Below are 56,335 nucleotides of genomic sequence, written 5' to 3' on the forward strand. Positions count from 1 at the left end.
GATCGACGTTTCCCACGCGGCCGATGGCCTGGGTCCGGACACGATGATGACCCCGGAGCACATGGAGCTGCGCCTGAAGCCCATCAGCGACCCGGAACCCACCAAGGTCGTCATCCCGACCCTGCACATCCGGGAAATTCCGGGGGCGATGCGCCGCATGGGCTGGCCTGTCTCAGCGGCGCTGATGGAGCGCTGGTTCGAGGCGCCGGCCTGGACGATGCCGGGGGCGTGGAAGACCCCCAAGGGGCCACCTGAACCCTTGGCTATCCCGGCCGCGCACGTGGATACCTCGATAGCCCGCATGGATTGGGCGATATCATTCTCCCGCTGCCGCAACGCCATAGACTTGTTGCGCGAGAAGATGGCTAATCCCGCGGCGCTTAACTTGCTTCGAGAGAGGCTTGAGAAGCTGGACTGGGGCGGTCGGAGCTCGGTGGAGTTCGGGCGTCTCGATATGAGAGCCATCCAGCTAGATCAAGAGTGCCAGGCGAACAGCGAGAGTCTGGGCGAGACTTATGACACCCTCGACGACATGTACGGTGCGTTGGGAAAGGCCACGTTGAAAGTAGCGCTGATCGGTGAGGCCATGCGCAACGCATGGACCGGCCGGCTGGCCCTGCATGTGACCCACGTCGGCTTCTACCTTCGTGACAACTACGATTTCAACGGCTTCCAGTTCCTCGGTACCTGGACGCACAGTGGCGTGCTGACCAAGGCGCAGATGGTCATGAACGCGATGTTCGACAGCATGGTGTTCCAGTGGCACGGGGAGGCCATCGGCAATGTCTTCAACCATGATTTCGACCGTTACCGTCAGGCGAGCGGCCGTGGCGGCGACTTCGTGATCTATTCCGACGTGCGCTGGGAAGCGGCGGATCTCTGGCTCGACCTGGGTTGAAGCCATGCGGACCACCATCGTCGCCTTCCTCGCTCTCGCCGCCGTCCTGCTCTATGTTGCCTCCAACTGGTGGGAGAAGGCGTGGGGCACCTATTGGCACTCCGACACGAGCCCGGACGGCTGCATTCGCGTGGACGTCTTCCGGCCTTACTGGCTACTCCCGTCACCGTTTCATCCTTTGCCCCATCCCGACCCGGAGACATCCAAGCGTTGGGGGGTCATATGGGAGGCCCCCGTGTTCCTCCGTGCCTATGAAGCCGCTACCGGAACGCTCTTGGGCGAGACCATTGTCTATGATCCCCCCTCAGCCTTCGATGGCTACGACTGGGGAAACGCGCGTTCCATTGGTCACCGTGTCATCAAGGCTAACGGCTTCCCGCTTGCCACGACAGACCGGTGTGCGGACGAAACCACTCTGAAGCGGCTGGCAGCGCATTATCAAAAGGAGCGGGAGAAATATTGGCGCTGGCGGAAGAAGACCTACGCCGAGCTGCACAGGCGCGAGCGCGAAGCCGCGCAAAATCAGCAGCATGATGCGCAAACGGACCGGCAGGCCCATCGGCAACGCCTTGAACCATGACTTCGACCGTTACCATCAGGCGAGCGGCCGTGGCGAAGACTTCGTGATCTAGTCCGACGTTCCGCCATGTCCAGACTTAATGCGATGGCGAAGCCAAGCCCGGAGATATCCACGGTCATGTGAGAAGAACCTGCTTTTCCTTCTATGCCGGACTTGCTCGAAAACCCTTCTTTTGTGCGCTCGCACCATCGTGAACCGGGTCACGAACGATGAATTTTATGTACATTTTCGGTATATACGCGCTTCATGCGTGCTATAAAGTTTGCCACCCCTGTGAGTCCGTGGCTACTTACGGACTATCCAGGGCAAAGATAAGCATAGGATTAATCTGAATTTTCGGCCTGAGAGGCCAGATAAAGGAACAGATCCCGCAACGTGGGGTCAGAGAGTGACGCGGCGGCGCCTCGCAGGTGGCGGGCGGCCGAAGCGGAAAGCGGTTTGTGCCGGTCGGGGATGATTTCCTCGGGTGGCAGGGGGGCCACTTTCACAGCAACCGAGTGGGCTTTCGCGCCGATGGCGCGGGCGGCTTCGAGGATCTGCGCCTGATACAGGCGCACCCGCGAAGCCCAGGCCGACGAGGGCGCAAGGAAGACGAGCCTGCCGTCGCGCAGGTCCGCGAAACGGACCTGATCGCGCAATGGTGAGGGCAGCGTCGCGCGCAGCTGGCGGTCCAGGCGGTCGAGTTCGCGGGCCCGCTGGGCCAGCGATGCGACGGGCCCGACGTCTCCGACGGACTTGAGTCCGTTGGTGGAGCGGCGGGACGGACTGGGCGGCGGTGGCATGGGCCGGCTTTGACTATTCGATGTGGAACGTATGCAGATCATACTCGTGTCTCGTGGCCAGAAAGGGCCGAAAACGCTCGACCTTAACTGCCGGCGCTTGCGCTGCAGGTTTGTGGCAGTCGCCCTGGTCGGAATTCTCGGGGTTGCAGGCATCGGGGCTGGTGTCGCCTTGGCGGTCGCGGGTCCGAAAGCCAGCGCCCTTGGCGATATCGGTCACCTGAAGCAGCAGGTGGGCGACCAGGACGCCCGCGTCGCCGAGATCAGGCGTGACGCACAGCGCGACCTCGACGCCCTGGCCGTGAAGCTCGGCCAACTCCAGGCCCAGTCCATCCGTCTCAATGCCCTGGGAGAACGCCTGACCCAGGTCGGCAAGCTCGACGATGGCGAGTTCGATTTCGACGAGGAGCCCGGTCAGGGCGGCCCCGAACTCACCACCGGCGCCGACGTGCCCGCCTACACGATGCCGGCCTCGCTCAGCGAAAGCATCGACCGGCTCTCCGGTCAGTTCGACACCCAGCAGGCCCAGCTTGAAGCGCTGCGCGACATGCTGATGGACCGCAGCATCGAATCCAGCCTGCGCCCCACGGGCATGCCCGTGAACGGCTATATCTCATCCTATTTCGGTGGCCGCCCCGACCCCTTCAGCGGCCACGCTGCCCGCCATACGGGCATCGATATTGCCGCGCCGAAGGGTACGGCCGTGACCGCCGTGGCCGAAGGCATGGTCACTTTCGCGGGTCAGCGTTCCGGCTACGGCAATGTCGTCGAAATCGACCATGGCAACGGCTATATGACCCGCTACGCCCATAACAGCGTCATCGTCGCGCGACCGGGCCAGCGTGTCCGCGTCGGCGACGTCATCGCCAAGGCGGGGTCCACCGGCCGTTCCACGGGCTCTCACGTCCATTTCGAAGTCTGGTACCACGACCGGGTCGTGAATCCGCTGGCGTACGTCCGCAGCCATCGCTGAACGGGCTTGAATCTGGACAGGCCCGCCGCCACCCCGAGGAAAGCCGGGGGCGCCCGTAGTATGATCGTCCCTTCATGCCGGCTGGCTACCTGTCGCCTGGCAACTTTTTTCGTTTCAGATCCGGATGATCGATGTTCAATCGTGCCCTGACGAGTATTTTCGGCAGCCGTAACGAGCGTGTGCTGCGCGACCTGTCCAAGACGGTGAAGCGCATCAATGCTTTCGAGCCGGAGTTCGAGAAACTTTCCGACGACGCCCTGCGTGGCAAGACCGATGAGTTCCGTCAGCGTCTTGCCGCTGGCGAAACGCTCGACAAGCTGTTGCCTGAGGCCTTCGCGGTCACCCGCGAGGCCGCCAAGCGCGTCCTCGGCATGCGTCACTACGACGTGCAGATGATCGGCGGCATGGTGCTGCATTCCGGCCGCATCGCCGAAATGCGCACGGGCGAGGGCAAGACCCTGGTCGGCACGCTTCCGGTCTACCTCAACGCCCTTGAAAGCAAGGGCGTGCACGTCGTCACGGTGAATGACTACCTGGCGCGGCGCGACTCGGCGCAGATGGGCAGGTTGTACAACTTCCTCGGCCTGACGGTTGGCGTCGTGTACCCCGGCATGGACCACGCCGACAAGCGCAGCGCCTATCAGTCGGACATCACCTACGGTACGAACAACGAATTCGGGTTCGACTACCTGCGCGACAACATGGCGCTCAGCAAGGAACAGCGCAATCAGCGCGGCCTGCACTACGCCATCGTCGACGAAGTCGACTCCATCCTCATCGACGAGGCGCGTACGCCGCTGATCATCTCCGGCCCCGCCGAGGATTCGCCGCAGCTGTACATCGCGGTGAACAAGGTGGTGCCGGGCCTCTCCCGCCAGGAGAAGGAAGACGGCCCGGGCGACTACTTCGTCGACGAGAAGCAGAAGCAGGTGCACATGTCCGAAGAGGGCATGGAGCACGCCGAGCAGCTGTTACGCGACTCGGGCGTGATCGATCCGGATAGCGGCCTGTACGATTCCAAGAATCTCGCCGTCGTCCACCACATGAACGCGGCCCTGCGCGCGAACGCCATCTACCAGCGCGACGTCGACTACATCGTGCGCGACGGCGAAGTCATCATCGTCGACGAATTCACTGGCCGTACCCTGGCCGGTCGCCGCTGGTCCGACGGCCTGCACCAGGCGGTCGAGGCGAAGGAAGGCGTGCCGATCCAGCGCGAGAACCAGACCCTCGCCACGATCACCTTCCAGAACCTGTTCCGTATGTACAAGAAGCTGGCCGGCATGACCGGTACGGCCGATACGGAAGCCTACGAATTCCAGACCGTGTATGGCCTGGAAGTCGTCGTCATCCCCACCCACAAGCCGATGATCCGTGAAGACAATCCGGATTCCGTGTTCCTCGGTCCGGAGGCCAAGTACAAGGCGGTCATCGCTGACATCAAGGCCTGCTACGAGCGCGGCCAGCCGGTACTGGTGGGCACCGCGTCCATCGACGTGTCCGAACTCGTGTCCGGCCTGCTCCGCAAGGAGCGCATCGCGCATGAGGTGCTAAACGCCAAGCAGCACGAGCGCGAAGCGCACATCGTTGCCCAGGCCGGTGCGCCGGGTTCGGTGACCATCGCCACGAACATGGCCGGTCGCGGTACCGACATCGTGCTCGGCGGCAGCCTTGAGGCCGCGCTCGCCACGCTGCCGGAAGACGCCTCCGACGCCGATCGCGCGAAGGCGCGCGACGAGTGGAAGAAGCGTCACGAGCAGGTGCTCGCCGCGGGCGGACTGCACATCATCGGCACCGAGCGCCACGAGTCCCGTCGTATCGACAACCAGTTGCGCGGCCGTTCCGGTCGCCAGGGCGATCCGGGTTCCTCGCGCTTCTACCTGTCTCTGCAGGACAACCTCATGCGCATCTTCGGCGGCGAGCGCATCGGCCGCTGGATGCAGATGTTCGGCATGAAGGAAGACGAGGCGCTGGAAGACCGTCTCATCACGCGCCAGATCGAGAAGGTGCAGCGCAAGGTCGAGCAGCACAACTTCGATATCCGCAAGAACCTGCTCGAATTCGACGACGTCGCCAACGACCAGCGCAAGGTGATCTACGCGCAGCGCGACGAGTTGCTCGAGATCGACGACATCTCTGACATGATCGGTGACATCCGCCAGGACGTCGTCGCGGCGCTGGTTCGCAAGTACGTTCCCGCCGACAGCATCGACGACCAGTGGGACATCGCCGGCCTCGATCGCGAACTGGCGAGCGAGCTGAACCTTCGCCTCGACGTGGCGCACTGGCTCGAAGGACAACAGGACGCAGACGCCGAACGTATCCTCGAGCACGTGCGTGAGGCTGTCGACGCGCTGTTCGCCGAAAAGGAAGCGCAGATCGGTGCCGAGACGATGCGCTCGCTCGAGAAGCACGTGATGCTTTCGGTGGTCGACAACGCCTGGAAGGAACACCTCGCCAGCATGGACTACCTGCGCCAGGGCATCTATCTGCGCGGTTACGCGCAGAAGCAGCCGAAGCAGGAGTTCAAGCGCGAATCGTTCGAACTGTTCGCCGAGATGCTCGACCGGATCAAGGGCGAAGTGGTGCAGATGCTCGCCCGGATCCGCATTCGCAGCGAAGACGAAGTCGTCGCGATGGAAGCCGAGCAGCAGCGCATGGCCGAAGCCCAGCGCCTGCAGTTCCAGCACGCTGACGCCCAGGCGATTGGCCAGGGCGGCGGTGTCGACGCCGAGCAGCCGATGGCGCCGGTACTCAATGAAGGGCCGAAGGTCGGGCGCAACGACCCCTGTCCCTGCGGCTCCGGCAAGAAGTACAAACACTGCCACGGCCAATTGAGCTGACAAAAAAAACCGCTGAAACAGCCTGTGTCAAAACAGGCTAATGAGGCCAAGGAGGCGTCCCTCGCGAGAGGGGCGCCTTTTTCGTTCTGGAAAGGCGGTTTTTTCCTACTGTGTAGGAGCGCGCCTTGCGCGCGACATGTTTTCGCGCCTGTTCCCAAGCTGGCGCGCCAGCTCTCGGTCACGGCCTCAAAACATGTCGTACCCGACGCGGGCATAAACGCGCAGGGCGCGCTCCTACATCAGTCGCCGCCGCCTTTCGGCTTCTCCCGATAAGACTCAGCCTCGACTGTGACGTAGACCGGCTCAGGCGAATCCAGGCGCATGGCCGTGAGCTGGCCGCCCCAGACGCAACCTGTATCGATGGCGTATATGCCGAGGCCGGCGAAGCGCCCCAGGGCAGACCAGTGGCCGCAGACGATCTTCGTCTCGCGGCGGCGTATGCCGGGCACTTCGAACCACGGGTACAGGCCGGGCTTCTGCGTTCCCGGTGCGCCCTTGCCCTCGAAATCGATACGGCCGTTGACGTCGCAGTAGCGCATGCGCGTCAGCGTGTTGATCGTGGCGCGGTGGCGTTCCACACCCTGCAGGCGGTTGTTCCAACCCGGCGGGCGGTTGCCGAACAGGTTCTTCAGCAGGCGCTGGTGTCGTGGGCCGCCGAGTTCGCGCTCCACTTCGAGCGCCGCACGCTGCGCCTGACGCAGGGTCCAGATGGGTGCAAGGCCCGCATGGACCATCGTCCAGCCCAGCGTCTCGTCGTGGTGCAGCAGTTTCTGCATACGCAACCACTCGAGCAGCACGGGCGCGTCGTCGGCGAACAGCACTTCGCGGAGTTCGGGGTTTACCCTGGCCTGTGCGTCTTCGCGGCGCTGGCCGATCGCGAGAAGCGAGAGATCGTGGTTGCCGAGAGTGATGATCGCCTGGTCGCGCAACGAATGGATGAGCCGCAGCGTGGCCAGGGACTCACCGCCGCGGTTCACCAGGTCGCCACAGAACCAGAGTCTGTCGGCGGACGGATCGAAACGGAGCTTGTCCAGCAGTCGCTGGAGTTCGGGGTAGCAACCTTGAACGTCGCCGATCGCATAGACGGCCATCAGTCCTGTTGCTCCAGTGTGCCCTTATGGCCGTTCCCGGCGTGCGCGCAGTCCATGGTTCCGATCCTAGTGGAGCGTGCGTGGTATCGAAAGCACGAAAGTGGGAATCGGCGTATCGAAATGCGTGCCGTCGTCGGCCACCATGCGGTAGCTGCCTTCCATCGTGCCAACCGCCGTCTCGAGCACGGCGCCGGACGTGTACTCGAACGAGTCGCCCGGGCGCATCCACGGCTGCTCGCCAACGACGCCGTCGCCGCGCACTTCCTCCACCTTGCCGTTTGCATCCGTGATGAACCAGTGTCGCGTAAGCAACTGGGCGCCGGTCTGCCCGGCATTGCGCAGCGTGATCGTGTAGGCGAACACGTAGCGGTTATCGGCCGGTTGCGATTGGTCGGGAACGAAGCGGGTTTCGACCTCCACATCGATCGTGTAGGGGGATTTCGAGTTCATGCGGTGATTGTCGGGGACGGGGAGGGGGTGGGCAAGTGTGCCCCGAAAAACACGCTCACATCACGTTTGCGAGTTTCACGAAATCCCCGGGGGGCAGCGTTTCGGCGCGTGCGCGAGGATCGATGCCCAGGGCGCGTATGGCAGCCTCGTCGATCATCCCCTTCAGCGTGTTCGCGAGGGTCTTGCGGCGCATTGCGAAGGCGGCCTTCACGACCGTGTGAATTTTCGCCGGATCGCCCTGGGGCAGCTGTTCCGGCGACAGGGGAACCAGTCGCACGACAGCCGAATCCACTTTCGGCGGCGGACGGAATGCGCCGGGAGGCACGGTGAACAGCGGCGTCACCCGGCAGGCCAGCTGGAGCATAACGCTGAGGCGGCCGTACACCTTGCTGCCCGGCTCAGCGGCCATGCGATCCACGACTTCCTTCTGCAACATGAAGTGCATGTCCTGGATGGCTGCTGCGTGCTCGACACAATGGAATAGGATGGGGCTGGAAATGTAATAGGGCAGGTTGCCGGCTATGCGTAGCCGCTCCGCCCCCAGTTCCCGCGCCAATGCGCTGAAGTCGACCTTGAGCACGTCCGAATGAACGACGCGCAGGTCGCCGACAGCGGCGGCGCGCTCCTGTAGACCGGGGATGAGATCGGTATCCAGTTCAATCGCCGTCATGGTCTTCGCCACGGCGAGCAGCGGTATCGTCATGGCGCCTTCGCCCGGGCCGATCTCGACGACGGTATCGCCGTCCTTCGGCGCGATCGACGAAACGATACGGTCGATATAGCGCTTCTCGTGCAGGAAGTGCTGGCCAAAGCTTTTCTTGGGACGTGCGTTCATGACAGGCGGTGCCTCACGAGATCCATGGCGAGACGCGTGGCCGCGAACAGACTGGCGGGATTCGCCGCGCCCGTACCCGCGAGGTCGAGCGCCGTGCCATGGTCCACCGACGTGCGGATGAAGGGGAGGCCGAGGGTGACGTTTACCGTGCTGTCGAAAGCTTCGCTCTTCAGTACCGGCAGGGCCTGGTCGTGGTACATCGCGAGCACGGCATCGTAGCGCCTGCGCATGGCCGGCAAGAACGCGGTATCGGCCGGGATCGGCCCGAGCAGGTCCATGCCTTCGCCGCGCAACCGCTCCAGAAGCGGTGCGATCGTATCGATCTCCTCGCGGCCCATATGCCCACCCTCGCCGGCGTGCGGATTGAGGCCGAGCACGGCGATGCGGGGACGGGCGATACCGAACAGCGAGGCCAGGGCGGCTTGGACGATGCGCAGCGTGCGCTCGAGCAGCACCGGCGTTATCGCGGCCGGCACCGCGGACAGCGGGAGATGGGTGGTGGCCAGGGTGACGCGCAGGTCGGGACTGGCGAGCATCATCACCACCTCGGCGGAGGCGCGCTCTGCGAAGAAACCGGTGTGTCCACTGAACGGAATGCCGGCTTCGTTGATGCTGGATTTCTGCACCGGGCCGGTGATAACGGCATCGAATGCCCCGGCGAGGCAGCCATCGGCCGCCACGGCGAGCACGTCGAGCACGTGCCGCGCATTGCGCGGGTCGGGTTTGCCAGGCGCCTCGATGGCGCCAAGCGGCACATGGCGCACTCGAATCCTTCCGGCCGGACGCGATGCCACGCGTGTGCCATCGTCGTCCAGGATGTCGAGATCGAGGCCGCAAGCATGAGCGGCGCGAAGCAACAGGTCGCGATCGGTTACCGCGACGAGGTCGGCGGCGAGATCGCCGGCTGCGAGACGGGCGAGAAGCTCGGGTCCCACCCCGGCAGGCTCACCGGCGGTAACGGCGAGCCTTGGCAGGATGGTCGCGTTCATCGTGACTTACGGCGTTGCCGACGCCTGCTTGTCGTCCGGATCCTTCAGTTCCGGCACGCGGACGTCCACGAACGAGGTCGAGCGCAGTTCGCGCAAGTAGTTCTCGTAGGCTTCGTCCGCCTTGCGGGTGCCAATGGCCTGACGGGCCTGGTCGCGTTGCAACTGGTCGGTAAGGTCGCTCTGGCGCGAGCCGAGGCGCTGCAGGACGATCCAGCCGGCGTCGGTCTGGATGGGGTGCGACACCTCGTTGTCTTTCAGCTGGTCGATCTGGGCGCCGATGGCCTGGCCCCAGGCATCCTTTGCGAACCAACCCATATCGCCGCCGTTGTTCGCCGTGGTCGTGTCCTTGGACTCATCCTTGGCGAGCTTGGTGAAATCTTCCTTCTTGTCGACGATGCGCGTGTAGAGATCCTGCGCCTTCTTCTCGGCCTGCTCCGGCGTGACGATCTCGGAGGGCTTGATGAGGATCTGGCGGGCGTGGAACTCCGTGACGATCTGCCGGCCCGGCTGGCGGGTTTCCATCAGTTTCAGGATGTGGAAGCCGGTGGGGCCGCGCAGGGCGGCGGTGTTCTCGCCCGCCTTGAGCGTGGACACCGCGTCGGCGAACGCAGGCGGCACTTCATCGAGACGGCGCCAGCCCAGGTCACCGCCGTCGAGCGCGTCGGGTGCGTCGGAAAAACGGATGGCCGCGGCATTGAAGTCCATGCCGCCCTGGATCGCCTTGATGGCTTCCTCGGCCTTGGCCTGTGCCTGGGCGATGTCGTTGGCGCCACCGCCGGACGGGGTGCTGATCTGGATGTGCGCGAGGTGGACTTCGCCCGCCTTGTAGGTGGGGCTGGCAAGCAGGTTGTTCACTTCCGCATCGGTGACGGTCACCTGGTCGCGGACGACGCTCTCGTGCAGCTTCTGGGCGACGATCTGGTCGGACAGCTGCTGGCGGAAGGCCGCGTAGCTGAAGCCGTCCTGCTCCACCGCCGCACGCAGCTGGTCGAGGCTCATCTTGTTCTGCTGGGCGACGTTACCCGCGGCCTGGTCAACGTCCTGATCCGACACCCGGATGCCCTGGTCGTTGGCGCGCTGTACCTGCAGGCGCATGAGGACGAGACGGTCGAGCACCTGGCGGGCCAGGACGTCCTTCGGCGGCAGCTGGCCGGGGTTGGATGCGTACTGGCGGACGATGGTGTTGATGGCCTCGTCCAGCTCGCTCTGCAGGATGACGTCCTCTTCCACGACTGCCACGATGCGGTCGAGCGAGCCGTTACCCACGCTCATGCCCTGCGAGGGCTGGGCCGAGGGCATCAGCTGGGCGTGGGCGGAGGGTGCGGCGACCAGGACGGAGGCGGCCAGCAGGGAGTAGGCGAGGATCTGCTTCATCGAATAGGGAGCCCGGGGCACATGCCCCATTTATTGATAGCCAAGGATAGCACGGCGCAGGTAGGCGCCCGATTGCGGGTTGAGCGAGCCCAAGCCCTTGAATTCAACCTCGAACATGATCGCGTTGTCGGTCTGGCGCAGGTAGTCGTGCACGTAGTGCCGGCCGAGCACACGGAAGGCGACGCAGCAGCTGTCGTACTCAACGCCCACGGCAGCTTCCAGGGTCCGGTGGGAGAACGTGAACGCGTTGAACGTCCGGCCGTCATAGGTGACCGGCAGGACGTCGCGCCTGGCGAAGACCCACCGGGCCAGCGCGCGCCAGCGTTCGGAGACGGGAAAGACCACGGAGGTGTCGAATTGTTCCATCACGTTCCGGCGATACCGGTACGAGAAGTTGAAAATGCCGTCGCCCTTGATCCGTCGCTGGACCTGCACCGTGGCGAGGTCGGTGTCGCGGCCCCGCTGGAATACCTCGTCCTGGTCGTTGGGGTAAGGATTCTGGGTCTTGTTCGGATTCCACTGGTAGGAACTGTTCAGCCGCCACTGGTCGTCGAGCTGGATGCCGAGCTGCGCGACATAGTCGGAACGGCCGAAATCGGTGGGCGCCACGCCCGGCAACTGCACCTTCTGGTCGCTCAGGTACTTGATCTGGCCGATGCTCGCAGACAGCCGTTCGACGCCATTGTCGTCCAGCAGGCGCGTGGTCAGCGCCGCCGTCACGTTGTTGGCGTCCATCTGCCGGTCGGCACCCGAAAACCGGTTGGTCGTGAACAGCTGCCAGAAATCGAACGACATCGTGTTGGTGTCGAAGATGGGCAGGTTGTCCTGGTTCCGGTACGGCACGTAGAGGTAATACACGCGCGGCTCAAGTGTCTGGGTGTAGCTGTTGCCGAACAAGCTGGTCTGGCGGTCGAAGATCAGGCCGGCGTCCAGGCTGCCGATCGGTATCGATCGGGACGGGCTCTGCTGCGTGTAGTTGAAGTGCCGGAAGTCCGAGTCGAGTCGATAGTCCGTGTAGCGGTATTCCACGCGAGGGCGGACGAACCACGAGGCACCGGAAAAATCCGCCGCCAGGTAAGGGGCTAGATCCAGGCGGTTACCATCGACCTGGCCCGGGCGCGTTCCGGACACCGGCGCGCGGTCGACCTTGCGGAACGCCACGGCTTCGGTATCCACGCCGATGTCGAGCCAGTCGTTGACCGGCGCTTCCGCGTTAAAAAGGGCGCGAGGCCAGCGGCGATAAGGCACGACGTAGTTCGGCAGGCCGGCATCCACGTTCTGGTAATCGTCGGCACCGATGGCCGCGCTCCAGTACTCGCCCGACTTCCGGACATAGGCACTCGAATACAGGATGCCGACGGACGACTGGTAGAGGTCGTTGCTGAAGTCGCGGAAGTACTGGTTGTCCGACGCCCGGTTGATGTTGGCCCCGAAGCTGAAACCCGCGCCCAGGTCCGTCGAGTTGGTGATGTGGGCGAAATAGCGTTGCTTCGACCCGTCACGATCGCTGGTGCGGCTTTCGTTGTAATCCGTCCCCTTGTCGTTGTTCATGTACTGAACTTCGAACGTGCCGGTCGAACGCGGCAGCAGGTAGCGGAACTCCGCTCCGAGCATGAATCCACGATCGCTGTAGTAACCCGGCGTGATCGTCGCATCGTAGTTCGGCGCGAGATTCAGGTAGTACGGCAGATTGAGGTACATGCCCGAGCGCGTGCTCGAGCCGAAGGTCGGGTACAGGAAGCCGCTCTTGCGCCGGTCGTCCAGCGGAAACGTGAAGTAGGGCAGATACATGAACGGCACGCCCTTGAAGCGCATGGTCGCGCTGCGTGCTTCGCCGACGCCCGTGTCCTTGTTGAGGTTCATCGTCTTCGCGCGGAACTCCCACATGCGGCTGCCGACGTCGCACGTCGAGTAGCTGGCGGCGGTGAAGCGGCCATGCTGCGGATCCGTCACCTTCGCATGGTCGGCTACGCCATTGCCGCGCGACTGCAGGAGCTGGTAGCGCACGTTATACGCATCGCCCTGATTGGGGGTCGTGGTGCCCGTCATGCGGTCGGCTGACACCAGCATGCCAGCCTCCTGGTACTTCACGTCGCCACGGGCGTCGTAAGCCGTGGAATCGGAGTTGTATGTGACATCCTGGGCGCGCATCACCTGGTCGGCACGCTCCATCCGGACGCCGCCGGTCATGTGATAGACGTCCGGCTCCGGGCTCTCGACCTTGACGCCGCTCGCGTTGCCATCGTCGATGCCCGAATGGATGTCGGTCACCGCCGTGTCGCGAAGCGAGCTGTCCCTGGTGATCGAGGGCTCGTAGAAATCGAGCATCGCGTTCGGACGGCACAGCGCGTAGCTGACCGGACGCGGCGGGCAGATGAACGAACCCAGCGGGCAGGTTTCCGCCGCGACCGTCATCGCGGCCGGAGCGACGGCGCGGGTTTCACCCTGGGCCGGCGCACTTTGCGCCTGGGCGTCGAGGGCGGAGGCCGAAACGATGAGGGCGACGGCGGTCGCCAGCAGGCGGCGTTTAGGCAGGATGCTGATGCATGACGTCACGGGTTCGGTCTTATCCGGTCGAAAGGCCGCCAACTTAGCAGAATCGCCAACCCCACCGCACGATGGCATGTCGCCCATGAGCATGATTCCTTGGAAGCCCCGGGGGAGCTTACACCGGAGGGAGCGGGGCAGCTTAGCCGCGCGGGCGGCGTTCGTGTTGCCAGAGCACCTCGCCGTGGCCGCTGCGGCGGGCAAGCACGCGGGCCATGACGAAGAGTAAGTCTGAAAGGCGGTTCAGGTATCGCTGTGCCTCGGGCCGGATGTCTTCCGTCCGGCCGAGGGCCACCACGTCGCGCTCGGCGCGGCGGCAGATCGTGCGGGCAAGGTGGCAGGTCGCGGCCGCCATGCCCCCGCCGGGCAGGATGAAGTCCTTCAACGGCGGAAGATCGGCGTTGAAGCCGTCCAGCACGTTCTCCAGGCGATCGATGTCCTTCGCCTGGATCATCGCCATGCCGGGGATGCACAGTTCGCCGCCCAGGTCGAACAACTCATGCTGTATCTGGACCAGTGCTTCACGGATGTCCTCGTCCAGGCCCTCGGCGGCGATGACCATGCCGATGGCGCTGTTGAGTTCGTCCACGGTCCCGTAGGCCGCCACCCGCAGGGAATCCTTGCCGGTGCGGCTGCCGTCGCCCAGCCCCGTGCTGCCGTCGTCGCCCGTGCGCGTATAGATCTTGGAAAGTCGGTTACCCATCCGGAGGATTCTAACGGGACGGGGGTATCATTCGCGCATGAATCAGCCGAACCCAATGATCATTGTCGGCGGGGGTCTGGTGGGCGCCAGCCTTGCCATCGCACTCGATGCTGCCGGCCTGCCGGCGGTGCTGATCGAAGCCGCGGTGCCGCGTGTCGACCAGCAGCCCAGCTACGACGAGCGCAATCTGGCCCTGGCCCGTGCGACCGTTAACGGCCTGGATGCCATCGGCGTATGGGATTTCGCCAGGCAGCGGGCCACGCCGATCCTGCACATCCATACCAGCCGCGCCGGCGACTTCGGAAGCGTACGGATGGATGCGGCGGCGGAAGGCGTCGACGCCCTCGGCTGGACCCTGCCCGCACGTGAACTCGGCGCCGCCCTGTTGCGGCGACTGGAAGCCTGCCGGCACCTCGTCCGCCTGGCGCCGGCGCGCGTGGAAGGCATCGAGCCCGTGAACGGCGGGTGGTCGGTGACGGTGGCGACCGGTGGGGAGCAACGTCGCCTGACGACGCCACTGCTGGTCGGCGCCGATGGCACGACCTCTGGCGTGCGTGCCCAGCTGGGGATCGGTACCCGCGAACACGATTACGAACAGGCCTTGTTCGTCACGACGATGTTGCCGGAGCGCGATCCGCGAGGGCGTGCCTTCGAGCGTTTCACCGACGAGGGCCCTGTTGCCGTACTTCCGCTCGCCGAACGCCATGTCGGCGCGATCCTGACGGTGTCCGCCCAGCGGGCGGACGAAGTGGCGGCCATGGACGATGCCGCGTACACCGCTCTCGTCCAGCAACGTTTTGGCTGGCGCCTTGGCCGCCTCGGCCGGCCGGGCAAGCGCGTGCCTTATCCGATCCGCCGTGTCGCGGCCGAGTCGTTGACGGCCTCCCGCGCGGTGCTGGTCGGCAACGCGGCGCAAACGGTGCATCCGATCGGGGCGCAGGGTTTCAACCTCGGTCTGCGCGATGCGCTCACCCTTGCCGAGCTGGTGACGTCGGTCGCCGATCCCGGGGATCCGGCGATGCTTGCGGAATACGTGCGCCGCCGCACGCCGGATCGCGAAGGCACCATGGCCATGAGCCATGGCCTCGTGCGTCTCGCGTGCATGGACCAGCCCCTGCTCGGCCCGCTGCGCTCATTGGCGATGCTGGCGCTGGACCGCTTGCCGCCGCTGCGGCAAGCCTTGAGTCGTCGCGGCATGGGTTTTCGTCCCCATGCTCCCCTCGCCGTGCGGGAGAAGACGCCATGAGTGACGCCTGGAGCGACACCTCGCCGCGCCGCCGGGGGAATCTTCTGGACATTGCCGTGGTCGGCGGCGGCATGGTTGGCGCCGCCGCCGCGCTGGCTCTCGCAAGCGAGGGATTTTCCGTCGCCCTGGTCGACGCGCGCGAACCCGCGCCATGGGCTGCGGCCGAAGAAGTGGACCTGCGGGTCGTCGGCCTCGCTCCGTCATCGATCGGGCTGCTCGACCAGTTGGGTGTGTGGTCGGCCATTCGTTCCGCCCGCGCGTCCGGCTACGACCGGATGGTGGTCTGGGACGCCGAAAGTGGTGCCACGATCCGGTTCGACGCGGCCGACGAAGGCCGCGACGTGCTCGGTTACATCGTCGAGAATTCACTTGTGCAGGCGTCCCTGTGGCACGCGCTGGACGACGCCGGTGTCCGTCGCATCGTTCCGGCGGAAGTGAAGGGGCTGTCTCAGCGCGAGGATCGTGCCCACATCGAGCTGGCCGACGGCCAGGCGATCGCGGCGCGACTCGTCGTCGCCGCCGACGGTGCGGAATCGCCGTTGCGCGCCATGGTGGGCATTGGCACCCATGGGCGCGATTATGCGCAGCGTGCCGTGGTGGCCCATGTCGGCACATCGCGACCGCACGAACGTACGGCCTGGCAGCGATTCCTGCCGAGCGGTCCGCTGGCGATGCTGCCCCTGGCCGACGGGCGCAGTTCAATCGTGTGGTCGCTGCCGGATGCCGAGGCGCGCCGCGTCCTTGCGCTGGACGACGAAGGTTTTCGCGAGGCGCTCGGCGTCGCCAGCGATTTCCGGCTTGGCCCCATCGGTACCGTCACTCGCCGCGCCGCCTTCCCGTTGCGCTTGAAGTTGGCCGATCGTTACGAGGCCGACCGGCTCGTGCTCCTCGGCGATGCAGCGCACGCCGTCCATCCATTGGCCGGGCAGGGCGTGAACCTGGGATTGCGGGACGTCGTCGAACTTCGCGACACCCTGCGCGATGCCCGCGATGCGGGACGCGATATCGCCGCTTCCCACGTATTGCGTCGTTACGCCCGCCGCCGGCGCAGTGCGGACGGTCTCGATGCCTGGTCGTTCGACGCCCTGGCACGCATTTACGCATGGCAGGCGGCGCCGCTCGTCGCCGCCCGTGGCGCCGGCGTTCGCCTGCTGGATGCCTTCGGTCCGCTGAAACGCCGGATCGCCCGCCACGCTGCGGGACTCTGAAACCATCGTGTGGGAACCGCTATAGCGGCTCCCGCAGGACGCGCCTATGCTTGGCGGACTTTCCCAGGGAGTCACGCCGATGCGCCGTTCGTTGCTCGTCCTGTCCTTGCTCGTTTTCGGTCACGTGGGTGCCGCCTCGGCGGCGATGGTCGCCAAGCCCGTGCAGTGGACCGACAACGGGGTGACCTATAAGAGCTTCCTGGTGTACGACGATGCCGTCACCACCAAGCGGCCCGGCCTGCTCATGGTGCCGAACTGGTTCGGCGTGAACGACATGGCGGTGGCCAAGGCGAAGGAGATCGCCGGCAAGGAGTACGTCATCCTGCTCACCGATATGTATGGCGGCGACAAGCGCCCGTCGAACGAAGGCGAGGCGGGCGCCGCGGTAAAGCCGTTATATGCCGATCGCAAGGTCATGCGTCAGCGCGTATCGCGAGCCTTCGCCGAGCTGAAGGCGCAGGCGAAGAACGCGCCGGTCGATCCCACGAAGCTCGGCGCCATCGGCTTCTGTTTCGGCGGCTCGGCGGTGCTCGACCTGGCGCGAGAGGGCGCCAATCTCGCCGCCGTGGTCACGTTCCACGGCATCCTGTCCACCGATACGAAACTCCCCTCCAACATCCACGCGAGCGTGCTCGCCCTGAGCGGTGCCGACGACGAGAGCGTGCCGATGGCGCAGCGCGCGGCGTTCGAGACGGAAATGCGAGACGCGAAGGTCGACTGGGCGCTGGAAGCTTTCGGCGGTGCGGTGCATTGCTTCACCGAGAAAGAGGCGACGGCGGCGACGGGGAACTGCCGTTACGACGCCAAGGTGGCGCATCGCGCCTATGCGGCGATGCACGCGTGGCTGAGCGAGGCGTTCGCTAAGTAATGCGGGAGCCGCTATAGCGGCGAGAAGCCAACGGAGCGACGCTGCGGCGAGGCAGGTTCCCCCTCGCCGCGCCTATTAGAAGCGGCGTTCGACCGAATAATCGGCGAGCGCCACGAGGGCGTCGCGGAAGGTCGAGGGCGTCAGTTCCGCAAGGGCATCGCGCGCCGCCGTCGCATGTGCCACGGCTTTCTCGTGCGTGCGTTCCAGCGCGCCGGAATCGCGGATCGCGGCAACGATGCGGTCCAGCGAATCGAGCCCGCCGTGTTCGATGGCATGGCGCAGGGACTTCAGCTGCTCCGCGTCCGCCGCCTGCATCGCGTAGATCAGCGGCAGGGTGGGCTTTCCTTCGGCCAGATCGTCGCCAATGTTCTTGCCCAGGGTTTCGGCGTCCGAGACGTAATCGAGCAGATCGTCGGCAATCTGGAAGGCGTAGCCCAGTTCCATGCCGTAGTGGCGCAGGGCCGCTACCTGTGCCTCGGGCAGTCCGCCGAGCACGCCGCCCAGTTCGGTCGCGGCGGCGAAGAGCACGGCGGTTTTGCGTTCGATCACGGCCAGGTAGGCGTGTTCGTCGACATCGGCGTTACCGATGTTCAACAGCTGCAGCACCTCGCCTTCGGCGATGGTGTTGGTGGTATCGGCGAGGGTGCGCATGATGCGCATGTCGTCCAGTTCCACCATCAGCTGGAACGAGCGTGAATAGAGGAAGTCCCCCACGAGCACGCTCGCGGCGTTTCCCCACAGCGCATTCGCCGTCTTCCGGCCGCGGCGCATGTCCGACTCGTCCACCACGTCGTCGTGAAGCAGGGTAGAGGTGTGGATGAACTCGATGATCGCCGCCAGCTTGGCGTGCTCCGTACCGCCATAACCCGCGGCCCGGGCTGCGAGTACATGGAGCATCGGCCGCAGGCGCTTTCCGCCGCCCGCGATGATGTGGTCGGCGATGCGATTGATGAGCACCACGTCCGAGGAGAGACGGTGACGGATGAGCGCATCGACCTCCTTCATGTCGTCTGCCGCCAGCGCGCGAACGCCAGCGAAATCGAGGGAGGAGGGGCGGGCAGCGATGGAGGACATGGACCGGTCGTGTGCGACGTATCAGCGAACATTATACGGGCTGAGCAGGCTATATCGGTGCGTCGACCCGGACGGGCCTCAGGACGCGGCCAGCCTGGTCACCTACGTGCGGTTTCGGCATGCGCTGTCCCTGCTTCGCGGCTATCCCCGCGAAAGTGCCTGTGTTCGTTACATTTTTCAGATTTTACGTATCGAAGAACCGGCTCATCCGTGCCCAGACTGGTCGTGCACGCCGCCAAGGGCGTGCCTATCCAGCTCAAGGAAGCCGCCATGCACAAGAAATTCATTGCAACGAGCCTGCTCTTTTCCACTCTCGCCGCCGGCTCCACCGCCTCGGCAGCGAACGACGGCACTATCGACATCACCGGAAGGATCACGTCCACCACCTGTAACGTCGAAGGCCTTCAACCCGGCAGCGGCGGTGCCAGGAAGGAGGTCGCCCTGAACACCATCAGTGCGGGGGCCCTCAGCGAGGTCGGACAGACTTACGGCGACCGCGGGTTCACGATCCAGGTCGGCGGCAATCCCGAATGCGCGAACGACACGAAGGTGAAGGTGCGGTTCGATCCGGCCAGTCCGGCCCTCGATCGCGCCACCGGTCGTCTTAATGTCGACGCCGGCGCCGACACGGCGGGCGGCGTGCAGATCCAGATTGCCAACGACGACGGCACGCCCATCCATCTCTACACGGAAGATTCCAAGGTGGTCGTCGTAGCCGACAACAAGGGGCAGATCGATCTCATCGCGCGCTATTACCGCTCTGGCGCTCTAACAGCCGGAGCGGCGAACTCGCGCGTGGGCTTCCAGGTCGTCTACGAATAAAGGCAGACAGGGACGCGCCGGCCGGGTATCGCCCGGCCGGTCATGGGTAACCGGGACAAAGGAACCGTCATCATGTTACGAGTCATAACGGCAATGGGCGCCGCCATTTTTTTTGCATGTGCCACGGCAGCGCATGCCGCGGTTGTCATCGCCGGCACGCGCGTTGTTTTTCCCGCGCCGGCGCGCGATGTGTCCCTGAAAGTGGAGAACAAGGGAAAAGAGCCGGCCCTGGTCCAGGCGTGGATCGACGATGGCGACGAAGCATCCTCGCCATCCACGGCGCGTGCGCCGTTCGCGATCACGCCACCTGTCTTCCGGATAGATCCGGGACAGGCGCACACGCTGCGCATCGTGCATGCCGGGGACGACACGCCCAGGGAAAAGGAGAAACTCTACTGGTTGAACGTTCTTGAGATTCCACCTAAACCGTCCGATGCGGAAGGCAAGAACATCCTGCAGTTCGCCTTCCGTCACCGGCTCAAATTGTTCCATCGGCCCAAGGGCCTTTCCATGCCGCCGGAACGTGCCGTCCCAAGCCTGCGCTGGTCCATCGAGGCCGAGGCCGGGAAGGCGCAACTACGTGTCGACAACGCTTCGCCCTACCACGTCTCCTTCAACGCGATCGGCGTTTCGCCGGCCGTGACGGCGAGTGGTTCGCACGCCCTCGGGGGAGGCATGGTCGGCCCCGGCGCATCCGCGCGTTTTTCCCTTCCCGATGCCGCAAGCCGCCTGCGCGACATGAAGGTGGACTTCGTGACCATCAACGATTTCGGCGCCGCCATTCCCGGCTCCGCGGCCGTCGAACCGTGAGCCCGATCGCATGCCCATGCCGTTCGAGGGTGCCGCGGGACGGGTCGCGTGCCGTGCACTCGGGGGGTGGCTGATGACGGCCAGCTTCGCCCAGGCCCAGGATGCCGCGGTCGTCTTCGATTCCGCCTTCCTCCAGGCCGACGACGCAGCGGCCCTCGATATGTCGCGCTTTGCGCGCGGCAATCCGGTGCTGCCCGGACACTACGACGTCGACGTCTGGATGAACGGAGAATGGCAGGCGCGCAGGCCGGTCCGGTTCAAGGCCTGGGAAGATCGTGCCGACGCCTCTCCTTGCATCGCGCACGACGAGCTCCTCACGTATGGGCTCGATCCGGCCGCCGCGTTGTCCGTGGACGATGACCCGTGTCTTCCCCTGGATCGGCGCATGGCTTCGGCGGCGACGCGATTCAACGTGAGCGAACAGCGCCTTGACATCGAGGTGCCGCAAGCCGCCATGTCGCGCCAACGCCCGGGTGTCGTGCCGCCGGCGCAGTGGGACCATGGCGTAACGGCGGCCCTGCTAGCGTGGCGCGCGAGCCTGCGCCACGCGGCCTCCTCGCAGCGCCGCGACACCTCGGCGAATGTCGGCGCCGACGCCGGCATCAATGCCGGAGCGTGGCGGTTTCGTCACGCCGGTTCCTGGGCGGGAAGGCGATACAGCCATCGCCATGCCTATGTCGAACGGCCCGTGGCCGGATGGCGCGCCCAACTGCGTGCCGGTGCCTTTCCACTGGCGGACGACATGTTCGCGCCTGTCCGGCTACGCGGCGTTTCGCTCGCCAGCGATGCGCGCATGGCCTCCGATGCATTGGGTGGATATGCGCCGCGGGTGAAAGGCATCGCGGCCAGCCATGCCATCGTCCGGATCACGCAGAATGGCGTCCTGCTGCGCGAACTCGCCGTACCGCCGGGCCCTTTCGACGTGGACGATTTGTATGCGGCAGGACGCGGGGGCGACATCGAGGTCGACATCGAGGAACACGGCAAACACCGGACATTCCGCGTGCCGTACTTTCCGGTACCCGAACTCCTGCGCGAGGGCCGCACGGCGTACGCGCTCAATGCCGGGCGCGGAGTCGTCGCCAGCGGGCGCTCCCCGGGTATCGTCCAGGCGAGCTGGCGGCACGGATTTCCTGGCGACGCAACGGTTTATGCCGGCGGCCGCCTGTCGCGCGGAAGTGCGTCGTTGCTCGTGGGCGGAGCGTTGGCGACGCTTGCAGGAGCCTTCTCGGCGGACGTCACCCGCTCCCGCTTGCCGGGAGGCGGGCGTAGCGTGCTCTGGCGCATGCGACACGGCAGGCAGTGGGCCGGCGGAACCCTGGTGTCGCTCGGTGTTGCGCAGGGGCGCGACGATGCTTCCCGGTCACGTTCCATGCGACGCATCGACGTGCTCGTGCAGAAAGACCTCGGCAGGCGGGGCATCCTGGCCGTGAATGCCTCGCACGTCGGCCGTGGGCGGGGCGGCACCCTGGAGCAGGCGATGTCGTGGGCCTGTGGGTGGGGTAGCCTCAACATGGACGTCGCGCTGAGGCGGTCGCTGCGCGGCGAGGCCTCCGGCAGGTACAGGGATACTTCCGGGCAGTTGAGTATGTCCATGCCGTTGGGCACGCCTGCGTCCGCTGCGAACCTGCACGCGACAGTTCACGGCGCCGGGCACGCATCGGGCGCGCGCCTGGGTATCCATGGAAGCGCCGGAGAAACGATGGACGCCCAGTACGGGGTGGCGGTGGGGCGGGACAGCGGGCAAGGGAACCGCATCGACGCATCGCTTTCCCGGCGCCTGGCCGGTGGCGAAGTCATCGCGACGATCGAGAGCTCGCCATCGACGCGGGCCGCCTCTCTGTCGGCATCGGGCGGTCTGGTCTTCCACCGCGGGGGCGTCACGCCGGCCCAGCGGCTGGGTGACGCGGTCGCGCTCGTCCAGGCCCGCGGCGCGCAAGGTGCTGGGGTCACGGGAGGCACGGACGTGAGGATCGACCGGCGCGGTTATGCGGTCGTACCTTATCTGACGCCTTACCGCTGGAACGCCATCGACCTCGACCCGGCGGGTACCTCCCTCGATGTCGGCTTCGTATCCACCCATCGCCGGGTGGCACCCACGGCTGGGGCCGTCGTTTCCGTGACATTCGAGACCGAACTGGCGAAGACCGTGCTGGTGACCGGACGGCTTTCGGACGGACGTCCTCTGCCGTTCGGCGCCGAGGTCCTGGACATCGAGGACCGTTCGGTGGGTCTCGTGGGCCAGGGAGGGCGGATCTTCCTGCGCACGGAACTGACCAGCGGCCAGTGGACGGTGCGCTGGTCGGGCGATGCGGCCAGCCAGTGCGTCCTGCACCTTCAGGCAGGTACGCCCACCGCCGCCGGCGATCCGCGGCTTACAGGAGTATGTGAATGAACAGAACGAAAGTAGTTGCCGTGGCCTGTGTCATGGCATGCCTCGACGCCCGAGGCGATGACCACCTCGAATTCCAGGTTCAGGGAGCCATCACGCCGTCCTGTGGGCTCGTCGCCGAGCGCATTCGCATCGATCTTGGTTCGGTGCCGGCCGGGGAGCTCGGCTCGGTGGGCTCCGCCAGCCCGTGGCATCGCTCCCGTTTCACGGGGATGGACTGCATCGGGGCGACCCGCGCGTCCGTCACCCTTCGCGCCACTCCCCACGCGGGCGACCCCCGTTACCTCGCAGCCGTCGGTGAAGCGCGGGGCGTCGCCATCGAGATGCGATCGGCGGGCGGGCAAGCCCTGCCGCCCGATGGTACGACCCCGGTGGACTTCACCTGGGATGGCGGCCACCCCGAACTGGGATTTGAAGCCCGCTATGTCCGTGTCGGCGCACTGCAGCCCGGCACCGCGGGCGCCACGGCCCAGATCCAGATTCTCTGGGAATGAAGGCTGCGGACCTACGCGGCCCGTCGGGCCCGATCGGCGCGAGATGGTTTGCCAGCCGCCCGGCCTTCGACGAAACTATCCGGTCACAACCCGCCCGCGCATCCCGCGCCGGCTCGCTATGATGGGCGGGTACACGCATACGAGGTAAATCCATGGCACGCGGCATCAACAAGGTCATCATCGTCGGCAACCTCGGCGCGGATCCGGAAACCCGCTACACCGGCAGCGGCACGGCGATCACTTCCTTGCGCATCGCCACCTCCGAAGCCTGGACCGATAAGCAGAGCGGCGAGAAACAGGAACGCACGGAGTGGCACCGGGTGAAGCTGTTCGGCAAGCTCGCCGAGATCGCGGGCGAATACCTGAAGAAGGGCCGCCAGGTTTATATCGAGGGCTCGCTGCGCACGGACAAGTACACCGACAAGGATGGCGTCGAACGGTATTCCACCGACATCATCGCCAACGAGATGCAGATGCTCGGGGGCCAGGGTGGCGGTGAGGGCGGCGGTTTCGCCGGCGGCCAGGGCGGCAGTCGTCCGCAGCAGTCGCGCGGCGCCGCAGGCGGCGGCCAGGGTGGCGGCGGTGGTGGCGGCAACTGGAACAGCGGTGGCGGCCAGCAGCGCAGCGGCTACGCGGGTGGCTCGCGCGGCGGCGACGATCACGACCAGCAGCGCGGCGGCAACGCGCCGCAGCGTTCGGCGCCGCCGGCCAACGAAGGCTTCGACGACGACGATATTCCTTTTTAGGACATACCTTAGACCGTCTTCGTACGGTTTTGACTTACAAGCCCCCGATTTGTCGGGGGCTTTTTCTTTTTCAAGACTGGACAATTTCGTAGTAGCGCGCGGATGACGGCTTAGGTTGTCGTCGACGTTGGGGGACGCTGGGTCATGGCTGTTCGGTGAATCGCAAGACAGCTAGCTCGCTGGGGGCGCAAAGAACAGCTGGCGCAAGGCGTGGCCCGGATCGGGGGCACGCATGAAAGCCTCACCCACCAGAAAGCCATGAATGCCTGCATCGCGCAGCCTACGCACGTCCTCGACGGTGTGGATGCCCGATTCGGAGATCATCGTCGTGTCTGCGCCAATGGCGCCCATCAGTGCCAGGGAGGTATCCAAGGACGTCTCGAACGTACGAAGATCGCGATTGTTTACCCCGATCATCGTCACCGGAAGCGCCGAAGCAGCGTCCAACTCGGCCGCATCATGGACCTCCACCAGGACATCCAGGGTCAGCGCCTTGGCGCACTGCGCAAGTTCGGTCATTCGCCCCACATCATAGCCACCGGCGCCATCGGCGAAGGCGGCAACGATGAGCAGGATGCAATCGGCGCCGATCGCGCGCGCCTCATAGACCTGGTAGACATCTACGATGAAGTCCTTGCGCAGGATTGGCAAGGAGCAGGCGTCATGGGCCTGGCGAAGATAGTCCTCATGGCCTTGGAAGAAGGACGCATCGGTGAGCACCGACAGACACGTCGCGCCGGCCGCCTCATAGCTGCGCGCTATCTGGATCGGATCGAAGTGTTCCCGAATGAGGCCCTTGCTCGGGCTGGCCTTCTTGAGCTCGGCGATCACGGCGGGCTTCCCGCTCGCGATCTGCGCGCGGATGGCCGTTGCAAAACCTCTGGTCGGCGCCTGATCGGCACCTCGCGCTGTGAGTTGCGCGAGGGATACCGCCTGGGTACGGTCGCGAATCTCTTCTTTTTTCCGTGCAAGGATGCGCTGAAGAATGTCAGACATGCAGAAGATCTCTGTGGTTGGGTACGTGGGGAGTCGGCCGACTACGGATCGTTGTCAGCGGTGGCCTGGGGGGCCTGGGGGGCCTGGCGCGCGCGTCCTCAGCTGGGCGAACGAGGGATCAGGTGCTGAGGCGGCGCGGTGAGGAAATCGATCCCCGCCAGCCCTCCGCTTCCGATGGTTCGACCTCACGGAGGAAGGCGTACAGGTGACGGACCAAAGCCTCATGGATCTTACCGGTGCGTGCATTGGGCGCAGACTGAAATTCCGCCAGCACCAGCTCAGTGATGGTGTGTTCATGCCCGTTATTGTCTGGTTAAATTACAAGGCGTATGCAGGTGAGTACCCACCAAACCCCGGAAGGTTGTCGGCGCCACGCACCGCGTGTCGGGCCAGCTGGACGAGGACCTTGTCACCGGCCAGGTGTCCGTAGGTGTCATTGACCCGTTTGAAGTGGTCGACGTCGCAGGGGATCAGCGACATGACCGTCATCAGCAGCGTAATCACTATGCCCAGGAAACGCGTGGCGAAGATGTCCCGGGTCGGCTTCAGGTTCACCAGGGACCGCTGGCTGTGCTCGGGAAATAGAGGAGAAGCCCAAGCGCAGCCGAAAAGCCCGCGCAGCGAGTTCCAGCCGGTAGCGTCCTAACGAACGCTTCTTTCGATGTTGTTGGTGCCTCTAAGGCCGTGCTTCCAGCACCATGTTGAAGGGGGTTTCCGCCGCACGACGGAGGCGGTGGAAGCCGCCGGCATCGACGATCACGTTCCGCAGGCGGGCCTCACCGGCCTGCGCACCTAGTGCCGGCCCATTGCGTGCGAGCGACACCGGGACACAGATCATCGACGATGCCGCGTAGTACACGCGGCCCACCGGATTGAGATTATCCGCCGTGCTGTCGCCAGCATAAGGCTCCACGATCATGCAAGTGCCATCATCCTTCAGTGCACTTCGGGCATGGCGCGCGGCGCCGTCGGGATCGGCCATGTCGTGTAGGCAATCGAAGAAGGCGATAAGGTCGAAATCGCGTTCCTTGTAGCTCGTGGCATCCGCCTGCTCGAACGTGACGTTCTTCAAGTCCGCCTCTTTCGCCCGCTCACGGGCGACCTCGATCGACGGTCCGTGATAATCGTAGCCGACAAACTGCGAGGCGGGAAACGCCTTGGCCATGAGCATCGTGCTGACGCCGTGGCCGCAACCGATGTCGGCAACCTTGCCGCCACGGCCGAGCTTTTCCACCACACCATCGAGCGAAGGGAGCCACTCGTCCAGCAGATGAGCGTTGTAACCGGCACGGAAGAAGCGCTCCGTACCGTGGAAAAGGCACGGATGGTGTTCGCCCCACTCCATGCCGCCACCGCTTCGAAAGTTGTCGCGCACACGTGGGTAGGCATGGAAGAGGGCAAGCACAACCTCATACGCGCCGGGCAGGTCGACCGGGCCAGCGGGGTCGGCAAGGCACGCCGCCTGTTCATCGTTGAGTCTGTATTTGCCCGACGCCGCATCGAAATCGACATAACCGCCGGCCGCCTGGTTACCCAACCATTCGCGCATGTAGCGCTCGTGGGTGCCAGTGCGCGCTCCCAGCTCGGCGGGTGTCAGGGATTCCTTTGCGAGCGCCTTGTAGAGGCCGAGCTCGTCACCGAGCAGCACAAGCGCCGCGCTGTTTGCGGCACCGAGATCGGCGATGGCCTTGCCGAGAAATGCATCGAGTTTTTCTTTGTTGACGGACATTATTAAGCGTGCTCTACAGCCTGGGGAAGAGGTGAACACTACGAGCTTACCTTGGTGGTTTCAAGGTCCACGCGCAACACGGTCAGTGCGTCGTAGCCCGATCGGTCTCGCTTAGTTGGCGGAGCTCGGTGTAGACCTGCAACGGCGTGCGAAACCCGTTGCCATGGACTATGCGGGTCGGCGAAATACACTCTTGCGCAGCGCTTCAGAGATACGCTCAAGCGCCTTGCTGAAGCCTTCCAGCGCATCGGAAGCACTGGCACGGGTCATCTTGGCAAGGACGACGAATCCGCTGGTGCGTTCGACTAGCGCACGATCGAGCTTCAGATACCTCTTAGTGTTGCCATCGCGATCAATGGTTGTCGTGCAAGGAGTGCTTCAGGTCGCGCATCTGGTCGTGTCCCGTCTTCACCGACACATACGCCTCGTTGATCGCCGAGCGCGTACCCGCCGTCACCTCGTTGTCCTTCAGCGCATCCTCGTACTTGTGCTTGATGTGGTCTTCGCCGCGTTCGACTTCGTCGACGACCGCCGTGTCGTCCTTCGAACTCATCTTCGCCCGCAGTTCGACGAACATGCGGTGCGCTTTCGCGAGGACGCTGCCGTCATCCTCGGGCTTCCCGCCCAGCGCGCTCACCTGCTGCCGCAGACGCTGCGCTACCTGACGGCGCTCCGCTGCGCGCTGCTGGAAGAGGGCGGCGTAGCGGGTGTTTTCCGCATCCTTCGCGGCCTCGCCATAGCCCTCGGCGCTGTCGATCGTCGTTTCGATCAGGGTGTTCAGGACCTTGATGTCGTGGTCGGTGCTCGTGCTCATCGTCGTGGCTCCTTGTGACTCATGGGGAGTCGTCTTGGGAACACCAGCTTCGCGGCCGGGGCGTGCACAGGGCCGTGAAGACCGCGTCTCGGCGGCCACTACAAATCCGGTTCGTTCATTCAGGCGAGGCGGGGGCATACTCTCGTCTCACGCTAAAGTTACGGAGTGGTCCCATGGCATCCAACCGCCGCGCGCTGGTCACCGGTGCATCCGCCGGTATCGGCGAAGCTTTCGCCCGTGAGCTTGCCCGTCGCGGCCACGATGTCGTCCTCACGGCACGTCGCGCCGATCGCCTTGAGGTATTGGCGAAGGAGTTGCGCGAGCGCCATGCCATCGAAGCGATCGTCGCCCCGCTGGACCTTGCGAGGGCTGACGGGCCGGAGGCTCTGGTGACGGCGCTGGAAGCGCAGGGCTTGTCTATCGACGTGCTGGTGAACAACGCCGGTTACGGCGTGCCCGGTTACCTGGAGGACCAGCCGTGGGAGACCCACGCGGCATTCATTCAGGTCCTCATGACAGCGCCCACCGAACTGGCCTGGCGCCTGCTGCCAGCCATGAAGGCGCGCGGCTACGGCCGGATCCTGAATATCGCGTCGCTTGCGGGTCATCTTCCCGGCTCGGCGGGGAACACCTTGTACGCAGCATCCAAGGCTTACCTCATCAAGTTCTCGCAATCTCTTGCGCTCGAGTGTGACGGCACCGGCGTGCATGCAACGGCGGTGTGCCCGGGATTCACCCGTTCCGAATTCCACGACGTCACCGGTTCGCGCGAACTCGTCTCGAAAATGCCCGGTTTCATGTGGATGGATGCGCCTACCGTCGCACGGCAGGGGCTCGACGCGGTGGATGCCGGCAAGGCTGTCTACGTGAACGGCCGGGTCAACCAGGCCATCAAGACGATGTTCAAGCTGCTGCCGGACGCATGGGCCCTGAAGATGGTGCAACGGCAAGGCCGACGGTTCCGTACGGGGCCGCACCGCGGGTAATCCGTTACCCGTGACCTTTGGCATACGCCTGATCCGGCGCCTGGGGCTAGCCTCGTCCGGTTTGCGGTGCCTCCCGCGCCGCCCTGCCGTCACGGGGACCATCGATGTCGACCAAACGTAACGCGGCGCTTACCGGCGCCGTCCTTCTCGCCCTGATCGGGGCTTCCGCCGCAGCCGCGGCGGTGACCACCGACGATTACAACCGCGCGGCCTCGTTCCTCGCCAACAACACCATGCCGCTCGTGGACCACTCGGTCCAGCGCGTCACCTGGATCGACGACGGCCATTTCTGGTATCGCGACCACGACAAGGACGGCGATCAGTTCCTGAAGGTGGACGCCGCCACCGGCACGGCCACCCGCGCCTTCGATCGCGACAAGGTCGCCGCCGCGCTCTCGTCGGCTACCGGCAAGAAGGTGGACGCGGGCAAGCTTCCCGTCACCGGTTTCGTCGTGAGGCCCGACGACGGCCTGGACATCACCTCCGGCGGCAAGGATTACGTGTGCGACAAGGCCATCGGCAAGTGCGAACTCGCCGCGGTGAAGAAGGATGCCAACGGCAAGGACTACGGCAGCGAGCCGGGCATGAAGTCGCCGGACGGCAAGTCCGAGGCCTTCATCCGTGACTGGAACCTGTGGGTCCGAGATGTCGCCACGGGTGCCGAAACCCGGCTCACTACCGATGGCGTGAAGGACTACGGTTACGCCACCGATAACGCCGGCTGGAAGCACACCGACGAGGCGATCCTTGTCTGGTCGCCGGATTCGAAGAAGATCGCCACGTTCCAGCAGGATCAGCGCAAGACCGGCGAGATGACCACGGTCAGCGTCAATGTCGGGCACCCGAACGTGAGCACGTGGAAGTACCCGCTGCCGGGCGACAAGGACGTGACGATGATCGAGCGCGTCGTGATCGACGTGCCGACGAAGAAGCTCGTCCGCTTCAAGATGCCGGCCGACCAGCATCGCTCGACGATTTGCGACGACGTCTCATGCAGCCCCGGCGTTTGGGACGACGTGCGCTGGGCCGCCGATGGCAAGAGCATCGCCTTCGTGTCGACCGCGCGTGATCACACACAGGAGTGGCTCCGTCTCGCAAACCCGGAAACCGGCGAGGTGCGCACGGTTTTCGACGAGAAGGCAAAGACCTATTTCGAAGGCGGCAACGACAAGGCCAACTGGCAGTACGTGCCCGAGACCGATGAGGTGATCTGGTTCTCCGAGCGGAGCAACTGGGGCCACCTGTACATGTATAGCCTGAAGACCGGCAAGCTCGAGCACCAGGTCACCCAGGGCGACTGGAACGTCACCCAGGTGCTCCACGTCGACCCGAAGACGAAGACGATCTGGTTCCGTGGCGTCGGTCGCGAGAAGGGCGTCGATCCGTACTACCAGAAGTTCTACAAGGTGGGCTTCGATGGCAGGGGCCTGACCCTGCTCACGCCGGAGAATGCCGATCACAGTGTGTCCATGTCGAAAGACGGCACGTACTTCTTCGATTCGTATTCGACGATCGACACGCCGCCGGTGGCCGTGGTGCGCCGCGCCGACACCGGCGCCACGGTGAAGGAAATCGCCCGCGCCGACATCTCGCGGCTCAAGGCCAAGGGCTGGGTGCCGCCGACCGCGTTCACGGTGAAGGCGCGCGACGGCAAGACCGACCTTTACGGCCAGATGTTCAAGCCCACGAACTTCGACCCGTCGAAGAAGTATCCGCTCGTGGTCTACATCTATCCGGGTCCGCAGACCGGGTCGGTGCGCACGCGCAGCTTCGTCCCGTCGCATGGCGACAACCAGGCGCTGGCCGAACTGGGCTTTGTCGTCGTCGCGGTGGACGGCATGGGTACGCCGTGGCGTTCCAAGGCCTTCCATGACGCGTATTTCAAGAACATCGGCGACAACACGCTGCCCGACCAGGTCACGGCAGTGAAGCAGCTGGTGAAGAAGTACGCGTGGCTGGATGGCGATCGCGTGGGTATCTGGGGCCACTCCGGCGGCGGCAACGCCACGGCGACCGCGATGTTCCGTTATGCCGACGTCTTCAAGGTCGGTATCTCCGAGTCGGGCAATCACGATAACCGCAACTACGAAGACGACTGGGCCGAGAAGTGGCAGGGTCTCCTGGTCATGGGCAAGGATGGCAAGTCGAATTACGACGACCAGGCGAACCAGAAGTGGGTGTCGGGCCTGAAGGGCCACCTGATGCTGGCCCACGGTACGTCGGACGATAACGTTCCGCCGTACGAGACCTTGCTAGTGGTCGACGCGCTGATCAAGGCGAACAAGGACTTCGACCTGGTGCTGATCCCGAACGCCCACCACGGCTACGGCACCGCCACGCCGTACATGACGCGTCGTCGCTGGGATTACTTCGTGCGCTACCTCAGGGACGAGACCCCGCCGAAGGAATTCGAACTGACGTCGATGACTCCCCCGGGTCATTGATGAAAAAAACCCCGCTCTCGCGAGCGGGGTTTTTTTTCGCCATGCGCCAAGAACCTTTTCTATGCCGTCACCGGCACGAATCGCATCGCCGCTGCGTTCATGCAGTAGCGCAGTCCGGTAGGGTCCGGGCCATCGTCGAAGACATGGCCGAGGTGCGCATCGCAGCGCGCGCAGTTCACCGCCGTCCGCTCCTCGAGGAGGCTGCTGTCGGTCTTCTCCGTGACGTTGCGCTTCGAGATCGACTGCCAGAAGCTCGGCCAGCCCGTTCCCGAATCGAACTTCGTCGCCGAGTCGTAGAGCGCGGTGTCGCAGCCGATACAGCGATAGATGCCGTTCTCGTGGCGATCCCAGCCCTCACCCGTATAGGGGGGCTCGGTACCGTCGTGCCGCGTGACGTAATAGGACTTGGTGCCTAATCGTGCCTTCCACTCGTCGTCGGTAAGGACCACGCGCGGCTTCACGCAGGTGCCTAGCGACTTCTTGTCGTTGCCGAAGCAATCAAGGGTGACGTCGCCGCGTTTCGGCGGCGGCACGTCGGCGGCCGCCGCGGGCCGCGTGGTGCGCAGGATGAAGGGCAGGGAAGCGGCCGCGGCCACCGTGGCGGCCAGCACGCCCAGGAAACGCCGGCGGTCGGGATCGTTGCGCATATTGCCTCCGGAGGTGAGAAAGGGGCCAGAATCACCGGGAGTCGGATCCCTCGGGTGACTCTGACCCCTTCTAAGACCGGGGCACGGCTATCGGGATTACACCCGGGGTGTCATCAGTCGTCCACCCAGTGGCAGCGGCGCTCGGTGTTATAGCTGGCGTTTTTGTCCTGATGGCTTTTCTGGATGCGGTTTCCTGCATAACCGCCGCCAACGGCGCCTGCGACCGTGGCCAGGGTCTTGCCCTTGCCCCCGCCGACCTGGTGACCGATGAGGCCACCCGCGACGGCTCCCACGCCCGTGCCGATCAGGCGATTGTCGTCCTTCGAGTTGATCTGCTTGACCTCCACGTCCTCGCAGACCTGGTGCTGGCTCCGCCGGGCCTGCGCTTCGGCCGGCGGCGTGTTGATGGCGGCCGTGCTGGCGAGGGCGATCGCGGCGACGGCGAGCAGTGGGCTCTTCATGTCGGGTCCTCCTTCTCGGTGGCCTTCAGGGATACCTCCGGCCTCGTGATGGACGGGTCAATCCCGGGATCCATGGCGGGTCGCGTCGACATGGCGTACGGCCGCGGTTTAATTGGCGTGCCGCGGACCCCTGCGACGGCCTCGGTCAACTCGGCGCCCAGCAACAGGATCAGTGCGGAGTAATAGACCCAGACCAGCAGCACGACCACGCCGCCCGCCGGGCCGTAAGGGCCGCCAACGTTGCTGCGGTCGAGGTAAACGGCGATGGCGAACTTGCCGATGGCGAAGAGCAGGGCGGTGAGCGCGGCGCCGATCATCGCGTCGCGCCATTCGATGATGGCGTCCGGCAGCACCTTGTAGATGGCGCCGAAGATCAGGACGAAGACGCACAGCGAGATAGCGATCTCGAGGACCTGCCAGCCCGTGGTGCCCCCACGCACGAAGACGGCGATGAGTGCGCTGGCGGAGAAGGACGTGACCAGCAGGAAGGCCAGCGAGAGCAGCAGGCCCAGGGCATGCATGCGGGCGCGCAGCCAGCCGAGGATCGCGCCCTTGGTGGAGCCGGGACGAGGCTGCAGGCTCCATACCCGGTTCAACGCACCTTGTAGCTGGGCGAAGACGGCGGAGGCGCCCACGAGGGTGACGCCGAGACCGATCACGCCGGCCATGCTGCCCACGCTGGGGCGCTCCCTGGCATTCTGGATGACCAGTCGCACGGCCTCGGAGGCCCGGGGCCCCACCAGTCCGTTCAGGCTGTCCACCAGTTGCGCCTGCCACTCCGGACGAAGCGAGGCGACGATCCAGAGCAGGAGGACCAGCAGGGGTGCGAAGGAAAGCGCCGAGTAGAAGGCCAGTGCCGCGGCCCGGGTCATCAGCTCGTCGTCGCTGAAGCCTTTCGCGGTGATCTTGACCACTCGCCAGGCCATTGCCAACCTCGAATCCACGATCCCGCCTCCGTGGTGCATGCCGCGCCAGCTTCATGGCAGCGGCGCGAAAGAAACGTGGACTCAGGCCATGTGCATCCGGGCGATGGCGTCAGGAATGCCATCCGCGCCGGCTACCTCGACCACCCGCTCGCCCATCGCGAAATCGCCGATAAGTTCATGCGCCCACGTGCTGTGGTAAGGCATATACACGCCCCAGCCACCGAGTTCCACCACCGGCGCGATATCCGACTTCAGGGAGTTGCCGACCATGGCGAAGCGGTCCGGCGCCACGTCGAATTCGGCGAAGAGCCGTGCATAGGCGGCCGGATCCTTCTCCGACACGATCTCGATGCGATGGAAGATGCCGGCAAGGCCGCTGCGCGCGACCTTGTATTCCTGATGGAAAAGGTCGCCCTTCGTGATGAGCACGACGCGATGCGTGGCCGCGACCGCCGTCACCGCGTCGCGGATACCCGGCAGGAGCTCGACCGGATGGGAAAGCACGTCCTTGCACAGGCGGACGATGCGGTGGATATCGTGCGCCTCGATGCGGCCATCGGTCAGGTCGATGGCCGATTCGATCATGGATAGCGCCATGCCCTTCGCGCCGTAGCCGAACAGCGCGATGTTGCCGCGTTCGGTGGCGAGCAGGGCATCCCGCAGGCCCTGGCTACCCAGGTCCACGTAACGACCCAGGATGGCTTCGAACGTCTCCTGGGCCTGGTCATAGAACTCCTGGCTACGCCAGAGCGTGTCGTCGCCATCGAAGCCGACAAGGTCGATCATGAGGTGGAATCCTGTAGGAGCGCGCCATGCGCGCGACGCCGTTGGCGGAAAATCCCAAGACTGGCGCGAAAAGCTGTCGCGCGCAAGGCGCGCTCCTACATGGCGGAGAGCCGCCGCCTCAGAACGCGATGCTGGTCTTCAGCCCCAGCACGAACGCGTTGTCGGTCTGCTTGCTGCCGCCAGGATCCTTGATGTACTGCAGGTTCGGGCGAATGGCGATCGAAGCGATCGGTGACCAGCTGTAGAACACCTCGGCCACCTTCTCGTAACCGTCGTTGATGATGCCTTCCTCACCGGGATGCGTCGCATTGAACAGGCGCTGGTTCTTCGCCGCGTAGCCGCTGGCGTGGGTACCCGCGATGGCGGCGCCCACGAAGTCGTTCGGACGGCCGAAGATACCCTTGTATTCCATGCCCAGTGCGATCTGGTTGTTGGTGGGCGAGGTTGCATGGTCCGCAGACGTGATATTGAGGAACACGGTGGTTCCCCTACCGCCTGCTTCGCCGGATACCTGCTGCTGGAAAGTGATCCAGGCGCCCTTGCGCGAACTGCGCTGCAGCGGCTCGCCGCCTGCGGTCGCGAGTGGCTGGCGATCCTGGTTGAGGTAAAGGTCGTTGCCCTTGGACGTGTTGTACCAGACGCCCGCGCGATACGAACCCGGCAAGCCGCCGATCGCCGGCTTCCAGCCGAATTCCAGCGGGATCAGCGCACCCGTGGTGCCGCTGGGGAAGTCCAGGTCAAGGCCGCGACGGCGCGCGTAGGAATCATCGACGTACTTCGGATTCACCTGGTAGGCGGCGATCTGCACGAAGGTGTCGTTTGTCGTGTTCAGTTTGAGCACCGTGGCCCAGAGACTGGTGGGCCAGTTGACCCAGTAGTCGCCGACGATGTTGCCCGGCTGCGCACCGCAGAAACTCAGGTTCATGAAGTCGCACGAGAAGTTATTGATGTCCTCGCCGACAGGCATGCGGCCGATCTTCCAGCTGAGCCGGTCGTTGAAGAACTTCTGCTCCAGCTGGAACATCGTCAAGTGCCAGGTCTGGCCGCGGCCGTACACTTCCTGGATAAGCTGGTTGTTGCCGATGTTCGCGTCGGCGCCGATGTCGCGTCCGTTGCGGTCGGTGACGATCAGCTTGAAGGTGGCGCCGTGCCATCCCCACAGCTTGTCCAGATCCAGCGCGGTCCCAAACTTCCACTGGTCGGTATAGCGTGTGATGCGGCGATCGCCGCCCGAATAGTTGTGCGCGGCTTCGAAGCCGTAACCGAAGTCGAACGTCACACCCTCGTCGGCGAGGCGTGTGCGGGCGCCGTTCCAGTCGCCGAACAGATATTTGCTACCGGACGCATCGTCTGCGTGGGCGAAACTCGCGCTGAATGCGGCGCAGGCAAACATGGCTACTGCAAGAGGGCGCCTGATAAATGGATTACGCATGTATCTTCTCCCTGAAGACAATATGTTACGTTTTTTGATATGTCGTTTTTGATTATCCAAGTTGCAATGCACCATGTTGTTCGTGCATACAACCGCAGCATCATAGTGGTTTGTCGTACTAATAACGGCCCATGGCGAACTTACGACGCTGTCTTCGCGTCGGTGGTCACGCAGCGCGGTACAAGGACATTTTGTCGCATGAGAAACCACTCAAGTTTCACGCGCAAAGGCGTTCATCGCGCGTGAAGAGCACGACGACTTTGCCGAACTTGCGTCGGCGTTGATTGAAAGGGCTTACCGCGACAGTCCGGACTCGGCTGCCAGCCAACCGCGGCGCCCTGGGCTATCCGGCTCCCGAAGCGGTCACCAGCCGGGCATAATGCGCGTCCGGTCCCCTTAAGAGTTTTCGCATGCCATACGATCGCAGCTGGACGGGCTACGGCATGGTGGGCGCCCTGGAAACAGGCGCCATCGCCCTGGTCGTGGGCATCGTCGTCTACGGGCTGTTGCGTGCCTTCGCAAAAAACAGCGGATGGAGCCATGGCAAGGAACTGGGGGTCGCCTATGCCTTCGCCGTGGTGCTCTCGGCTGGCCAGGACCTGTGGGACCTCTTCTACTTCAACACGGCGCCCTTGCAATCGCTGACCCTGCTGAAGCTGAAGCTCGCGGCCGTGCACGACCCGGATGCGATCGGCCTGCGAGTGTTCTTCGAGTTCGTGGGCGCGCTGGCCGGCGTGTGCATCGGCTGGGCGATGTTCTCCGGAGGCCTGAAGAAACTTTTCAACGCCGTCCGTCATCCCTGATGTTCAAGGCCAGCCTCATGCAGGAGGACCTTTCAGAGGATGGGGTCGAAGAGGCGGGCGACATGCAGCGCCACGCGGCGGAAGTAAGCGAGCCGGCGGTAGTCGTTCGGATTGACTTCGTCGCTGTTGGCGAAGTCGTCCTCCAGCATGGCTTCCACGGAAAGCGCGAACGCCCGGTCGACGTTCAGCGCGGCGATCTCGAAATTGAGACGGAAGCTGCGGTTGTCGAGGTTCATGCTGCCGACCACGGCGGTATCGTCGTCGATAAGCATCACTTTCTGGTGCAGGAAGCCTTGCCGGTAACGGAAGATGCGGATGCCCGCCAGGGTGGCTTCATGCGCGTACAGCGTGGACGCCATGAACACGGTGCGATGGTCCGGGCGGCAGGGGATGAGGATGCGCACGTCCACCCCGCGGAACACGGCCAGCCGTAGCACACCGAAGACGGCCTGGTCGGGAACGAAGTACGGCGTGGTGATCCACACCCGCTTCGTCGCGGCCTGGATCGCCTGGGTGAAGAAGAGGGAGCAGCTTTCCTGGCGATCGGCGGGGCCGGTGGCGACGATCATCGTCGCCGCGCGTCCGCAACGTTCGGGCGGCGGCGACGAGGGCGGGCGTTCGCCGGTGACCCAATACCAGTCTTCCGCGAACACGCGTTGCAGGTCGGCGACGGCCGGGCCTTCGATCTGCATGTGCGTGTCGCGCCACGGTGCCAGCGGCGGTTTCATGCCCAGGTATTCGTCGCCCGCGTTGAGTCCGCCGACGAACCCGCGTACGCCGTCCACCACCAGCACCTTCCGGTGGTTGCGGAAATTGAGCTGAAAGCGGTTACGCCAGCGCCGCGTGGCGAAGCGCCGTACGAGTACCCCGCCAGCACGCAACCGGTCCACGTAGCCGTCGTCGAGCGCGTGGCTTCCAATGCTGTCGTATAGCAGGCAGACCTCGACGCCGGCCGCCACCCGTTCGAGCAGCGCGTCGCGCAGCCGGCGCCCCAGCACGTCGTCGTGGATGATGAAGAACTGCACGAGCACGTAGCGCTCGGCGCGCGCGATGGCGGCGAACATGGCGGTGAACGCGGCCTCGCCATCCACGTGGAGGAGCAGGGCGTTGCCATCGTGCATGGCCGTCTGCAGCATCCTTCCGATAGCGTCGTAGCGCGGGTCCTGCACGGGCATGGAATGCGCCAGCAGGCCCAGCTGCCCATGATGCAGCGCTTCCTCGTGGAGCATGAAGAAGCGGGCCTGGCGCTGGCGGTGCAGGTCGACGTAGCCGCCGAAGTGGCTGGCGCCCAGGAACAGATAGGGCACCAGCGTGACGTAGGGGAGCAGCACCAGGCCCAGCACCCAGGCGAAGGCGCCTTGCGCCGTGCGCGTATGCATCACCGCATGCATGGCGGCGAATACACCCGCGATGTGCAGGCAGAGCGCCGCGATGGCGACCAGGCTGGCGATCATGCGCGCCCGGTCTCCATGTGCGTTACCTCGCTGCGACGCGCCGGCTTTCTTCCGCCAGGAGCATGTCCGCCACGCCCTGGGCCTGCTTGCGGATTTCGGGCATCGCCGTCGACTCCCAGAGCGCACCGCGCAACAGGCTGCCGATGGCGAACATGTTCGGGCGCGGCTTGCCGTTTCCGTCGAGCAGGTGGCCGTCCGGTACGGCGGCGAAGCCCATGCCAAGGGGATCCGGGGTGACGATGCCATCGATCACCAGCTGGCGAACAAGCCGGTGTTCCGTGCGTTGCGTGTCGGTGTTGAGGCCTACCGTCTGGATCACGACATCGTAGGCGTCCACCGATTCGCCATTGACAGGCAGGGCGTGCACGACATCGAGAACCCCTTCCGGCGACAGGTGCACCGAGCGCATGCGCCCACGCGATCGCGTGAACCGCCCCGCGGCCTCGAGTTGCGCGACCTGGGCGGCCACCTGCGGCGGCATCCGGTGCCGCGCGCGCTCCCATGCCCAGCGGGCGTGGCGCAGGAAACGTGCGCGCTCATGTGCCGGCAGGTCTCGCCACAACGATTGCGTATGCGGTCGCATGCCATCGACCACCGTGCGCCAGTCTTCGGCAAGCTCGGCCACATCGCGCAGGCGTCGCATCCAGACGCGCAGGTTCGGATCTTCGCGCATCGATTCGATCAGCTCGCCGCCGTCGTCGTGTGGCGCCGATGCGGCGGCGAGGTGCGGTTCCGGGAGCTTGCCATGGCGCGACAGCGCGTCGAAATGCGCATTCGGCCAGCGCGCCGACAGCTCAAGCAGGACGTCGACCGCGGTCAGGCCGAGACCGATGACCAGGACCCGCAACGGACGGTCGTCGGGTTCCGCGGAGGCAAGGAAAGGCCATGGATCGGTGACGTAGCGTCCGCTGGCGATCGCGGCATCCTCGACGCCCGGCAATGGGCGGGGCGGCAACGAACCGATCGCCAGCACCACGGCGTCGGCGCGCGAGGTTTCGTCGCCGTATCCGATGACGACGCCGTCCTCGGCCGGGATGATCGATTCCGCGGTGAACGGCACCAGGTTCACGTCGTGGCCGAACGACCCCGCGTTCTTCACGGCCTGTTCCACCCGCGACTGCAGGAAGTCTCCGTACATGCGGCGTGGAAGGAACTCCGACCCCTTCACCGAGGGATCCAGGGATTGCGCGTAGTCGAGGAAGCCGCCGGGCTTGCTGGCGAACATGCCCATGGAGGCGGCACGGACGTTGAGGAGGTGGCGGTGCGAGGCAGTGCCGTACGCGACGCCGCGGCCCGGTTCCGGGCCGCCGGTGTACCAGTCCAGGTGAAGCGGATGATGAGTGCGACGCTCCAGCAACTCGCTTGCCAGCGTCGCCGCTGCCGCGCCACCGCCGATGATGGCGACTTTATGAAACATGCTTTGGTCCTTCGCCCGGGGGTTGGGGTGGAGGGCCGTGAGACCGTCAGGCCGTCAGGCGTCCCGCGATGATCCATTGCCTCGGTCGTGCGATCCAGTGTCCGGAGGGACCGGGCTGCTCATACGCGAGGTACTGTGCCAGATCGCCACCGTACACGTGAAGCGTGAGCGCCGTGTCATGCCGCGACAAATTGCGGCAGCGGTGGGCATGGTCGTCGGTGGCTTCGAACCAGGTGGCATCGCCGGGACCCAGCCAGGTGCGGCCGATGCTGCGCAGCGAATGGTCGGCGTCCTTGTCGAAGGATTCGACCTCGAGCGCACCGGAGATGGTGGCCTCGAGCCCCCAGAGCCCGCCATGATCGTGCACCGGCGTGGCATAGCCGGGCGGCCAGGCCAGCACCAGCACGCTCACCGGCGGACGGGCGCGTTCGGCGAGGAGCCACCGCTCGAAGCCGCGCCGCCGCTCGCGCAGCGGGCCCAGCGTGGAGGCCAGCTCCGCGCTGCGGCCGTGCAGGATGCCACCGATCTCGCGCCCCATGGAGGCGAGGTCCGGATGCGCCACGTCCGACAGGTCGAACGCGATGTCCCGCAAGGTCCTGATGATGGAAAAACGCTTACCCATGGAGGGCCGCCCACTGGATTCAACTGGCGGGGAGTGGACCACGCGGGTCGTTAAAGGGTCGTAACCCCGGGCTTTCAGGAAGGCCTTAAACCCTTTCACGGATCAGGGCATCGAACCTGCGATCGCCACCCCCGGGGCGGTCGTCCCGACCACGGAGAGTCCTGCCATGTTCTTCCTCACCTCGCTCGTCGTCCTCGCCGTCGGCTTCTGGCTTGTCTTCGCCGTCGTCGGCACCGTGATGAAGCTGGTTTTCGGCATCATCGGCGGGATGTTCAGTCTCGTCGCCACCGTCATGGGCGCCGTGATCGGCGGCGTGGTGATGCTGGCCGCGGCTCCCGTGATCGCGTTGGCCTTGCTACCGATCCTGCTGCCGGTGGGCCTGCTGGCCCTGATCGTCTGGGCTATCGCCCGGGCCACCCGCAAACCGGACGTCGTAGTAATGCAGCGCTAAGGGACCAGGGAGCGAGCGGGAAGCACGCTGGCGTTGGACGGGCGCTCCTCAGGCCCCATCGCGCGCCAGCGCGCTTCCCACAAGGACGATCCGCGACCTTAATGCGCAACAAGCATCGGCACGTCGGACTGCATGAAGAGGAACCGTGTGGTTCCCCCCAACACCATCTCGGAGAGGCGCGAGCGGCCCCATGCACCCATGACGATCAGGTCGGCGCCTTCCGCGTGCGCCATGTCGAGCAGTGCCGGGCCCGGCGCAGCGAAGGCTTTCTCGTCGAGACGGCGGACATCCGCCTTGACGCCGTGCGAGTCCAGCCAGCCGCAGATGTCGGTATCGGGCAGGGCGCAGGTGCCGACGTCCTCGTCCCGGCTGCCGTCGATGACGGTGACCCGGCTCGCCTTGCGCAACATGGGTAACGAGGAGCGAACCGCGAGGGCGGATTCGCGGCTGCCACTCCAGGCCACGAGCACGTGCTCGCCAAGGGTTTCCACCGGCGCGGCTTCGGGCACTACGAGCACGCCCCGGCTCGACGCGAACACGGTGCGCGACACCACACCGAAGCCTACCGGCGCATCGCCGCGCATGGTCGAGGAACGCTCCATCACGATAAGGTCGTAGCCCGCCGACGCGTGCGCGAGCAGCGATACCGTGTCGCCGTTGCCCACACGCCACTTGCCCTCGAGGTGGCGTGAAGCGAGCAAGGCGGCCCAGTCGCCTGCGACGGCCTTGGCGTCGTTCGCCCGCTGGCGTACCGCGTCGAGTTGCATCGGCACCGCTTCGGGCACGGTGTAGGCCGCGGCGGGCAGGTCCACCACGTGCAACGCATCCAGACGCGCCCCCAGGCGAGCAGCGATGGCCAGCGCGGCCCGGAGACCAGCGCCCTGAGGCGGGAGACGAGCGATGTGCACGAGCAGTTCGAGGAGCATGGCCCATGGAACAACGGCGGGGACGGCGCGGTCAATGGGCGGATCGCTGGTCATCGGTTAACCTCGACGGCCGAATCCTTCCCACGGAGCAGCCATGGCTATCGACAGCGCGCAGCCCCGGTACCCCTTGGGGGAAGAAATCGCCAGCAGCGTGATCCACGGCATCGGACTCATGCTCAGCATCGCCGGGCTGGCCGTGCTCGTGGCGTTTTCGGCCATGCACGGCGGCGCCCGCGCGGTCGTTGCCAGTTCCGTGTTCGGCACCACGCTGATCCTGCTCTATACGGCGTCGACGCTTTACCACTCGGTGCCGGGCGAGATGCCCAAGCGCATCCTGCGCACGCTGGACCACATCGCCATCTTCCTGCTGATCGCCGGCACCTATACGCCGTTCACCCTGCTGGCCTTGCCGGGCGCCTGGGGCTGGGGCTTGTTCGGCACCATCTGGACGCTCGCGATCCTGGGCAGCGCGGCGGAACTGGGCATGCTCAAACGCTACCGCAAGGCCGCGGTGGCCGTGTACGTGGTGATGGGCTGGGTGGCGGTGGTGGCCATCGAGCCGTTACGGACCAACCTGCCTTCCGGGGGCCTCCTGCTGCTGTTCGGCGGCGGCGTGGCCTATACGGCCGGCGTGCCGTTCTACATGGCGCGGAAGCTGCCGTACCACCACGCGATCTGGCACTTCTTCGTGCTGGCCGGCAGCGTGCTGCATTACCTTGCGGTGTTGCTTTACGTCATCCCCGACGCGCCCGCGGGGCGTTGACCCGGTAGGAGCGCGCCCTGCGCGCGACATGTTTTCGCGCCAGTCTTCAGGCTGGCGCGCCAGTTCCGGGTCGTGGCCCCAAAACATGTCGCGCGCAGGGCGCGCTCCTACATGACCTATTTTTTTTCCTGCGACGGAATGAACCGCGTGCGCACCGCCTCTGCCAGCAGGTCCGGCGGCAATAAACCCTGTGCGATCAGGAAATCGTTGAACGCCTTGCGGTCGAACTTGTCGCCGAGGCGCGTCTGCGTTTCCGCGCGCAGTTCCAGGATGCGCGTATATCCGTAGAAATACGCCGTGGCCTGGCCGGGCGAGTTCAGGGTGTAGCGATCCAGTTCCTGGCGGGCCATCGGCTCCGACAGGCCCACATCGTGCACGAGGATCTCGTGCGCACGGTCGCGCGTCACCATCCCGAGGTTGAGCATCGGATCGAGGAAGGCGCGCGCCGCGCGCAGCAGGCGGAACTGCAAGGCGATGAACTGCCCAGCGGGCGGCTCATACGGCATCATTTCCGCTTCGGCGTAGAGCGCCCAGCCCTCCACGTTCACGCTGTTGAAGGCGAACAGGCTGCGAGTGAGCGACACGCCCTGTTCCACCATGGCCGCGAACTGCAGTTCGTGGCCCGGGCGGCCTTCGTGGGCGGTGAGCGTCCAGGCGGCGGCTTCGAAGGTGAAATCGTCATACATCTGGGTCTTATCGCCATCCGCCGGCGGATTGCCCGTGGTCAGCACGAAGGTGCCGCGCTGGCCGGTGTTGCCGATGAAGGGCGGGGGATCCATGTGCGGTGCCGGCGTGCGCGCGTTCTCGGCTTCCGATGCAAGGCGCATCGCCATCTCGCGCTTGGGCAGTTCCACGATGCGCTGCTTGCGGATGGTGTCCTCGATCTTGCCGATCACGGCGTGGTAGGCCGGCTCTACCTTGTCCTTCGCGAGCTGCTTCTTCTTCAGCGCCCTGAGCACGTCGCGATAATCGCCATCCGGAAGACCTTCGGCCCTGGCGACCACGGGCGCCAGCATCTGCATCGCATAGGTGGTCTCCATGAATTCCAGTTGCGCGCGATCGATGAGTTCACGCGGGGAAATGTCGAGGCCGACCTGCTCGAGGTTGTACGCATACAGTGGCTCGGGCAGGCGGAAGTCGGTACGGGCGCGCGGCAGCACGACCTTCTTCACCCAGGCGTTGTAGTCCTTGAGTTGCTGGTCGAGCTTCGCCATGGCTTCGTCGGTACCGGCGACCTTCTTTTCCGCGAACAGCTTGCGGATACCGTCGACGTAACGCTGCGTGTTGCCGAGCTTCTGCTCCACGTCGGCCTTGACCGGCCCGAGCAACGACTTGTCGCCGAGTTTCTCGGTGGTGCGGGCTTTCGCCTGGTCCACCAGGGCGGTGCAGCCCGCCATCATGCCCACGTAGCACTTCAGGCGACCGAGGGCGGCCTTGTTCTGCTCGGGCTTGCTCTCCGCGTTGAGCAGCGAGAATTCGCCGCCGAAGACGATCTGCCCTGCGTCGAACCATGGCAGAAGGTATTTGTCGTTGAGGTCGATGCCCTTGATGCTTCCATCGATCTGCTTGAGCAGGATCTGAAGATCCTGCTTCACGTTCGGGTCTTTCTCTTCGGCAAGGCGCTTGTTCACGGTGCCGCGCACCTGGACGAGGGCGGCACGCTGGCGCTTGTCCACGTCGGGACCAAGGTCGATCGTTTTCTCGTCGAAACCTTTCACGCCGATCTCAGTCGCGGATTCGGGGCTGAAGCGGGCGGTGACGTCGAGCAGCGGCTGCGCATCGGCATTGCTGCGGGCGATCCAGGCCGGCTGGTTGGCGGTCTCGGCGTGCAGACAGCCACCCGCCAGCGTGACGGCGGCGGCGAGCGTGAGTCGTCGGAACATGCGTATCTCCCCGTGGTAGTCCGCCGAGACTAGCCGCTACGCACACAGCACGCCAATGGGACTAGTGGAGGTCAGCTGAAAAGCAGGGCGAGGCCGGCCATGCCGATCATGAGAAAGGAGATCACCACCTTGGCGAGGATGCCCACCAGCATGCCCACCCATGTGCCCACGCCGACGTGCGCGGAGCGCAGGACGCTTGTTCCCGACCAGAGTTCGCCGGCCATGGCTCCCGCGAACGGCCCGACGATCAGGCCCGGGATGCCGAAGAACATGCCGGCGATCGTGCCGACCGCCGCGCCCCACAGGGCGCGCGGACTCGCGCCGATCTTCTTCGCCCCCAGCGATGCCGAGAAGAAATCCAACGCGACACCGGCGGCGCCCACGATGCCGATGGCCACCAGCCAGCCCCAGCCGAGGTGGCGGTACTCGTCCACCGCGGCGGCCAGCCAGATGCCGCCGAAGATCATGGGGATGCCGGGCAGCACCGGCAAGACAGCGCCCGCCACGCCACCGACGACGAGCGTGGCGGCGAGCAGGTAAAGGACCAGGTCCATCAGCGGAATGCCTCGCGGTACTCGGGTTTCAGGTAGGTGGCGAAGGCTTCGCTGGGTACGTCGACGGCCTGCGGGCCTGCGGCATAAGAGGCCACCTGATAGGGCGGGAAGATGAAGGTGAGGCCATGTACTTTGTTGTCCGCGCCCACGAGCAGGCTGAACACGCGATATCGGTCCTTGCCGGGCGCGGTGCCATCGTCGATCTGTTCGCTGTTCGAGGCCAGCGGTTCGTCCTGGTCATCGAGAGCGGTGAGCAGCTGCCGCCGCGCTTCCGTGGCGAAAGCCGCCTCGGCAGCCCGCGGATCGGCGAAGAGGTCGTCGATGCCCACGACCCGCTTTTCCTCCAGGTCGAAGGTGAAGCTGTCGACGATCGGCGCGGGGTGGGCTCCGCCCGTGAAGGCCGAGCCGTCTACCTGCACATTGATGAAGCGGTCGGTACGCGACGCGACGGCGATGTCGAGGTCCAGGTCCCAGGGTAGCTCGCGGGCCCGTGCGCGGGCAGCGGGCGACTCCAGGCTGGAGAGGAAATCGCGCTTCTGCCGGTCCACGTAACGATCGATGGTATCGCGCAGTTCCCCGGCTGCCAGCGGCAGCTCGGGAAGCTTCAGTTCCATCGTGTAGAGGCCTTCGTACGCCGATTGGGTATGCTTGTCGACACCGGCCCGTGCGGGCGGTGGCGTGTCCGCTCCGTTCGCCTGGTCGGCATCGCGGCAGGCGGTCAGGCCGGCCGTGGCGAAAACCAGCGACAGGATATGTCGCAGCAGCATCGTGCGTTCTCTCCCTGCGAAGTCCGCATCTTAGCGTAGCTTTCGGAAGGCGGAGAGCGTGTCAACGTATCGAAGGAAGAGCGTGCATACCGCGACGACGGAATCCATCACCCTGCTCAAGGCCGACGAACTCGGCCGCATCGAGCATGTCCGGCGCGATGGCGTCTCGCTGATCCGGCGCGATATCGGTGCGGCCCGCTGGTGGGCTCGCTGGTTCGCCCGGCGCGCCGCCGCGCGGGAGGCACGTGCTCTCGCGAAGCTCGAAGGCGTGGACGGCGTGCCGCGCCTGCTGGCATGGAATGGGCATGTGCTGGAGCGCAGCTACATGGCGGGCCAGCCCATGCAGCTCGGCAAGCCGATGGACCCTGCTTATTACCGTGCCGCGCTGCGATTGCTGGCCGTGCTGCATCGTCACGGCATCGTGCATAACGACCTGGCCAAGGAACCGAACTGGCTGGTGCGAGAGGACGGTACACCGGGTCTGGTGGATTTCCAGATCGCCTGGACCCGCGGTCGCCGGGGGCCACTGTTCCGCCTGCTGGCGCGAGAGGACCTGCGCCACCTGTTGAAGCATAAGCGTACCTATGCTCCGGAACGCCTCTCCGCGAGGCAGCGGGCGATGCTGGCCCGACCCGCGGCGCACTCGCGACTATGGCGCGCGACCGGCAAACGTCTTTACAAGCTCATCGCCCGGCGCATCTTCGGCTACTGGGATAACGAAGGCCAGGGCCGCATCAGGCGCTGATCACTTCTCGACGAAGGCTCGTTCGATCACATAGTCGCCTGGCTCGCGCGTGCGCGGCGACGCCTCGAAACCTTCGCCATCGAGCAATACGCAGATATCGTCCAGCATCGAAGGGCTGCCGCACAGCATCACGCGGTCTTCTGCCGGATTCAGCTGCGGGAGCCCAGTGGCGCGGGCTAACTCACCGTCTGCGATGGCATCGGTGATGCGCCCCCGGTTGCGGAAGGGCTCGCGGGTGATGGTGGGGTAATAGACCAGCTTCTCGCGGACCAGATCCCGCAGGTATTCGTGATTCGGCAACGCGTTCTCGATGTAATCCGAGTAAGCGAGGTCGTTCACGTGGCGGACGCCGTGCGCGAGTATCACCTTGTCGAAGCGCTCGTAGGTATCCGGATCGCGGATGATCGAGAGGAACGGGGCCAGACCCGTGCCGGTGCCAAGCAGGTACAGGCGCTTGCCCGGCTTCAGGTCGTTGAGGACCAGGGTGCCTGTGGGCTTGCGGCTGACGATGACGGGATCGCCCGGCTTCAGATGCTGGAGCCGCGAGGTCAGCGGACCCTCCTGCACCTTGATGCTGAAGAATTCCAGGTGCTCTTCGTAATGCGCGCTGGCGATCGAATAGGCGCGCATCAGCGGCCGGCCTTCGACCTCCAGGCCGATCATCACGAAATGCCCGCTTTCGAACCGGAACCCCGGGTCGCGCGTGGTGCGGAAGCTGAACAGGCTGTCGTTCCAGTGGTGCACGTCGATGACGTGCTCGGTCGCCAGTGCCACCATGGTTTGCTTGAACCTCAAAGACGTCGCGTCGCACCGGTGGGTGCGCGCTCATGGGTGGCAAGTTTAAGGCATCTTGGCGACGGGCGTCCGGCGCTAAGCCTGCACTAAGATATGAGTTGTCCGCAGGATTAAGGAGAAACACTGGTGAGCAAGCCCGACTACGCCGTAGGCCAGGCGTGGATCTACCGTACCCGCGCCGGTGAGGAGGCTTCCCGCGTGGCCATCCGCCGGATCGACCACGAGCCGGAAGATGGCGAGGTCTTCCACGTCTCCATCCTGAACGTGAAGCTGCGCAACCACCGGCTTCCGGGCGGTCTGCAGCCCGCGATGCACCATGCCGCCGTGTCACGCAAGAGCCTCGACGCGAGCCTCCTTCAGGTCGAAGGCGAGGCAGACGCGGAAGAAAGCTGGCGCGACGGCTATGGCGTCTGGCGCCAGGCGTACGACAACGGCGACGCGGGCATCTTCGATCTCCCGGTGGCGGACGTACTCGGCTATATGGAAAGAGTGGTCGCCGCCTCGGGCGAGGCGCGCTGAGGTAAAAAAAGAAGCGCCCGGTCTACGGGAACCGACTGGGGAGGAGCCGGTTCCCGTAGAGGGGCGCAAGTGTCACACAGGGATCTTGCTTGGTTTGATCGACCTTAGAAGTCGTAGCTGACCGCCAGGCGGGCGTAACGCGGGTCCTGGGTGTACAGCGGGACGCGGTAGATCGGATGCGGCGTACCGCGGTTCTCGAACTCGGTCGGATAGCGGAACGTCGGACGCTGCTGGTTGAGCACGTTGAAGACGTTCGCGGAGAACGCCAGCTTCGAGCCCGCCCATTCCGGCCGGTAGGTCACGCCAAGGTCGAGCTGGAAGGTCCACGGCAGGCGACCCTTGTCTCCCGGCGGTGACGGCTCGCCGTCGCACCAGTGGTACGAGCTGCCGTAGTGCGCAACGTCGTCCTGGTTCGGGCCCCAATAGCCAAGACAGACTTCCGGCGCGCCGGAGATCGCCTGGAGGTTGCCGGACACCTGCCACTCGGGGGCGAATTGCCAGTAGCCATAAGCCTTGAACACATGCGTGTGGTCGTTGCCGAGCGGGCCGTTGGCGTAGTCCATTACCCAGTGGTTATCCCAGTCCACGCTGCCCGCGGCACCCGACTGGCGCGTATCGGTACGGGCCTGGCCTTCCGTATTGCCGTAGGAATGCGACCACACGTAGTCGAACTTGCCGTACCACGTGCCATCGAACTGGTGCTCGGCGTAGAACTCGGCGCTGAGGTAACGGCGCTTGGTCTTCGGCATGCCCATTTCTTCTCGGTTGAGCGGCACGACGAACGGGTTGCCCGCCGAATCGATGAGCGTGAACTTGTTCGAATGGCCGCCGTTGACGAGGTAGCAGCTGTTCGTCGAGCCGACGGTGTAGCCGAGTGCGGTCGCTTTGTTCGTGACGACGTCGATGTCGCAGAAGTCGTCGATCACCGCATTGAGTTTGCGCTGGGTCAGCTTGACGCCGTAGTTCCAGTTTTCGTTGAAGGTCTTGTCGAAGCCAAGGATGAATTCGTCCTGGTTCTCCGACTTCAGGTCCTTCGCGGCAACCGTACGTGGGTCGGGCGGGATGCCGTAGGAGTTGTTGCCCGAGACCACGCCGCTGAACTGGGTCAGGCCGGTCGGATTGCCGGTTACCGGGTCGATGCCTGAATAGGTGAAGTACTGCTGTGTGGCGGTGTAACCGGCGGCCGCGCCCGTTGCCGGATTGAGCGGCAGGCCGAGGTAGTAGCGGCCGGCGTTGGCGTAGACCTTGAAGCTCCCGTCACCGTTCACGTCCCACGAAGCACCGAGGCGAGGCGCCCACTGCGGACGCGTCTGCTTGATGAAGGGCTCGCCGAACTGGTTGTAGTCGGTGAACTGGTCGTTGCGCAGACCGATGGACAGCAGCAAGCGATCGTTGATCTGCCACTTGTCTTCGATGTACTGCGCCTTCTGGTCGGAACGCACGTCGACCAGGTTGTTGACGACGTTCCTACTGACGAAGTAGCCGCCTTCCCCGTTCGGGAAGAGCCCTGGTGCCGGCACGAAGTTGCGCCCCGGCGTATTGTCGATGGCTTCCATCGGGTCGTCGGAGTGGCCATAGGCCCAGACGTAGCCAGGGCCTGGGCTCTGCGTGCCAAAGTCCTCCACGCGCGAACGCACGTTGTCGATACCGACCGAGATCGTGTGGTCGCCCAGAACGTACGCGACGTCGAAGCGGAAGTTGGTCGCCTTGTTGCCGCGTCCCGGCGAGCTGATGTCGCCGACCTGGGTGTTCTGGATCGGGTTACCACCGTTGAGCGCAGGATTCTGGCGCACGGGGTTGTCGACGCGGATCAGGTCCGGATCGTACTCAGTCGGCTGGTCGTAGTTCTTGCTCGACATCTTGCCGTACATGGCGCTCACGGTGAGGTTGTCCGTGATATAGCCCGTGTATTTGGCCACCCAGAGGTCGCCGCCGGTCTTGGTGTCGTTGACATCGCCGATGCGCGCCGTTCGCGAGAGATTGGCGTAGTCGTAGCCGTAGCGGGTGCCTGAGCCTTCGCGCTTGTCGCCGGCGCTGGTGAGTTCGAGGATGTTGCTGTCGTTGATGTTCCAGTCGAGCTTGCCGTACCAGCGCGGATTACGGTAATCGTTGGTCGAGGCCGGGGTGTTGTTACCCACAGGATTGACGTTGCGCTGACCCTGCTTCTCGAACTCGCCCGCCAGGAAGAAGAACAGCTTGTCCTTGATGAGCGGACCGCTGGCGTAGGCGCTGACCGTGGTGGTCCACTTGTCGGCCTGGCTCTTCGGCTGGTACAGGTCGCCGGCCGGTGCCGATTCCGGCGTGTTGGCGTAGTGCAGGTTCGGACCCGAGGCGCGCGCCCATGCCGGCTCCCAGAGCATCTGCGCTCCGAAATGCCACTCATTGGTGCCGCGCTTACCCACCTGGTTGATCACGCCGCCATCGGAGCGGCCGTACTGCGCGCTGTAACCGCCGGTATAGACCTCCTGCTGGTCGATCGCGCCGTAGGGGAGCTGCAGGCCGCCGAGGGCGTTGAGCGGGTCGGTGGTGTTGAAACCGTTGACGTAGTACGCGTTCTCGTTCGCCGCGGCGCCGCCGAAGCTGGCGACCGAGTGGCCGGTGTCGCTGGTGAAGCCACCGCCGTTGTTGACCACGCCGGGTGCGAGGCGGGCGATGTCTTCGGCCGAGCGTCCGAGCGGAATCCTGGCAAGCTGCTCGGAGGTGATGACTGTGCGCGAGTCGACGGCGGTCACGTCGATACTGGGCAGGGCGGTACCGGTGACGGTCACGCCTTCCAGGCTTTCGGCACTGGCCGCGGTGGCCGGTGCGGCATTGAACGACACGTCGGTGCTCGCGCCGACGCGAAGTGCGACGTTCTTGCGCGAATCGACGGCGGAACCGTCGCGCATCAGGGTCACCGTGTAGGTGCCCAGGGGCAGCTGGGAGACGGCGTAGCGGCCGCGCGCGTCGACCTGCACCTCGCGGCGGAAGCCCGTGCCGCTCTCGATCACGATGGTTTCATTCGCCGCCGCCGGAGCCGAGCCATTGATGGCGCCGGTGGTGGACTGCGCGTAAACGCTCGAAACGCCGCTCAGGCAAGTGCAGACCGCCAGTGCGAGTGCGCTCCTGCGAGAGAGATACTGCTTCTTCATGCTTTCCCCGAAAAGTGATGCCCTGAAATGACGATCACGCGGGAAACGCGGTCCGGGCCCCCGCCCGGCACATACGATATGGAGCCCTCGAAGACCCCTCCCGCGCTCCGTCGCCTTGCATCCATTTGCCTCGATCCAAATGGAATGAATCGAAGGTTTACAGCACGTCGAGAGGGTTGTCCAGCGGCCCGAATCGAAGCACAGGGCGTGGCGAATTCAAACGCGTGCGACACTGCAATGCAGCATAAATCATGGTAACTATAGGTAATTGCGCGAATTTATCGCTTCGAAAAAGCTTGCCGAAAACGCGCACTGACCCGCTGCACGCGCTTCGTAAAAGATTGTGGCCGAGAACGTGCCGCGCCGGTCTTAAGGAACGGTTTTGGATCGAGGCAAATGTCGTGCCAACCCATCCGGTGCCGCTCACTCTTCCTCCACTTCGACTGCCCGAAAGTCGCGCGATGAAAATCGCCACCTACAACGTCAACGGCATCCGGTCCCGGCTGCCAAACCTTCTTGAGTGGCTGGAGCGCGAGGCGCCCGACATCGCCTGCCTCCAGGAGTTGAAGGCGGCGGACCACGGCTTTCCGATCGGCGCGATCAACGACGCGGGTTACGGCGCGCTATGGGCGGGCCAGGCGTCCTGGAACGGTGTGGCCGTCCTCGCCAAGGGCGTGGATCCGGTGGAGAGCCGCCGCGGCCTTCCCGGTGATGCGAAGGACACGCAAAGCCGTTATCTCGAAGCGATGGCGCATGGCATCCTGGTTGGCTGCCTTTATCTGCCCAACGGCAACCCCTGGCCCGGTCCGAAGTTCGAATACAAGCTCGCCTGGTTCGAACGCTTCCTGCGCCACGCACAGAAACTGCTCGATTCAGGGCAGCCCGTCGTGCTTGCCGGCGACTACAACGTGGTGCCCACCGACGAGGACATCTACGATCCGAAGCACTGGCGGCGCGACGCCCTGCTGCAACCGGAAAGCCGCGACGCCTATGCGCGCCTCTTGGCCCAGGGGTGGACCGACGCCTTGCGCGAGCGCCATCCCGACGAGTGCATCTATACGTTCTGGGACTATTTTCGCCAGCACTGGCCCCGCGATCGTGGCCTGCGGATCGACCACCTGTTGCTGGCGCCCGTCCTGGCCGGCCGGCTGAAGGACGCGAACGTGGATCGCTGGGTGCGCGACAGGCCGAAGGCGAGCGACCATGCGCCCACCTGGGTGGAACTGAAACGCAGTCGCAAGAAGGCCTGAGCCTGGGGTTGCCACGGGCGGCAGACTTACTAGACTAGGACGTTATCGGGGAAGCCGGACCAGGCAGTACATGAAGATCGATGACGGCAGCGGAAGGCGCGCCGAACCGGTAATGCTCGGCGAGGTCGCCGCGCGGCTGCGCAACCCCCGCATCGACCGCATCGTGGCCAGCTTCCGCGAGTACCGCGTCGCCCTGATGCGTACCGTCATCCTCGGCTTCATCGTCGTCTGGACCGCCGCCTGGCTGCATGGTCCCACGACCATGGCGACCGAAGCGCGGCGTGTCGTCCCCGTCGCGCTCGGCCTCTTCGTGCTCAGCGCGGTGTGGATGCTTTGCGTACGGGCCGGGTCGTTGCGCCGGAATGCCGCCCTCGACGCCATCGGCAGCGCCGCGAACTTCGTGATCGTCGCGATCCTGCTGAAAGCCGCCTTCATGCTGGTTATCACCCTTACGGCGGTACTGCCCTTCCTCTCCGTGGCCCTGGGTGTGCGCTACAGCCGCCGCGCTTTCGCCGCGGGGGTAGCCGCTTCCGTGTTGATCCTGGCGGTGGTAGCGCCCGACGGCTACTGGATTTCCCGCCCGGCCTACGCGTTGTATGCGCTTGGCCTGGTGATCGTGCTGCCGATGACCCTGTACCGGATGATGGAAGCATTGCGTGAGGTGTCCGCCGAGGCGATCGCTTCGCGCGAAGCGCAGCACCGCTTCATCTCGATGATGAGCCATGAGATGCGGACGCCGCTAAGCACGGTGATCCATTCCGCGTCGCTGATCGACACCTCGGTGATGAGCGAAGACCAGCGCGGTCTGGTCGCGCTGCTTTCGACCAATGCCAACGCACTCCTGCACCGCGTGAATGCGGTACTGGACGTGGCGTCGTTCGCCGGCGGCAGCTTCAATCTTCGCCACCAGGCGTTCGCCTTCGACGAGGTACTGGCGACGGTCGGTGCGGTCTGCCGCCCATTCGCCGCCGAGAAGCGGATCGCCTTCGCCCTTGCCCGCGATGCTTCAGTGGATGGCGTCTTCACCGGCGATCCTGGCCGTATCGAGCAGGTGTTGTCGAACCTCGCGTCCAACGCGCTGAAGTTCACGCCCCCGGGCGGGTCGGTGGACGTGCGCGTGGAATTGACCGAAGGCATCGGTGCTCGCGATCCCATCATCGCCTGCACCGTAACCGACACCGGTATCGGCATCGCCGACGTGGACAAGCAGCGCATCTTCGACCCGTTCCACCAACTCAGCGCCGGGGAAAGCCGGCGCCAGGAGGGCGTGGGACTCGGTCTGTACATCGTGCGCAACGTGTCCGAGCAAATGCGTGGAAGCCTCGAGGTCGCAGACAATCCCAAGGGCGGCGCGATCTTCAGCTGGCGTTTCCCGCTGCCTCGGGCGGCGGCCGGTGCGCGGAGCGCATCCGAGATGCCCCTCACGGACCTGCTCGACGAACACCGTGCCCGCGTTCCCGCGCAGCGTTGCCTCGTCGTCGACGACAACGCGGCCAATCGCGAGATCGTCGGCCGTATCCTGGATCGCGCGGGCCACGTTACGGTGTTCAGCGCGGGTGGCGACGAAGCGCTGGCGCGCCTGGCGAACGAGTCTTTCGACCTGATCTTCATGGACCTGCACATGCCTGGCAGCTCCGGCTGGGATGTGCTGGGCCGGATCGAGATTGCGCGCCGTACGGGAAGCGTGCCGCCGATCGTGATGCTCAGTGCCGATTCAAGCCACGACGCGGTACGCATCGCCTTCAAGGCCGGCGCGAGGGCATACCTCACCAAACCGATTGCCGCGCAGCGCATGCTCGACGTGATCGAGGCCGTGGCCGAGGAGCGCCGCCTCGACCATGCCGCGCGCCTCTGGCAGCCCGCCATCGAACCGGCCGCGGAGCGGGACGGCTCGACGCCCCTGGACGACATGCGCGCGCTGAGCAGCCGGGAGGAGTTCGGTGAATTCGTCGAACTCTGCGCGCGTACGGCGGCTAACCATCTGGAAAGCCTGCGTGGCGCAATCCTCACGCATGACGTGGCTGCGGCGGCGGAAGCCGTGCACGCGCTGCGCAACGTGCTGGGCAATCTCGGCGTTCCGGGCGGTGGAAGGGTCTGCGACGACATTGCCGTGATCGTGGAGGCGGGTGGCGACATGCGCTCCGCCGTGGTGGAAGTCGACGACCTGGCGCGATCGGTCCATCGTTTCGTGGCGGCCCAGCGCGAATACCTTGGCGCGGCGGCCGACGCGTGACGGAACTCGACGAACTCGCCGCGCGAATCGACCGGCACGAGCGCACGACCGCGGGCATCAAGCCCGACAATGAGGCGCGCATCGTCTTTCACCCGGGCACGCCGCACATGCGGCAGCCCCTGGCTGTCGTCTACCTGCACGGCTTCACCGCCAGCCAGGCGGAAGGAGACCCGGCCCATCGAGCGGTTGCCGACGCCTGCTCGGCACATCTGTTCCTGAATCGTCTTACCGGCCACGGCAGCGAACTGCCCGATGCGATGGCGGGTATCACGCCCGAACGCTGGCGCACCGATGCCGACGAGGCGCTGGACATCGGGCTGCATCTCGGTGAACGCGTCGTCCTCGTAGCGACATCGATGGGCGCGTCGCTTGCGCTCGATCTGGCCGCGCGCCGGCCCGAAGCCATCGAGGCGGTGGTCGCATGGTCTCCCGGCATCCGCGTGTACGATCGCGAACAACTGCGCGCCGCGGTGCTGTTGCAGGGCCCCGTGGCGCCACCCGGCGAGCGGTCGGCCTTTCAGCGTCGCTACTGGTCGTCGGTAGTGCATTCCGATGGGTACCGGGCCATCGCGCGCCTGTTCCTGGAATGGATGCGCCCCGAGCGGTTGCACGGGATCGCCTGCCCGGTGTTCTTCGGTCTATGGGACGGCGGGGAAGGCGATCACGACACGTTGACCTCGGTGGCCGCGATGCGCGAGGCGTTCAGCTGGCTGGGCACGCCGCCGTCGCGCCGCCGTCTCGTGGCCTATGACCATGCGGCGCATGTACTCGCCTCGCCGGAGCGCTCACCGGCCGCGGCGCGGGTGCTGGCCGATTCGCTGGTGTTCCTGCGTGAGATGGGTGTCGCTCGCTAGTACGTTTTTTTGCGTAGAACTTTTCGGAAAAATCCGAGTATCTGTTTCAGGATGACAGACAGTCGGACTTCGCCTACCTAGACTCGCGCTCTCATGTCAGCGGAAGGGGTAGGTTCATGCGAGCGATGGAAAAAGGCACGCTCTTTGCGTTACCCCTGCTCGTTCTCGCTTCATCGGCCTTGAGAGCGAAAGAAGCCGCGCCTCGTGAATACGAGCCGTTCGACTTATATCAGGTGGCTGTTGATGGCTATCCGACCGCCTATCACAGAGGCGATCTGGATCAGGCAGCCCAGGACCTGATGAAGAAGTGGTGCGCCTACCAGGGGCAAATCAACTGCGAATTGCGGTACCCCGGCCTCCATGGCCCGCGCTATAGCGTCAGTTACGATTTCGTTTGGCCATGGGGAGTTCCGGGTTTAGGGTACACACACGACGACCGATATCTCTGGTGCCCGGAACCGGACAAACTCTACAACCGCTACCAAGGTGTCGAATCCGGTCCCTATCCGAACGACACGATCCAATACCTCGACTTTTTCGGGGTCATGTATTGTCGCGGTGATGGCATTCCGGAGCCCGATCCCGGCACTCTCTACCAAGCCGACCTCGGCCCCGGCGATTGCGCCACCCGGCCCAGCGCCGGTAACCCGCTCAACATCAGTCTGGGCAACAAGTACCAGGAAGTGATCGACATCGCCGCCACGGGTGCTTCGCCATTGGCCTGGCACCGCTACTACAACAGCGGCATCGTCGGCGAAGGCGCGCGCAGCGACGTATCGACTCTGCCCGACACGGCCGCACTGGGCGCCCGCTGGCGCGGCACTTACGACCGCACATTGTCGATCCTCACCGAAGGCGACACCGGTGGCATTCGTCTTCAGCGCCACACCGGCGAGCGCATCGATTTCGTCGAACAGGATGGTCATTACGCGAGCGCCGTCGATCCGCGTGGCCAGTTGTTACGTGCAGGCAATGGCTGGACCTACCGGCCGGCGCCCGGTCAAGCCATCGAAACCTACGACGCCCAGGGCCGGCTTATTGCGATGGGCGCCGGTACGGCGCAGCACGTGACGTTGCGTTATACCGACAAGCTCGTCGAGATCGCGGACGGTCAGGGCCGCACGCTCACCGTCACCTACGACACGGTGGGGCGCATCGCTTCGGTGAGCGACGGTAGCGGCGTGGCCGTGACCTATACCTATGCAGGCGCGGCGGAGGCCGGGCGCGAAGCCGACCTCGCCCGCGCCACCTACGCCGACGGCACCTTCCACGACTACCGCTACAACGAAGTGGCCTTCGCCGGTGGCGACCATCCCCACGCACTCACCGGCATCTACGATGAAACGGCGCAGCGCTTCGCCACCTTCCGCTACGACAGCACCGGGCGCGCCATCGCCAGCGAACACGCCAATGGCGTAGATAAGGTGCAGTTGGCGAAAGAAGCCGACGGCACGGTCGCCGTGACCGGCCCGATGGGTGCCGTGCACCGTTATCGCTACGCCGAGGTGCGCGGCGCGAGACGGCTGGTCGGCGTCGACCAGCCCGGTGGCGCCGGCTGCGGCGCCGCCAGTTCCGCGCTGGCTTATGCCCCTGACGGCACCCTGTCGCGTCGCACCGACTTCGATGGTCAGATCACCACCTACCGCTACGACGCCGAGGGCAACGAGATTGAGCGCACCGAAGCCGCCGGCACGCCGCAAGCGCGGACGATCACCACGGCCTGGCATCCCACGCTAGGCCTGCCCACGCGCATCACCGGCCCCGGCCGCGAAGAGCGCTTCAGCTACGACGCGGCAGGCAACCTCACCGGCCGCGAAGCGTGGGGCGCGATCGATCCCACGCAACCCGGCGCGCCGCTCACCCTCTCGCGCATCTGGCGCCTGACCTACGATGCGGCCGGTCGCCTGATCCATGAAGAAGGCCCGCGCAGCGACCGCGACACGATCGCGATCCTGGCGACGTACACCTACCGCGCTGCCGATGCGGCCAATTGCACGACGGGTCCGTGCGACTACCGCCAGGGTGACCTGTGGAAGCGCGAGAACGCGCTTGGCCACATCGAGGAAATCCTCAGCTATGACCCGGCGGGGCGGGTGCGTTCCCGCAAGGACGCCCAGGGTACGTTGTTTACCACCACCTACACGCCCCGCGGCTGGGTGGAGGACGTGAAGGAAACTCGCCCCGACGGTGTCGTCGCCACCACGGCTTTCACCTATACCGCGCGC

Annotated in this window: 50 protein-coding genes and 1 pseudogene; 23 read left to right on the top strand and 28 right to left on the bottom strand. The window is 65.1% G+C overall.

Annotated elements, in window-relative coordinates:
* Nucleotides 1-898, top strand: an 898-nt coding sequence (locus VGM71_RS07915; protein WP_331543741.1) for a DUF6402 family protein, incomplete at its 5' end; no start/stop codon positions are given.
* 4 nt (nt 899-902) lie between these two features.
* Nucleotides 903-1,478: a hypothetical protein gene (locus VGM71_RS07920; RefSeq protein WP_331543743.1), complete on the top strand. Its 576-nt coding sequence runs from the start codon at nt 903-905 to the stop codon at nt 1,476-1,478.
* 323 nt (nt 1,479-1,801) lie between these two features.
* On the opposite strand, the gene VGM71_RS07925 is transcribed toward VGM71_RS07920, so the two are convergent.
* A complete protein-coding gene (locus VGM71_RS07925) occupies nt 1,802-2,260 on the bottom strand; it encodes a DUF721 domain-containing protein (RefSeq protein WP_331543745.1) in 459 nt (152 codons plus the stop codon).
* 31 nt (nt 2,261-2,291) lie between these two features.
* Here VGM71_RS07925 and VGM71_RS07930 point away from each other — a divergent pair, with 31 nt between their 5' ends.
* Entirely contained in the window at nt 2,292-3,230 is a 939-nt protein-coding gene (locus tag VGM71_RS07930; RefSeq protein WP_414675106.1) for a M23 family metallopeptidase, read from the top strand.
* Between the two features lie 131 nt (nt 3,231-3,361).
* Entirely contained in the window at nt 3,362-6,073 is a 2,712-nt protein-coding gene (gene secA, locus VGM71_RS07935) for a preprotein translocase subunit SecA (protein ID WP_331543749.1), read from the top strand.
* A gap of 239 nt (nt 6,074-6,312) precedes the next feature.
* On the opposite strand, the gene VGM71_RS07940 is transcribed toward secA, so the two are convergent.
* The 7 genes from VGM71_RS07940 to VGM71_RS07970 form a co-directional block, all read right to left on the bottom strand.
* Complete coding sequence (locus tag VGM71_RS07940; protein WP_331543751.1) at nt 6,313-7,164, bottom strand: symmetrical bis(5'-nucleosyl)-tetraphosphatase; 852 nt, start codon at nt 7,162-7,164, stop codon at nt 6,313-6,315.
* A 66-nt stretch (nt 7,165-7,230) separates the two neighbouring features.
* Complete coding sequence (gene apaG / locus VGM71_RS07945) at nt 7,231-7,614, bottom strand: Co2+/Mg2+ efflux protein ApaG (RefSeq protein ID WP_331543753.1); 384 nt, start codon at nt 7,612-7,614, stop codon at nt 7,231-7,233.
* Nucleotides 7,615-7,669: 55 nt separating this feature from the next.
* Nucleotides 7,670-8,449 carry a 16S rRNA (adenine(1518)-N(6)/adenine(1519)-N(6))-dimethyltransferase RsmA gene (gene rsmA / locus VGM71_RS07950; RefSeq protein ID WP_331543755.1) on the bottom strand — a complete coding sequence of 260 codons (780 nt, stop codon included), beginning with the start codon at nt 8,447-8,449 and terminating at the stop codon, nt 7,670-7,672.
* Entirely contained in the window at nt 8,446-9,438 is a 993-nt protein-coding gene (gene pdxA / locus VGM71_RS07955; RefSeq protein WP_331543757.1) for a 4-hydroxythreonine-4-phosphate dehydrogenase PdxA, read from the bottom strand. Before pdxA ends, rsmA begins: the two co-directional genes overlap by 4 nt.
* A gap of 6 nt (nt 9,439-9,444) precedes the next feature.
* Nucleotides 9,445-10,812, bottom strand: coding sequence for a peptidylprolyl isomerase (locus tag VGM71_RS07960; RefSeq protein ID WP_331543760.1), 1,368 nt, complete (start codon nt 10,810-10,812; stop codon nt 9,445-9,447).
* Nucleotides 10,813-10,842: 30 nt separating this feature from the next.
* On the bottom strand, nt 10,843-13,368 hold the full coding sequence (locus tag VGM71_RS07965) for an LPS-assembly protein LptD (RefSeq protein WP_331543762.1): 2,526 nt from the start codon (nt 13,366-13,368) through the stop codon (nt 10,843-10,845).
* A 133-nt stretch (nt 13,369-13,501) separates the two neighbouring features.
* A complete protein-coding gene (locus tag VGM71_RS07970; RefSeq protein WP_331543764.1) occupies nt 13,502-14,062 on the bottom strand; it encodes a cob(I)yrinic acid a,c-diamide adenosyltransferase in 561 nt (186 codons plus the stop codon).
* A 37-nt stretch (nt 14,063-14,099) separates the two neighbouring features.
* On the opposite strand from VGM71_RS07970, the gene ubiH reads away from it, so the two are divergent.
* The 3 genes from ubiH to VGM71_RS07985 all read left to right on the top strand — a co-directional run bounded on the left by ubiH (nt 14,100) and on the right by VGM71_RS07985 (nt 17,384).
* Entirely contained in the window at nt 14,100-15,308 is a 1,209-nt protein-coding gene (ubiH, locus tag VGM71_RS07975) for a 2-octaprenyl-6-methoxyphenyl hydroxylase (protein ID WP_331543766.1), read from the top strand.
* Nucleotides 15,305-16,516, top strand: coding sequence for a UbiH/UbiF/VisC/COQ6 family ubiquinone biosynthesis hydroxylase (locus VGM71_RS07980; RefSeq protein WP_331543769.1), 1,212 nt, complete (start codon nt 15,305-15,307; stop codon nt 16,514-16,516). The genes ubiH and VGM71_RS07980 overlap by 4 nt, the downstream gene beginning before the upstream one ends.
* A 79-nt stretch (nt 16,517-16,595) precedes the next feature.
* Nucleotides 16,596-17,384 (top strand): dienelactone hydrolase family protein, encoded by a 789-nt coding sequence (locus tag VGM71_RS07985; RefSeq protein ID WP_331543771.1) that lies wholly within the window; start codon nt 16,596-16,598, stop codon nt 17,382-17,384.
* A 75-nt stretch (nt 17,385-17,459) separates the two neighbouring features.
* Here the strand turns inward: VGM71_RS07985 and VGM71_RS07990 are convergent, their stop codons facing one another.
* Nucleotides 17,460-18,458: a polyprenyl synthetase family protein gene (locus tag VGM71_RS07990; RefSeq protein ID WP_331543773.1), complete on the bottom strand. Its 999-nt coding sequence runs from the start codon at nt 18,456-18,458 to the stop codon at nt 17,460-17,462.
* Between the two features lie 210 nt (nt 18,459-18,668).
* Here VGM71_RS07990 and VGM71_RS07995 point away from each other — a divergent pair, with 210 nt between their 5' ends.
* The 5 genes from VGM71_RS07995 (at nt 18,669) to ssb (ending at nt 23,722) form a co-directional block, all read left to right on the top strand.
* The gene (locus tag VGM71_RS07995) at nt 18,669-19,280 is read left to right on the top strand and encodes a fimbrial protein (RefSeq protein ID WP_331543775.1); all 612 of its coding nucleotides are present in this window, start codon (nt 18,669-18,671) and stop codon (nt 19,278-19,280) included.
* Nucleotides 19,281-19,352: 72 nt separating this feature from the next.
* Entirely contained in the window at nt 19,353-20,090 is a 738-nt protein-coding gene (locus VGM71_RS08000; protein ID WP_331543777.1) for a fimbrial biogenesis chaperone, read from the top strand.
* A gap of 10 nt (nt 20,091-20,100) precedes the next feature.
* Complete coding sequence (locus VGM71_RS08005; protein WP_331543779.1) at nt 20,101-22,485, top strand: fimbria/pilus outer membrane usher protein; 2,385 nt, start codon at nt 20,101-20,103, stop codon at nt 22,483-22,485.
* Nucleotides 22,482-22,976 carry a fimbrial protein gene (locus VGM71_RS08010; RefSeq protein ID WP_331543781.1) on the top strand — a complete coding sequence of 165 codons (495 nt, stop codon included), beginning with the start codon at nt 22,482-22,484 and terminating at the stop codon, nt 22,974-22,976. The genes VGM71_RS08005 and VGM71_RS08010 overlap by 4 nt, the downstream gene beginning before the upstream one ends.
* Nucleotides 22,977-23,128: 152 nt before the next feature.
* On the top strand, nt 23,129-23,722 hold the full coding sequence (gene ssb, locus VGM71_RS08015; protein WP_331543783.1) for a single-stranded DNA-binding protein: 594 nt from the start codon (nt 23,129-23,131) through the stop codon (nt 23,720-23,722).
* A 171-nt stretch (nt 23,723-23,893) separates the two neighbouring features.
* Here the strand turns inward: ssb and trpC are convergent, their stop codons facing one another.
* The 5 genes and pseudogenes from trpC to VGM71_RS08040 all read right to left on the bottom strand — a co-directional run bounded on the left by trpC (nt 23,894) and on the right by VGM71_RS08040 (nt 27,261).
* A complete protein-coding gene (trpC, locus tag VGM71_RS08020; RefSeq protein ID WP_331543786.1) occupies nt 23,894-24,718 on the bottom strand; it encodes an indole-3-glycerol phosphate synthase TrpC in 825 nt (274 codons plus the stop codon).
* Nucleotides 24,719-25,036: 318 nt separating this feature from the next.
* Entirely contained in the window at nt 25,037-25,273 is a 237-nt protein-coding gene (locus VGM71_RS08025; protein WP_331543788.1) for a diguanylate cyclase, read from the bottom strand.
* A 121-nt stretch (nt 25,274-25,394) separates the two neighbouring features.
* Nucleotides 25,395-26,447, bottom strand: coding sequence for a class I SAM-dependent methyltransferase (locus VGM71_RS08030; RefSeq protein ID WP_331543790.1), 1,053 nt, complete (start codon nt 26,445-26,447; stop codon nt 25,395-25,397).
* Between the two features lie 146 nt (nt 26,448-26,593).
* Nucleotides 26,594-26,756: pseudogene (locus VGM71_RS08035) on the bottom strand (IS30 family transposase); the annotation flags it as partial.
* 43 nt (nt 26,757-26,799) lie between these two features.
* Nucleotides 26,800-27,261 (bottom strand): PA2169 family four-helix-bundle protein, encoded by a 462-nt coding sequence (locus VGM71_RS08040; protein WP_331543793.1) that lies wholly within the window; start codon nt 27,259-27,261, stop codon nt 26,800-26,802.
* 173 nt (nt 27,262-27,434) lie between these two features.
* Between VGM71_RS08040 and VGM71_RS08045 the strand changes: the two genes are divergently transcribed.
* Both VGM71_RS08045 and VGM71_RS08050 read left to right on the top strand, forming a co-directional pair.
* Nucleotides 27,435-28,247 (top strand): SDR family oxidoreductase, encoded by an 813-nt coding sequence (locus tag VGM71_RS08045; RefSeq protein WP_331543795.1) that lies wholly within the window; start codon nt 27,435-27,437, stop codon nt 28,245-28,247.
* Nucleotides 28,248-28,351: 104 nt separating this feature from the next.
* Nucleotides 28,352-30,691, top strand: a complete 2,340-nt coding sequence (locus tag VGM71_RS08050; RefSeq protein WP_331543797.1) for a S9 family peptidase — start codon at nt 28,352-28,354, stop codon at nt 30,689-30,691.
* 59 nt (nt 30,692-30,750) lie between these two features.
* Here VGM71_RS08050 and msrB read toward each other — a convergent pair whose 3' ends face one another.
* The 5 genes from msrB to VGM71_RS08075 all read right to left on the bottom strand — a co-directional run bounded on the left by msrB (nt 30,751) and on the right by VGM71_RS08075 (nt 34,904).
* Complete coding sequence (msrB, locus tag VGM71_RS08055) at nt 30,751-31,338, bottom strand: peptide-methionine (R)-S-oxide reductase MsrB (RefSeq protein ID WP_331543799.1); 588 nt, start codon at nt 31,336-31,338, stop codon at nt 30,751-30,753.
* Nucleotides 31,339-31,451: 113 nt separating this feature from the next.
* Nucleotides 31,452-31,799, bottom strand: coding sequence for a glycine zipper 2TM domain-containing protein (locus VGM71_RS08060; RefSeq protein WP_331543801.1), 348 nt, complete (start codon nt 31,797-31,799; stop codon nt 31,452-31,454).
* Entirely contained in the window at nt 31,796-32,743 is a 948-nt protein-coding gene (locus VGM71_RS08065; RefSeq protein ID WP_331543803.1) for a YihY/virulence factor BrkB family protein, read from the bottom strand. The genes VGM71_RS08060 and VGM71_RS08065 overlap by 4 nt, the downstream gene beginning before the upstream one ends.
* A 63-nt stretch (nt 32,744-32,806) precedes the next feature.
* Complete coding sequence (locus tag VGM71_RS08070; RefSeq protein WP_331543805.1) at nt 32,807-33,511, bottom strand: HAD family hydrolase; 705 nt, start codon at nt 33,509-33,511, stop codon at nt 32,807-32,809.
* Nucleotides 33,512-33,629: 118 nt separating this feature from the next.
* Nucleotides 33,630-34,904: a carbohydrate porin gene (locus VGM71_RS08075; protein WP_331543807.1), complete on the bottom strand. Its 1,275-nt coding sequence runs from the start codon at nt 34,902-34,904 to the stop codon at nt 33,630-33,632.
* Between the two features lie 449 nt (nt 34,905-35,353).
* Here VGM71_RS08075 and VGM71_RS08080 point away from each other — a divergent pair, with 449 nt between their 5' ends.
* Nucleotides 35,354-35,746: a hypothetical protein gene (locus VGM71_RS08080; protein ID WP_331543809.1), complete on the top strand. Its 393-nt coding sequence runs from the start codon at nt 35,354-35,356 to the stop codon at nt 35,744-35,746.
* Between the two features lie 32 nt (nt 35,747-35,778).
* Here VGM71_RS08080 and cls read toward each other — a convergent pair whose 3' ends face one another.
* From cls to VGM71_RS08095, 3 genes are read right to left on the bottom strand one after another with little or no spacing between them, the layout of a single operon-like run.
* The gene (cls, locus tag VGM71_RS08085; RefSeq protein ID WP_331543811.1) at nt 35,779-37,200 is read right to left on the bottom strand and encodes a cardiolipin synthase; all 1,422 of its coding nucleotides are present in this window, start codon (nt 37,198-37,200) and stop codon (nt 35,779-35,781) included.
* Between the two features lie 22 nt (nt 37,201-37,222).
* A complete protein-coding gene (locus tag VGM71_RS08090) occupies nt 37,223-38,617 on the bottom strand; it encodes an FAD/NAD(P)-binding protein (RefSeq protein WP_331543813.1) in 1,395 nt (464 codons plus the stop codon).
* Between the two features lie 46 nt (nt 38,618-38,663).
* Complete coding sequence (locus VGM71_RS08095) at nt 38,664-39,239, bottom strand: cysteine dioxygenase family protein (RefSeq protein ID WP_331543815.1); 576 nt, start codon at nt 39,237-39,239, stop codon at nt 38,664-38,666.
* 166 nt (nt 39,240-39,405) lie between these two features.
* Between VGM71_RS08095 and VGM71_RS08100 the strand changes: the two genes are divergently transcribed.
* Complete coding sequence (locus tag VGM71_RS08100; RefSeq protein WP_331543817.1) at nt 39,406-39,690, top strand: hypothetical protein; 285 nt, start codon at nt 39,406-39,408, stop codon at nt 39,688-39,690.
* Nucleotides 39,691-39,788: 98 nt separating this feature from the next.
* Here the strand turns inward: VGM71_RS08100 and VGM71_RS08105 are convergent, their stop codons facing one another.
* Complete coding sequence (locus tag VGM71_RS08105) at nt 39,789-40,670, bottom strand: universal stress protein (RefSeq protein ID WP_331543819.1); 882 nt, start codon at nt 40,668-40,670, stop codon at nt 39,789-39,791.
* A 40-nt stretch (nt 40,671-40,710) separates the two neighbouring features.
* On the opposite strand from VGM71_RS08105, the gene trhA reads away from it, so the two are divergent.
* The gene (trhA, locus tag VGM71_RS08110) at nt 40,711-41,379 is read left to right on the top strand and encodes a PAQR family membrane homeostasis protein TrhA (protein WP_331543821.1); all 669 of its coding nucleotides are present in this window, start codon (nt 40,711-40,713) and stop codon (nt 41,377-41,379) included.
* 116 nt (nt 41,380-41,495) lie between these two features.
* On the opposite strand, the gene VGM71_RS08115 is transcribed toward trhA, so the two are convergent.
* The 3 genes from VGM71_RS08115 to VGM71_RS08125 all read right to left on the bottom strand — a co-directional run bounded on the left by VGM71_RS08115 (nt 41,496) and on the right by VGM71_RS08125 (nt 44,583).
* Nucleotides 41,496-43,262, bottom strand: a complete 1,767-nt coding sequence (locus tag VGM71_RS08115) for a DUF885 domain-containing protein (RefSeq protein WP_331543824.1) — start codon at nt 43,260-43,262, stop codon at nt 41,496-41,498.
* A 71-nt stretch (nt 43,263-43,333) separates the two neighbouring features.
* Complete coding sequence (locus VGM71_RS08120; protein WP_331543826.1) at nt 43,334-43,816, bottom strand: DUF456 domain-containing protein; 483 nt, start codon at nt 43,814-43,816, stop codon at nt 43,334-43,336.
* Nucleotides 43,816-44,583 carry a DUF3298 and DUF4163 domain-containing protein gene (locus VGM71_RS08125; RefSeq protein ID WP_331543828.1) on the bottom strand — a complete coding sequence of 256 codons (768 nt, stop codon included), beginning with the start codon at nt 44,581-44,583 and terminating at the stop codon, nt 43,816-43,818. Before VGM71_RS08125 ends, VGM71_RS08120 begins: the two co-directional genes overlap by 1 nt.
* 82 nt (nt 44,584-44,665) lie before the next feature.
* Between VGM71_RS08125 and VGM71_RS08130 the strand changes: the two genes are divergently transcribed.
* On the top strand, nt 44,666-45,328 hold the full coding sequence (locus VGM71_RS08130) for an RIO1 family regulatory kinase/ATPase (protein ID WP_331543829.1): 663 nt from the start codon (nt 44,666-44,668) through the stop codon (nt 45,326-45,328).
* Here VGM71_RS08130 and VGM71_RS08135 read toward each other — a convergent pair whose 3' ends face one another.
* Nucleotides 45,329-46,105: a ferredoxin--NADP reductase gene (locus VGM71_RS08135; RefSeq protein ID WP_331543831.1), complete on the bottom strand. Its 777-nt coding sequence runs from the start codon at nt 46,103-46,105 to the stop codon at nt 45,329-45,331.
* Nucleotides 46,106-46,249: 144 nt separating this feature from the next.
* Here VGM71_RS08135 and VGM71_RS08140 point away from each other — a divergent pair, with 144 nt between their 5' ends.
* Complete coding sequence (locus tag VGM71_RS08140) at nt 46,250-46,642, top strand: hypothetical protein (protein WP_331543833.1); 393 nt, start codon at nt 46,250-46,252, stop codon at nt 46,640-46,642.
* A 104-nt stretch (nt 46,643-46,746) separates the two neighbouring features.
* Here VGM71_RS08140 and VGM71_RS08145 read toward each other — a convergent pair whose 3' ends face one another.
* Complete coding sequence (locus VGM71_RS08145; RefSeq protein WP_331543835.1) at nt 46,747-49,773, bottom strand: TonB-dependent receptor; 3,027 nt, start codon at nt 49,771-49,773, stop codon at nt 46,747-46,749.
* Nucleotides 49,774-50,234: 461 nt separating this feature from the next.
* Here VGM71_RS08145 and VGM71_RS08150 point away from each other — a divergent pair, with 461 nt between their 5' ends.
* The 4 genes from VGM71_RS08150 to VGM71_RS08165 all read left to right on the top strand — a co-directional run.
* Nucleotides 50,235-51,023 (top strand): exodeoxyribonuclease III, encoded by a 789-nt coding sequence (locus VGM71_RS08150; protein WP_414675107.1) that lies wholly within the window; start codon nt 50,235-50,237, stop codon nt 51,021-51,023.
* A 70-nt stretch (nt 51,024-51,093) separates the two neighbouring features.
* Entirely contained in the window at nt 51,094-53,256 is a 2,163-nt protein-coding gene (locus VGM71_RS08155) for an ATP-binding response regulator (protein WP_331543837.1), read from the top strand.
* Complete coding sequence (locus VGM71_RS08160) at nt 53,253-54,110, top strand: alpha/beta hydrolase (RefSeq protein WP_331543839.1); 858 nt, start codon at nt 53,253-53,255, stop codon at nt 54,108-54,110. The genes VGM71_RS08155 and VGM71_RS08160 overlap by 4 nt, the downstream gene beginning before the upstream one ends.
* Before the next feature lie 299 nt (nt 54,111-54,409).
* Nucleotides 54,410-56,335: DUF6531 domain-containing protein (locus VGM71_RS08165; protein WP_331543841.1), on the top strand; the 1,926-nt coding region annotated here is incomplete at its 3' end.

The organism is Luteibacter sp. (assembly GCF_036499525.1).
Taxonomy (GTDB): Bacteria; Pseudomonadota; Gammaproteobacteria; order Xanthomonadales; family Rhodanobacteraceae; genus Luteibacter.

Coding starts and splice junctions, on each gene's coding strand:
- pdxA (WP_331543757.1), bottom strand. CDS start 9,438: ATGAACGCGACCATCCTGCCAAGGCTCGCCGTTACCGCCGGTGAGCCT.
- VGM71_RS07930 (WP_414675106.1), top strand. CDS start 2,292: ATGCAGATCATACTCGTGTCTCGTGGCCAGAAAGGGCCGAAAACGCTC.
- VGM71_RS08030 (WP_331543790.1), bottom strand. CDS start 26,447: ATGTCCGTCAACAAAGAAAAACTCGATGCATTTCTCGGCAAGGCCATC.
- VGM71_RS08120 (WP_331543826.1), bottom strand. CDS start 43,816: ATGGACCTGGTCCTTTACCTGCTCGCCGCCACGCTCGTCGTCGGTGGC.
- trhA (WP_331543821.1), top strand. CDS start 40,711: ATGGCTATCGACAGCGCGCAGCCCCGGTACCCCTTGGGGGAAGAAATC.
- VGM71_RS07980 (WP_331543769.1), top strand. CDS start 15,305: ATGAGTGACGCCTGGAGCGACACCTCGCCGCGCCGCCGGGGGAATCTT.
- VGM71_RS07920 (WP_331543743.1), top strand. CDS start 903: ATGCGGACCACCATCGTCGCCTTCCTCGCTCTCGCCGCCGTCCTGCTC.
- VGM71_RS07925 (WP_331543745.1), bottom strand. CDS start 2,260: ATGCCACCGCCGCCCAGTCCGTCCCGCCGCTCCACCAACGGACTCAAG.
- secA (WP_331543749.1), top strand. CDS start 3,362: ATGTTCAATCGTGCCCTGACGAGTATTTTCGGCAGCCGTAACGAGCGT.
- VGM71_RS08095 (WP_331543815.1), bottom strand. CDS start 39,239: ATGGGTAAGCGTTTTTCCATCATCAGGACCTTGCGGGACATCGCGTTC.
- VGM71_RS08045 (WP_331543795.1), top strand. CDS start 27,435: ATGGCATCCAACCGCCGCGCGCTGGTCACCGGTGCATCCGCCGGTATC.
- VGM71_RS08145 (WP_331543835.1), bottom strand. CDS start 49,773: ATGAAGAAGCAGTATCTCTCTCGCAGGAGCGCACTCGCACTGGCGGTC.
- VGM71_RS08010 (WP_331543781.1), top strand. CDS start 22,482: ATGAACAGAACGAAAGTAGTTGCCGTGGCCTGTGTCATGGCATGCCTC.
- VGM71_RS07940 (WP_331543751.1), bottom strand. CDS start 7,164: ATGGCCGTCTATGCGATCGGCGACGTTCAAGGTTGCTACCCCGAACTC.
- VGM71_RS08100 (WP_331543817.1), top strand. CDS start 39,406: ATGTTCTTCCTCACCTCGCTCGTCGTCCTCGCCGTCGGCTTCTGGCTT.
- VGM71_RS08150 (WP_414675107.1), top strand. CDS start 50,235: ATGAAAATCGCCACCTACAACGTCAACGGCATCCGGTCCCGGCTGCCA.
- VGM71_RS08000 (WP_331543777.1), top strand. CDS start 19,353: ATGTTACGAGTCATAACGGCAATGGGCGCCGCCATTTTTTTTGCATGT.
- VGM71_RS08070 (WP_331543805.1), bottom strand. CDS start 33,511: ATGATCGACCTTGTCGGCTTCGATGGCGACGACACGCTCTGGCGTAGC.
- VGM71_RS08125 (WP_331543828.1), bottom strand. CDS start 44,583: ATGCTGCTGCGACATATCCTGTCGCTGGTTTTCGCCACGGCCGGCCTG.
- VGM71_RS08005 (WP_331543779.1), top strand. CDS start 20,101: ATGCCCATGCCGTTCGAGGGTGCCGCGGGACGGGTCGCGTGCCGTGCA.
- VGM71_RS08075 (WP_331543807.1), bottom strand. CDS start 34,904: ATGTTTGCCTGCGCCGCATTCAGCGCGAGTTTCGCCCACGCAGACGAT.
- msrB (WP_331543799.1), bottom strand. CDS start 31,338: ATGCGCAACGATCCCGACCGCCGGCGTTTCCTGGGCGTGCTGGCCGCC.
- cls (WP_331543811.1), bottom strand. CDS start 37,200: ATGATCGCCAGCCTGGTCGCCATCGCGGCGCTCTGCCTGCACATCGCG.
- VGM71_RS08155 (WP_331543837.1), top strand. CDS start 51,094: ATGAAGATCGATGACGGCAGCGGAAGGCGCGCCGAACCGGTAATGCTC.
- VGM71_RS07970 (WP_331543764.1), bottom strand. CDS start 14,062: ATGGGTAACCGACTTTCCAAGATCTATACGCGCACGGGCGACGACGGC.
- VGM71_RS08115 (WP_331543824.1), bottom strand. CDS start 43,262: ATGTTCCGACGACTCACGCTCGCCGCCGCCGTCACGCTGGCGGGTGGC.
- VGM71_RS08080 (WP_331543809.1), top strand. CDS start 35,354: ATGCCATACGATCGCAGCTGGACGGGCTACGGCATGGTGGGCGCCCTG.
- VGM71_RS08060 (WP_331543801.1), bottom strand. CDS start 31,799: ATGAAGAGCCCACTGCTCGCCGTCGCCGCGATCGCCCTCGCCAGCACG.
- rsmA (WP_331543755.1), bottom strand. CDS start 8,449: ATGAACGCACGTCCCAAGAAAAGCTTTGGCCAGCACTTCCTGCACGAG.
- VGM71_RS08090 (WP_331543813.1), bottom strand. CDS start 38,617: ATGTTTCATAAAGTCGCCATCATCGGCGGTGGCGCGGCAGCGGCGACG.
- apaG (WP_331543753.1), bottom strand. CDS start 7,614: ATGAACTCGAAATCCCCCTACACGATCGATGTGGAGGTCGAAACCCGC.
- VGM71_RS07985 (WP_331543771.1), top strand. CDS start 16,596: ATGCGCCGTTCGTTGCTCGTCCTGTCCTTGCTCGTTTTCGGTCACGTG.
- ubiH (WP_331543766.1), top strand. CDS start 14,100: ATGAATCAGCCGAACCCAATGATCATTGTCGGCGGGGGTCTGGTGGGC.
- ssb (WP_331543783.1), top strand. CDS start 23,129: ATGGCACGCGGCATCAACAAGGTCATCATCGTCGGCAACCTCGGCGCG.
- VGM71_RS07990 (WP_331543773.1), bottom strand. CDS start 18,458: ATGTCCTCCATCGCTGCCCGCCCCTCCTCCCTCGATTTCGCTGGCGTT.
- VGM71_RS07960 (WP_331543760.1), bottom strand. CDS start 10,812: ATGAAGCAGATCCTCGCCTACTCCCTGCTGGCCGCCTCCGTCCTGGTC.
- VGM71_RS08135 (WP_331543831.1), bottom strand. CDS start 46,105: ATGGTGGCACTGGCGACCGAGCACGTCATCGACGTGCACCACTGGAAC.
- trpC (WP_331543786.1), bottom strand. CDS start 24,718: ATGTCTGACATTCTTCAGCGCATCCTTGCACGGAAAAAAGAAGAGATT.
- VGM71_RS08040 (WP_331543793.1), bottom strand. CDS start 27,261: ATGAGCACGAGCACCGACCACGACATCAAGGTCCTGAACACCCTGATC.
- VGM71_RS08105 (WP_331543819.1), bottom strand. CDS start 40,670: ATGACCAGCGATCCGCCCATTGACCGCGCCGTCCCCGCCGTTGTTCCA.
- VGM71_RS08050 (WP_331543797.1), top strand. CDS start 28,352: ATGTCGACCAAACGTAACGCGGCGCTTACCGGCGCCGTCCTTCTCGCC.